Annotated in this window: 57 protein-coding genes (2 of these 57 running past the window's edge); 27 read left to right on the forward strand and 30 right to left on the reverse strand. The window is 64.9% G+C overall.

From position 1 onward, the window contains the following. The 7 genes from CH266_RS06165 to CH266_RS06195 all read right to left on the reverse strand — a co-directional run. On the reverse strand, window positions 1-177 hold the start of the coding sequence (locus CH266_RS06165; protein WP_032385714.1) for a LytR/AlgR family response regulator transcription factor. The gene continues 627 nt to the left of window position 1, outside the view; 177 of the gene's 804 nt are visible here — the first part of the coding sequence; the start codon lies at window positions 175-177; the stop codon falls past the left edge of the window. Continuing rightward, window positions 174-1,346 (reverse strand): sensor histidine kinase, encoded by a 1,173-nt coding sequence (locus CH266_RS06170; protein WP_032407615.1) that lies wholly within the window; start codon window positions 1,344-1,346, stop codon window positions 174-176. The genes CH266_RS06165 and CH266_RS06170 overlap by 4 nt, the downstream gene beginning before the upstream one ends. Further along, window positions 1,343-2,524: an alpha/beta hydrolase family protein gene (locus CH266_RS06175; protein ID WP_176457022.1), complete on the reverse strand. Its 1,182-nt coding sequence runs from the start codon at window positions 2,522-2,524 to the stop codon at window positions 1,343-1,345. The genes CH266_RS06170 and CH266_RS06175 overlap by 4 nt, the downstream gene beginning before the upstream one ends. Window positions 2,525-2,553: 29 nt before the next feature. After that, window positions 2,554-4,179, reverse strand: coding sequence for a Na+/H+ antiporter (locus tag CH266_RS06180; RefSeq protein ID WP_094714951.1), 1,626 nt, complete (start codon window positions 4,177-4,179; stop codon window positions 2,554-2,556). Window positions 4,180-4,255: 76 nt separating this feature from the next. Then, window positions 4,256-4,444 (reverse strand): antitoxin, encoded by a 189-nt coding sequence (locus CH266_RS06185; RefSeq protein ID WP_032371276.1) that lies wholly within the window; start codon window positions 4,442-4,444, stop codon window positions 4,256-4,258. A gap of 41 nt (window positions 4,445-4,485) precedes the next feature. Further along, window positions 4,486-6,882, reverse strand: coding sequence for an HAD-IC family P-type ATPase (locus CH266_RS06190; RefSeq protein ID WP_094714952.1), 2,397 nt, complete (start codon window positions 6,880-6,882; stop codon window positions 4,486-4,488). A gap of 20 nt (window positions 6,883-6,902) precedes the next feature. After that, entirely contained in the window at window positions 6,903-8,018 is a 1,116-nt protein-coding gene (locus tag CH266_RS06195; RefSeq protein WP_094714996.1) for an MBL fold metallo-hydrolase, read from the reverse strand. A gap of 94 nt (window positions 8,019-8,112) precedes the next feature. On the opposite strand from CH266_RS06195, the gene htpG reads away from it, so the two are divergent. After that, window positions 8,113-10,038 carry a molecular chaperone HtpG gene (htpG, locus tag CH266_RS06200; RefSeq protein WP_094714953.1) on the forward strand — a complete coding sequence of 642 codons (1,926 nt, stop codon included), beginning with the start codon at window positions 8,113-8,115 and terminating at the stop codon, window positions 10,036-10,038. 70 nt (window positions 10,039-10,108) lie between these two features. On the opposite strand, the gene CH266_RS06205 is transcribed toward htpG, so the two are convergent. Both CH266_RS06205 and shbA read right to left on the reverse strand, forming a co-directional pair. Beyond that, complete coding sequence (locus tag CH266_RS06205) at window positions 10,109-11,755, reverse strand: purine-cytosine permease family protein (RefSeq protein WP_032407620.1); 1,647 nt, start codon at window positions 11,753-11,755, stop codon at window positions 10,109-10,111. Window positions 11,756-11,868: 113 nt separating this feature from the next. Then, window positions 11,869-12,450: an RNA polymerase sigma factor ShbA gene (shbA, locus tag CH266_RS06210; RefSeq protein WP_094714954.1), complete on the reverse strand. Its 582-nt coding sequence runs from the start codon at window positions 12,448-12,450 to the stop codon at window positions 11,869-11,871. A gap of 196 nt (window positions 12,451-12,646) precedes the next feature. Between shbA and CH266_RS06215 the strand changes: the two genes are divergently transcribed. Continuing rightward, window positions 12,647-13,594 (forward strand): alpha/beta fold hydrolase, encoded by a 948-nt coding sequence (locus CH266_RS06215; RefSeq protein WP_032385719.1) that lies wholly within the window; start codon window positions 12,647-12,649, stop codon window positions 13,592-13,594. A 63-nt stretch (window positions 13,595-13,657) separates the two neighbouring features. Here the strand turns inward: CH266_RS06215 and CH266_RS06220 are convergent, their stop codons facing one another. The 3 genes from CH266_RS06220 to CH266_RS06230 all read right to left on the reverse strand — a co-directional run bounded on the left by CH266_RS06220 (window position 13,658) and on the right by CH266_RS06230 (window position 16,587). After that, window positions 13,658-14,332, reverse strand: a complete 675-nt coding sequence (locus tag CH266_RS06220; RefSeq protein WP_094714955.1) for a hypothetical protein — start codon at window positions 14,330-14,332, stop codon at window positions 13,658-13,660. 192 nt (window positions 14,333-14,524) lie between these two features. Then, window positions 14,525-15,859: an ammonium transporter gene (locus CH266_RS06225; RefSeq protein ID WP_032381687.1), complete on the reverse strand. Its 1,335-nt coding sequence runs from the start codon at window positions 15,857-15,859 to the stop codon at window positions 14,525-14,527. Then, window positions 15,856-16,587, reverse strand: coding sequence for an enoyl-CoA hydratase (locus CH266_RS06230; protein ID WP_094714956.1), 732 nt, complete (start codon window positions 16,585-16,587; stop codon window positions 15,856-15,858). Before CH266_RS06230 ends, CH266_RS06225 begins: the two co-directional genes overlap by 4 nt. Window positions 16,588-16,642: 55 nt before the next feature. Here CH266_RS06230 and CH266_RS06235 point away from each other — a divergent pair, with 55 nt between their 5' ends. Then, window positions 16,643-17,716: an NAD(P)-binding domain-containing protein gene (locus CH266_RS06235; RefSeq protein WP_094714997.1), complete on the forward strand. Its 1,074-nt coding sequence runs from the start codon at window positions 16,643-16,645 to the stop codon at window positions 17,714-17,716. Here CH266_RS06235 and CH266_RS06240 read toward each other — a convergent pair. The 3 genes from CH266_RS06240 to CH266_RS06250 form a co-directional block, all read right to left on the reverse strand. Then, complete coding sequence (locus CH266_RS06240; protein ID WP_094714957.1) at window positions 17,713-18,534, reverse strand: uroporphyrinogen-III synthase; 822 nt, start codon at window positions 18,532-18,534, stop codon at window positions 17,713-17,715. The two genes, CH266_RS06235 and CH266_RS06240, sit on opposite strands and share 4 nt — an antisense overlap. A gap of 44 nt (window positions 18,535-18,578) precedes the next feature. Continuing rightward, on the reverse strand, window positions 18,579-19,742 hold the full coding sequence (locus CH266_RS06245) for an IS30 family transposase (RefSeq protein ID WP_094714998.1): 1,164 nt from the start codon (window positions 19,740-19,742) through the stop codon (window positions 18,579-18,581). Window positions 19,743-19,828: 86 nt separating this feature from the next. Continuing rightward, a complete protein-coding gene (locus CH266_RS06250; RefSeq protein WP_063216894.1) occupies window positions 19,829-20,677 on the reverse strand; it encodes an aldo/keto reductase in 849 nt (282 codons plus the stop codon). A gap of 57 nt (window positions 20,678-20,734) precedes the next feature. On the opposite strand from CH266_RS06250, the gene CH266_RS06255 reads away from it, so the two are divergent. Further along, window positions 20,735-22,366 carry an ABC-F family ATP-binding cassette domain-containing protein gene (locus CH266_RS06255; RefSeq protein ID WP_094714958.1) on the forward strand — a complete coding sequence of 544 codons (1,632 nt, stop codon included), beginning with the start codon at window positions 20,735-20,737 and terminating at the stop codon, window positions 22,364-22,366. 60 nt (window positions 22,367-22,426) lie between these two features. Here CH266_RS06255 and CH266_RS06260 read toward each other — a convergent pair whose 3' ends face one another. Beyond that, window positions 22,427-23,308 (reverse strand): alpha/beta fold hydrolase, encoded by an 882-nt coding sequence (locus CH266_RS06260; RefSeq protein WP_094714999.1) that lies wholly within the window; start codon window positions 23,306-23,308, stop codon window positions 22,427-22,429. Between the two features lie 30 nt (window positions 23,309-23,338). Here CH266_RS06260 and CH266_RS06265 point away from each other — a divergent pair, with 30 nt between their 5' ends. The 6 genes from CH266_RS06265 to CH266_RS06290 all read left to right on the forward strand — a co-directional run bounded on the left by CH266_RS06265 (window position 23,339) and on the right by CH266_RS06290 (window position 28,292). After that, complete coding sequence (locus tag CH266_RS06265; RefSeq protein WP_032371565.1) at window positions 23,339-23,794, forward strand: MarR family winged helix-turn-helix transcriptional regulator; 456 nt, start codon at window positions 23,339-23,341, stop codon at window positions 23,792-23,794. A gap of 64 nt (window positions 23,795-23,858) precedes the next feature. Continuing rightward, on the forward strand, window positions 23,859-24,131 hold the full coding sequence (locus CH266_RS06270) for a helix-turn-helix transcriptional regulator (protein WP_094714959.1): 273 nt from the start codon (window positions 23,859-23,861) through the stop codon (window positions 24,129-24,131). Further along, window positions 24,128-24,682 carry a hypothetical protein gene (locus tag CH266_RS06275; RefSeq protein WP_094714960.1) on the forward strand — a complete coding sequence of 185 codons (555 nt, stop codon included), beginning with the start codon at window positions 24,128-24,130 and terminating at the stop codon, window positions 24,680-24,682. The genes CH266_RS06270 and CH266_RS06275 overlap by 4 nt, the downstream gene beginning before the upstream one ends. Before the next feature lie 16 nt (window positions 24,683-24,698). After that, entirely contained in the window at window positions 24,699-25,592 is an 894-nt protein-coding gene (locus tag CH266_RS06280; protein ID WP_094714961.1) for an ABC transporter ATP-binding protein, read from the forward strand. Then, entirely contained in the window at window positions 25,589-26,788 is a 1,200-nt protein-coding gene (locus CH266_RS06285; protein ID WP_094714962.1) for an ABC transporter permease, read from the forward strand. Before CH266_RS06280 ends, CH266_RS06285 begins: the two co-directional genes overlap by 4 nt. Before the next feature lie 10 nt (window positions 26,789-26,798). Next, entirely contained in the window at window positions 26,799-28,292 is a 1,494-nt protein-coding gene (locus CH266_RS06290; RefSeq protein ID WP_094714963.1) for a carboxyl transferase domain-containing protein, read from the forward strand. Window positions 28,293-28,310: 18 nt separating this feature from the next. Here the strand turns inward: CH266_RS06290 and CH266_RS26105 are convergent, their stop codons facing one another. After that, entirely contained in the window at window positions 28,311-28,742 is a 432-nt protein-coding gene (locus CH266_RS26105; RefSeq protein ID WP_032365900.1) for a hypothetical protein, read from the reverse strand. A 192-nt stretch (window positions 28,743-28,934) separates the two neighbouring features. Between CH266_RS26105 and CH266_RS06300 the strand changes: the two genes are divergently transcribed. After that, the gene (locus CH266_RS06300; RefSeq protein WP_094714964.1) at window positions 28,935-30,791 is read left to right on the forward strand and encodes a propionyl-CoA synthetase; all 1,857 of its coding nucleotides are present in this window, start codon (window positions 28,935-28,937) and stop codon (window positions 30,789-30,791) included. 70 nt (window positions 30,792-30,861) lie between these two features. After that, window positions 30,862-31,764, forward strand: coding sequence for a DMT family transporter (locus CH266_RS06305; protein WP_048319362.1), 903 nt, complete (start codon window positions 30,862-30,864; stop codon window positions 31,762-31,764). 6 nt (window positions 31,765-31,770) lie between these two features. On the opposite strand, the gene CH266_RS06310 is transcribed toward CH266_RS06305, so the two are convergent. After that, the gene (locus tag CH266_RS06310) at window positions 31,771-33,099 is read right to left on the reverse strand and encodes a cryptochrome/photolyase family protein (RefSeq protein WP_094650590.1); all 1,329 of its coding nucleotides are present in this window, start codon (window positions 33,097-33,099) and stop codon (window positions 31,771-31,773) included. Window positions 33,100-33,250: 151 nt separating this feature from the next. Between CH266_RS06310 and CH266_RS06315 the strand changes: the two genes are divergently transcribed. The 3 genes from CH266_RS06315 to CH266_RS06325 are packed head-to-tail and all read left to right on the forward strand — an operon-like array spanning window position 33,251 to window position 35,493. Further along, window positions 33,251-33,457 carry a hypothetical protein gene (locus CH266_RS06315; RefSeq protein WP_032365896.1) on the forward strand — a complete coding sequence of 69 codons (207 nt, stop codon included), beginning with the start codon at window positions 33,251-33,253 and terminating at the stop codon, window positions 33,455-33,457. Between the two features lie 9 nt (window positions 33,458-33,466). Continuing rightward, a complete protein-coding gene (locus CH266_RS06320) occupies window positions 33,467-34,195 on the forward strand; it encodes a response regulator transcription factor (protein WP_094714965.1) in 729 nt (242 codons plus the stop codon). Continuing rightward, window positions 34,192-35,493 (forward strand): sensor histidine kinase, encoded by a 1,302-nt coding sequence (locus CH266_RS06325; protein ID WP_027495933.1) that lies wholly within the window; start codon window positions 34,192-34,194, stop codon window positions 35,491-35,493. The genes CH266_RS06320 and CH266_RS06325 overlap by 4 nt, the downstream gene beginning before the upstream one ends. Window positions 35,494-35,504: 11 nt before the next feature. On the opposite strand, the gene CH266_RS06330 is transcribed toward CH266_RS06325, so the two are convergent. After that, window positions 35,505-35,864, reverse strand: a complete 360-nt coding sequence (locus tag CH266_RS06330) for an FKBP-type peptidyl-prolyl cis-trans isomerase (RefSeq protein WP_027495932.1) — start codon at window positions 35,862-35,864, stop codon at window positions 35,505-35,507. Window positions 35,865-35,948: 84 nt separating this feature from the next. Continuing rightward, complete coding sequence (locus CH266_RS06335; protein WP_027495931.1) at window positions 35,949-36,623, reverse strand: DUF2848 domain-containing protein; 675 nt, start codon at window positions 36,621-36,623, stop codon at window positions 35,949-35,951. Between the two features lie 130 nt (window positions 36,624-36,753). On the opposite strand from CH266_RS06335, the gene CH266_RS06340 reads away from it, so the two are divergent. Next, window positions 36,754-38,103 (forward strand): MFS transporter, encoded by a 1,350-nt coding sequence (locus CH266_RS06340; protein WP_027495930.1) that lies wholly within the window; start codon window positions 36,754-36,756, stop codon window positions 38,101-38,103. Here the strand turns inward: CH266_RS06340 and CH266_RS06345 are convergent. Next, window positions 38,075-38,716, reverse strand: coding sequence for a GntR family transcriptional regulator (locus CH266_RS06345; RefSeq protein WP_032365894.1), 642 nt, complete (start codon window positions 38,714-38,716; stop codon window positions 38,075-38,077). The two genes, CH266_RS06340 and CH266_RS06345, sit on opposite strands and share 29 nt — an antisense overlap. 46 nt (window positions 38,717-38,762) lie before the next feature. Here CH266_RS06345 and CH266_RS06350 point away from each other — a divergent pair, with 46 nt between their 5' ends. Beyond that, window positions 38,763-39,563 carry a carbon-nitrogen hydrolase family protein gene (locus CH266_RS06350; RefSeq protein WP_032399881.1) on the forward strand — a complete coding sequence of 267 codons (801 nt, stop codon included), beginning with the start codon at window positions 38,763-38,765 and terminating at the stop codon, window positions 39,561-39,563. 61 nt (window positions 39,564-39,624) lie between these two features. Here CH266_RS06350 and CH266_RS06355 read toward each other — a convergent pair whose 3' ends face one another. Further along, the gene (locus CH266_RS06355) at window positions 39,625-40,461 is read right to left on the reverse strand and encodes an alpha/beta fold hydrolase (protein ID WP_306438635.1); all 837 of its coding nucleotides are present in this window, start codon (window positions 40,459-40,461) and stop codon (window positions 39,625-39,627) included. Window positions 40,462-40,499: 38 nt separating this feature from the next. On the opposite strand from CH266_RS06355, the gene CH266_RS06360 reads away from it, so the two are divergent. Next, the gene (locus tag CH266_RS06360) at window positions 40,500-41,117 is read left to right on the forward strand and encodes a TetR/AcrR family transcriptional regulator (RefSeq protein ID WP_027495926.1); all 618 of its coding nucleotides are present in this window, start codon (window positions 40,500-40,502) and stop codon (window positions 41,115-41,117) included. 198 nt (window positions 41,118-41,315) lie between these two features. Here CH266_RS06360 and CH266_RS06365 read toward each other — a convergent pair whose 3' ends face one another. From CH266_RS06365 to pdxH, 5 genes are all read right to left on the reverse strand, one after another. Then, window positions 41,316-42,614, reverse strand: a complete 1,299-nt coding sequence (locus CH266_RS06365; RefSeq protein ID WP_027495925.1) for a citrate synthase — start codon at window positions 42,612-42,614, stop codon at window positions 41,316-41,318. A 70-nt stretch (window positions 42,615-42,684) separates the two neighbouring features. Further along, window positions 42,685-43,656, reverse strand: a complete 972-nt coding sequence (locus CH266_RS06370; RefSeq protein WP_027495924.1) for a carbohydrate kinase family protein — start codon at window positions 43,654-43,656, stop codon at window positions 42,685-42,687. After that, window positions 43,653-44,582 carry an aldose 1-epimerase family protein gene (locus CH266_RS06375; protein ID WP_032385849.1) on the reverse strand — a complete coding sequence of 310 codons (930 nt, stop codon included), beginning with the start codon at window positions 44,580-44,582 and terminating at the stop codon, window positions 43,653-43,655. The genes CH266_RS06370 and CH266_RS06375 overlap by 4 nt, the downstream gene beginning before the upstream one ends. Next, on the reverse strand, window positions 44,566-45,888 hold the full coding sequence (locus CH266_RS06380) for an MFS transporter (RefSeq protein WP_176457028.1): 1,323 nt from the start codon (window positions 45,886-45,888) through the stop codon (window positions 44,566-44,568). Before CH266_RS06380 ends, CH266_RS06375 begins: the two co-directional genes overlap by 17 nt. 5 nt (window positions 45,889-45,893) lie before the next feature. Next, on the reverse strand, window positions 45,894-46,511 hold the full coding sequence (pdxH, locus tag CH266_RS06385) for a pyridoxamine 5'-phosphate oxidase (protein ID WP_141214505.1): 618 nt from the start codon (window positions 46,509-46,511) through the stop codon (window positions 45,894-45,896). A 134-nt stretch (window positions 46,512-46,645) separates the two neighbouring features. On the opposite strand from pdxH, the gene CH266_RS06390 reads away from it, so the two are divergent. The 5 genes from CH266_RS06390 to CH266_RS06410 all read left to right on the forward strand — a co-directional run bounded on the left by CH266_RS06390 (window position 46,646) and on the right by CH266_RS06410 (window position 51,557). Then, window positions 46,646-47,764: a citrate synthase 2 gene (locus CH266_RS06390; protein ID WP_032365892.1), complete on the forward strand. Its 1,119-nt coding sequence runs from the start codon at window positions 46,646-46,648 to the stop codon at window positions 47,762-47,764. 69 nt (window positions 47,765-47,833) lie between these two features. After that, window positions 47,834-48,955: a phosphoserine transaminase gene (serC, locus tag CH266_RS06395; protein ID WP_032365891.1), complete on the forward strand. Its 1,122-nt coding sequence runs from the start codon at window positions 47,834-47,836 to the stop codon at window positions 48,953-48,955. Between the two features lie 91 nt (window positions 48,956-49,046). Further along, the gene (locus CH266_RS06400; RefSeq protein WP_094714967.1) at window positions 49,047-49,718 is read left to right on the forward strand and encodes a rhomboid-like protein; all 672 of its coding nucleotides are present in this window, start codon (window positions 49,047-49,049) and stop codon (window positions 49,716-49,718) included. Window positions 49,719-49,829: 111 nt separating this feature from the next. Continuing rightward, window positions 49,830-50,726 carry a septation protein SepH gene (gene sepH / locus CH266_RS06405; protein WP_094644456.1) on the forward strand — a complete coding sequence of 299 codons (897 nt, stop codon included), beginning with the start codon at window positions 49,830-49,832 and terminating at the stop codon, window positions 50,724-50,726. A gap of 63 nt (window positions 50,727-50,789) precedes the next feature. Next, window positions 50,790-51,557 (forward strand): DUF6928 family protein, encoded by a 768-nt coding sequence (locus CH266_RS06410; RefSeq protein WP_094694799.1) that lies wholly within the window; start codon window positions 50,790-50,792, stop codon window positions 51,555-51,557. Between the two features lie 92 nt (window positions 51,558-51,649). On the opposite strand, the gene CH266_RS06415 is transcribed toward CH266_RS06410, so the two are convergent. Continuing rightward, window positions 51,650-51,913, reverse strand: coding sequence for a DUF2537 domain-containing protein (locus tag CH266_RS06415; RefSeq protein WP_032381663.1), 264 nt, complete (start codon window positions 51,911-51,913; stop codon window positions 51,650-51,652). After that, complete coding sequence (locus tag CH266_RS06420; RefSeq protein WP_027495915.1) at window positions 51,910-52,713, reverse strand: TrmH family RNA methyltransferase; 804 nt, start codon at window positions 52,711-52,713, stop codon at window positions 51,910-51,912. The genes CH266_RS06415 and CH266_RS06420 overlap by 4 nt, the downstream gene beginning before the upstream one ends. A gap of 75 nt (window positions 52,714-52,788) precedes the next feature. Between CH266_RS06420 and CH266_RS06425 the strand changes: the two genes are divergently transcribed. Then, window positions 52,789-53,988, forward strand: coding sequence for a GNAT family N-acetyltransferase (locus CH266_RS06425; protein ID WP_057473695.1), 1,200 nt, complete (start codon window positions 52,789-52,791; stop codon window positions 53,986-53,988). Here CH266_RS06425 and CH266_RS06430 read toward each other — a convergent pair. Beyond that, window positions 53,985-55,298, reverse strand: coding sequence for an MFS transporter (locus tag CH266_RS06430; RefSeq protein ID WP_158514245.1), 1,314 nt, complete (start codon window positions 55,296-55,298; stop codon window positions 53,985-53,987). The two genes, CH266_RS06425 and CH266_RS06430, sit on opposite strands and share 4 nt — an antisense overlap. A gap of 144 nt (window positions 55,299-55,442) precedes the next feature. Between CH266_RS06430 and CH266_RS06435 the strand changes: the two genes are divergently transcribed. The 3 genes in view from CH266_RS06435 to CH266_RS06445 are tightly spaced (each overlapping or abutting the next) and all read left to right on the forward strand, a layout consistent with a single transcriptional unit that may run on beyond the window. Continuing rightward, the gene (locus tag CH266_RS06435) at window positions 55,443-55,670 is read left to right on the forward strand and encodes a hypothetical protein (protein ID WP_176457023.1); all 228 of its coding nucleotides are present in this window, start codon (window positions 55,443-55,445) and stop codon (window positions 55,668-55,670) included. After that, window positions 55,667-56,617 carry an ABC transporter ATP-binding protein gene (locus tag CH266_RS06440; protein ID WP_032381662.1) on the forward strand — a complete coding sequence of 317 codons (951 nt, stop codon included), beginning with the start codon at window positions 55,667-55,669 and terminating at the stop codon, window positions 56,615-56,617. The genes CH266_RS06435 and CH266_RS06440 overlap by 4 nt, the downstream gene beginning before the upstream one ends. After that, on the forward strand, window positions 56,614-57,011 hold the 5' portion of the coding sequence (locus CH266_RS06445) for an ABC transporter permease (RefSeq protein ID WP_032381661.1). 376 nt of this gene lie beyond the right edge of the window; only the first 398 of its 774 coding nucleotides appear in the window; it begins with the start codon at window positions 56,614-56,616; the stop codon falls past the right edge of the window. Before CH266_RS06440 ends, CH266_RS06445 begins: the two co-directional genes overlap by 4 nt.

Genomic DNA, 57,011 nt, shown 5'->3' on the forward strand with positions numbered 1-57,011 from the left:
GCCGGAGGTCTGCTTGAGTTGGCGCAGGGCGGTAGTCGCGTCCTGCGCGGTGTACACCTCGGCCACGGCCTCCTGCTCGCGCAGCAAGAAAGCCAGCTCGTCCAGGGCAGGCCGCTCGTCGTCGACCGCCAGCACAACCAGCCCGCGCGACGAACCAGAGTTCGCTGGATGCGTCATGCCCGCACCCCCGGCCTGAACTTGGGCACCCGCATGCTCACTTTCGTGCCTGCTCCCGGTGCGGTGTCCACGACGAGACCGTAGTCGTTTCCGAAGGCCGCCCGCAGCCGATCGTCCACGTTCGCCAGTCCGACGTGGGCCGCATCCTCGGTGTGCAGGCTGCCCGATCGCAGTACCTCGGGGTCCATTCCCACTCCGTCGTCCTCGATGCTGATCACGGCGTCGGTGCCCTCGTCGGCGGCGATGATCGTGACGCGACCGCCGTCGGCCTTGCCCGACAACCCGTGCCGGACGGCATTCTCCACCAGTGGCTGCAGCGCCAGAAACGGCAGGGCCACCCCGAGCACCTCGGGAGCCACCTGCAGGGTGACCTGCAGCGAATCGCCGAACCGGGCCCGTTCGAGCGTCAGGTACCGATCGATATTGCGTAGTTCGTCGGCGAGCACGGTGAATTCCCCGGCGTTGCGGAATGAGTACCGGGTGAAGTCGGCGAATTCGAGCACCAGTTCCCGTGCCCGATCCGGGTCGGTACGGACGAACGACGCGATGGTGCCCAGCGCGTTGTAGATGAAATGCGGGCTGATCTGGGCCCGGAGTGCACGCACCTCGGCTCGGTCCAACCGCGCCCGCGATGCGTCCAGTTCGGCGAGTTCGATCTGACCGAACGCGTAGCGCGCGACCTCGGCGATGGCCCCGAGCATGCCCGGCCCTGGTTCGGCCACCACCGCGGCACCGAGCACCCCCGCCACCGGCGAATCCTCGTCGATCAACGGCTGCACCACCAGCGCTTTGACCTCGTGAATCGAGCCGAGCGGAAGCCTCACGAGCACGCGGCGCTGCCCGTCGACGGCGCGTCTGGCCGCCTCCACGAACGCCGGCGTCAACTCCGGCCACGGCCCGTCCCAGGCGAGCAGCGACGCACTCGGATCGCAGATACCCAATGCATCCGCCCCGGTCAGGACCCGAAGATGGGGAGCAGCGGCGGCAGCCGAGCGGGCGTCGAGACCGTTCCGCAGCGGCTTCGCCGCCAACGACGCGGTATGCAGGGTGGCGTGAACCGCGCGCTCCTCCGGGGTGGTCAGATCGCGTCGCCCACGCAGGCTGATCAGCGCGATGGCGGTGACGATCGCCGCCACGATCACCGCCATCCACGCCAGTGCCGCGGTCATCGTGCGCAGGTGGTCGAGTTGGGCACGTTCAGGAAACGCTCGACGAGCCAGTCGACGCCGATCGCGTTGGCGGCCAGATCCGCGTGCCCCTGCTCGGGTTCCGCACGCAGTTCCACGTCGTCGCCGAGTCCGCAGGCTTTCGCTACGGCGTCGCGAGTCCACTGCGGATCGATCAGGTCGTCGCGCTCGCCGACCAGAACGAACAGCGGAACATCGGTGCGGGACGTCGGCAGCGCCACCGATCGGAGCCAGTCCGTCATACGATTCGCGGCCCGGTCATCGGCCGGGACGGCATCGGCCGGATCGATGACGGCACCCGCGTCGGCCTTGGAGAAACCGAGCAGATCGCTGCACGCCGTCAGCGCGGTCACGTTGTCGGCAAAGGTGCCGCGGATGTAATCCGAGCGCTCGACGCTCGGATCCGTGACGTGCAGACCCTCGTAGAGAAACGGCACCAGCAACTGACGGGACAGGGTCTGTTCGGTGTCGGCTGCGAAGTACCGCGTCAGATCGGCTGCAGGCGACAGCGCGGCGACTCCGACCAGTTCCAAACCCTCGCCGTACTCCGCATTACGCTCGGCAGCGGCCCAGACTGCTTGTCCCCCTTGAGAAGTGCCGATGGCGCCCCATCGGGTTCCGACGTCGGGCACCACGGTACGCGCGGCGCGCACGGCATCGATGACGTCGTAGGCCGCAGCATCGATGTTCAGATACGCCGGATCTCCCGGAGTCCCCAGACCCTGGTAATCCGTCACCACCACGACGGTGCCGCGCTCGAGGAAGGGCGTCACCAGGCCGATGGTGCCCAACAGGTTCGGATACAGCGAGGGCGCACACTCGTCGGTGACACCGGTGGTACCGTGCCCGACCGAGACGATCGGCCAGCCACCGGCAGGCGCAGAACCCTTGGGCACGAACACGGTTGCCGATGTCTCGGTTCCGCCTCCGGTGACGCCGTCGGTGGTGCGGTAGACGATCTTCGTGGCGGATCCACCCAGGAAGGCGACACCGATGTCGACCTGACCGAGCGGCATCGACGACACGATCGACCCGCGGTCGGAGCCCTCGGGTGCCGGATTCGACGTGGGTGCCGGAGCCACGGGAGGCACGGCAGGCGAACTGCACGCGGCGAGGGCGAACACGAGTGCCGCGGCGGCCACCAGTCCGGTCGACCTCACTGTCTCAGCGCTCCCACTGTGTTCGTCGTCTACGTCGTGCGTCGTTCGATGCGTGCCTCGGCCGCGATCTCTTCCACGTCCAGACCATTCAACACTGCGCGTAGGGCTTCGTCGTCCAACTCCCCCGAGTCGCGGGCGGCGATCAGTGCGGCCCGCTGCGCGACCAGGACATTGTGCCGCAGGGTGTCGAACAGCGCGCCGGCCGCCGCGATTCGCTTCTCCCGGTCCTCGGTCTCGTCCGCGTCCATCCGGGCTCGCACCGACCGCCGCACGCGCGCGATCACCTCGGCTACCCGGTCACTGTCGACGCCGGAGATGCCGTCCTTCGCGGCCCGCTCGAGGTAGGTCTCGGCAGCCGTGCGGGCGATGGCCTGCGAGAGCAATCGTTGGTTGTCGTTGCGTTGCTGCTCGAGTGGATCGGCGACGTCCAACCGCCGAATAAGGAGCGGGAGCGTCAGGCCCTGCAGCAGCAACGTTCCGACTGCGACGACGAACGCGACGGCTTGAATCACCGCCCGCCCGGGAAATTCGTCGCCGAGAACGGTGGTGAACGGAACACCCGCGGCTGCGGCGAGAGTCACCACCCCGCGCATCCCGGCCCACGACAGCACCAGGTTCTGCTGCCACGTCAGGCCGTCGGCCACCCCCTCGCGGCGAAACACCGTGCGAAAGAGCAGGTTTCTCCCCGAGTTGAAGAAGATCCAGGCCGGACGAACGACGATGACCACGAGCAGCACCAGCAGCGCGTACCCGAAGATGTGATGCACCGGAAGACCCTCGCGCTGCACCTCGGAGATGACAAACTTCAGCTGTAAACCCATGTACGCGAACACGAATGCTTCCAGCAGCAGGTCCACCGTGGGCCACACCTGGCGCTCCTGCACCCGGGTCGAGACCGACACGTCGGCCGTGACACGGCCCAGTACGAACCCCGCGGTGACGACGGCCAACACGCCGGACGCGTGAATCTCTTCCGCTGCCAGATAGGCCGCGAACGGCAGGACGAGTCCGAGCACCGTCTCGAGTGCCGAATCGGCGATCCGGTTTCGCACGAAACGAACGATGCGCGAGAGGACGAATCCGACCAGCACGCCGCCGACGATCTCGTACAGAAAGAACAGGACCGGTGAGCCGAGTTCGATGCGACTGCCCGTCACCGACGCAACGGTCAAGGTGAACAGGGTCAACGCAGCCGCGTCGTTCACCAGGCTCTCCCCGGTGAGGATGGCCATCATTCTCGCGGGCAGGCCGAGCTTGCGGCCGACGGCGATCGCAGAGACCGCGTCGGGTGGGGCCACGACGGCACCGAGCACAAGGGCCGCACCCAGAGTCAGCTCGGGAACGAGCAGGTTGGCGAAGTACCCGACGGCCACGGTCGTCACGATCACCATCACCAGACCGAGGCGCAGGATCTGGCCGAAATTGCGGCGAAAACTGACGAAGGAGTAGTTCAGCGCCGCGGAATACAGCAACGGCGGCAGCACGACACCGAGGATGAGCTGGGGCGAGAGACTGATGTGCGGCACGCCGGGCACGAACGATGCGATGGATCCGACGGTCACCAGAACGAGCGGGACCTGCAGGTCCAGACGCTTGGCGAATCCCGCGACCGCGATCGCGAAGATGACAACGAGAAGAAGTACCGGTCCGTCCACCCGCCCGATTCTGCCGCCCGCAGCGCCCTACGGCACCACCGACGACCCGAACACCGGGTGGACGGTCCGAATCGACCTACTTGTCCGGAATTGCCTTCTTGGCGGCTTCCTGCGCCTTGTCGATCTTGTCCGCGTACTTACCGCCGGTCTTGTTGTCGATGAAGTCCCCGGCCTTCTCCACGACGTCGTCGATCTTGTCCGCGTTCTCTGCCGCAAGGTTCTTGCCCTTGTCGACCATGCCCTTCAAATTGTCTGCGAAGCCCATGAAACTCTCCTGCCAGTCGGGTGAAACGGAACACCTGCAGTTTACGTTCGCTCCTGCCGGTTGCGCAGTACCGATCCGAATCGGTGGGCAATCTCGACGAGTGCGATACCGACAGCGCCGATGATCAACGCGCTCGAGGTGGCACCGACGTTCGAGGGATCGAGCTTGAAGAAGGTGCGGCAGAACGGGATTGCGAACAACAGCAGGTATCCGCCGACGGATCCCGCGAGCAGCACCACCTTCCACCAGGTGTACGGCCGCGCTACGACGGCCAGGACCCACAGCGCGATCATGATCAACGTGATCAGTGCGGTGGTGCTCGCCTGGGTCACCTGTGTCTCGGTGGCGTTCGGACCCGCGTAGGCCAGCAGATACGACACGAACGTGCACGAGCCGACGATCAACCCGGACGGAACGGCCAACCGCATCACCCGCGAGACGAACCCGCTGCGTGCCCGTTCGTTGTTCGGGGCCAGCGAGAGCACGAACGCCGGAATGCCGATGGTGAACCACGCGGCGATGGTCACGTGCCTCGGCAGGAAGGGATACGGAATCGGCTCGAAATGAAAGACCTGCGACAGCACTCCCGAGAGCCCGATGAGAAACGCCAGCAACACCGAGTACACGGTCTTGGTGAGGAACAGATTGGAGACTCGCTCGATGTTGCCGATGACGCGTCGCCCCTCCCCCACCACGTAGGGCAGCGTGGCGAACTTGTTGTCCAACAACACGATCTGCGCGACGGCACGCGTGGCCGCACTACCCGAGCCCATCGAGACACCGATATCGGCGTCTTTCAGTGCGAGCACATCGTTGACGCCGTCACCGGTCATCGCAACGGTATGACCTCGAGACTGCAACGCGCCCACCATCGCACGCTTCTGGTCCGGCCGAACGCGGCCGAACGTCGTCGAGTTCTGCACGGAGTCGGCCAGTTGCTCGGAATCCTCGGGCAGGTCACGTGCGTCGATCGGGGCGTCGCCACCGGGAAGTCCGAGCGAACCGGCGACCGCGCCGACCGACACGGCGTTGTCCCCGGAAATGACCTTGACCTGAACGTGCTGACTTGCGAAGTACTCCAACGTGTCTCGGGCGTCCTCGCGCACCTTCTGCTCGAGAATCACCAGAGCCCGCGGGGTGACGACTCCCGGTGCCGCGGTGTCGTCGACGGCGAGGTCACTGCTGGCGAGCAGCAGTACCCGCAGACCCTTGGAGCCGGCATCTTCGGCCTGTCGAGCGGTCTCCGAGGTCGGGTCGAGCAACACGTCCGGGGCACCGAGCAGCCAGTTACCGTGCTCGCCGTACGACAGACCGCTCCACTTCTTGGCCGAGGAGAACGGAGCCACCGCGCTCTGCGTCCACCCCGGCGCGTCGGGGTACGCCTCGGCTACGGCCTGCACACTGGCATTGGGCCGCGGGTCGTCGTGCGCCAGAGACGCCAATACTCTTGTCACCGAGTCGGAGTCGCGCTCGTCGATCAACACCAATTCCGAGAGCCGCATGCCGTTCTCGGTGAGAGTGCCGGTCTTGTCGGCGCACACCACGTCGACGCGCGCGAGCCCCTCGATGGCAGGCAACTCCTGCACCAGGCACTGCCGTTGCCCGAGCCTGATGACACCCACCGCGAACGCGATCGACGTCATCAGCACCAGACCCTCGGGGACCATCGGGACCAGCGCCGCGACCATACCGTTCAAGGCCGGCTTCAAAGCCTGCCCGCTGGAGAACAACTGGTTGTAGATGATCAGCGCCCCGGCCGGAATCATCAGGTACGTGATGAATTTCAGGATTTTGTCGATACCACTGCGCAGCTCGGACTTGACCAGGGTGAACTTGCTGGCCTCTTCGGCAAGCTTGGCCGCATAGGCGTCGCGTCCGACCTTCGTCGCCCGGTAGGCCCCGCTGCCCGAGACGACGAAGCTGCCCGAAAGTACCTGCGCTGCTTCGAGTTTGTGCACCGTATCGGCCTCACCGGTGAGCAGCGACTCGTCGATCTCCAAGCTTGCCGTCTCGATGACCTCGCCGTCGACGACGATCTGATCACCCGGTCCGAGTTCGACGATGTCACCGAGGACGACCTCGTCGGGCGGAATCTGTTGCGAGACACCGTCACGTCGCACCTGCGGCTTGTTCTGACCGACGATGGCCAGCCGATCCAGCGTGCGCTTCGCGCGGATCTCCTGAATGATTCCGATGCCACTGTTCGCGACGATCAACAGCCCGAACATGCCATCGATCACCGAGCCCGTCGAAAGCACGATGATCAGCAGCACACCGAGAATCGCGTTGATTCGGGTGAACACATTGCCCCGGACGATGTCGCGAACCGAACGTGAAGCACGAGCGGGAACGTCGTTCGATTTCCCCTCGGCCCGCAGTGCGGCGACCTCCGCCTCGGTCAGCCCGGTGTCCCGCTGTGCATCGGCGTCGATAGACATGAGTGCAGCTTAGTGCGGCCTCAGCCCAGACGGGTCCACCAGCGATCGTCGTGCAGGGCCCTCGTACCGTCGATGCGTTGACCCGGCATCGGTACCGCAACCTGCACACCCACGTCCTGCGCGGCGGCGTGCAGCCGCACGATCGGTTCGGACCACGGATGGAACGCCAGGTTGAACGTTGCCCAGTGGATCGGCACGAAGATTCCCGACGGCGTCAGATCGACGTGCGCCGTGACAGCCTCCTCGGGATTCATGTGAATGTCCGGCCAGCGCACGTCGTAGGCCCCGACCGGAAGAAGCGTCAGGTCGAAGGGTCCGTACTTGCTGCCGATCTCGGCGAACTTCGGTGTGTAACCGGTGTCGCCGCCGAAGAAGACACGCCGCACCGGACCGGCGAACGCCCAGGACGCCCACTGCGTCGAATCGCGAGTCAGGCCGCGGCCGGAGAAGTGACGAGCCTCGGTACACGTGACGGTGAGGCCACCGATCGCCGTCTGCTCGTCCCAATCGAGTTCGATGATGCGCTCACCCGGAACCCGCCACTTGCGCAGGTGCGCGCCGATGCCCAGAGGCACGACGAAAGGAGCCGACTGCGTGCTCGCCAGCTTCTGCACCGTCGCCTTGTCGAGATGGTCGTAATGATCGTGGGAGATCACGATGGCGTCGACCCGAGGTAGGTCCGTCAGGTCGACCGGCGTCGGATGCAGCCGGGCCGGGCCCACCACCGAGGACGGGGACACGCGATTGCTCCACACCGGATCGGCAAGAACGCGATAGCCGTCGACCTCGACGAGCACACTCGAATGTCCGTACCAGGTGACCGCCAGCTCGCCCGCGTCCACCGGCGCGATCGGCGGTGCCAGTGGGATCGGCCGCTGCGGCCTGCCCTTACCTCGCTCGGTGAACAGCGAGACGAGCATGTTCTTCTGCCCCTTCTCGCCGCGGCCCGGGACGTAACTGGAACTGGGGTCGGAGTTGTGGAATCGGCGGTCGCGGTAGCGCGGAGACCCGGCCGCGTACGGAGTGATGTGCACTCTCCTGGCACCGATGGCCGACGGAAGCCCCCACAGCGCACGCGCCAACCATGCCCCGCCCAACGCTGCGGTTGCTCCTGCTGCCAACTTCGTCTTCGTCACGGGCACCACAGTAGGCGGCGCCGACGTCTTCGCAGCTCACCCGTAGCCTTGCCGTAGAATATTTGCGTCGGTTTTGCTGCTAGAAGGGGAGACATTGAGTACCGAACAGCTCGAATTCCAGGCGGAGACGCGTCAGCTCCTGGATCTGATGGTGCACTCCATCTACTCCAACAAGGACAGCTTTCTCCGTGAACTGATCTCGAACTCCTCGGACGCGCTGGACAAGCTGCGCCTGGAGTCGTACCGCAACAAGGATCTGGACGTCGACGTCTCGGATCTGCACATCGAGATCGACATCGACTCCTCCGCTCGTACCCTCACCATCCGGGACAACGGCATCGGCATGTCGCGCTCGGAGGTCATCGACCTCATCGGCACACTCGCCAAGTCCGGCACCGCCGAGGTCCGCAAGAAGCTCAAGGAAGCCAAGGACGCAGCGGCCTCCGAGGAACTGATCGGCCAGTTCGGCATCGGCTTCTACTCGACGTTCATGGTGGCCGAGAAGGTCACGCTGCTCACCCGCAAGGCCGGCGAGAGCACCGCCACCAAGTGGGAATCCACCGGCGAGGGCACCTACGAGATCACCGACGTCGACGACGCCCCGCAGGGTTCCTCGGTCACGCTGGCTCTCAAGCCGGCCGACGAGGAAGACCACCTCCACGACTACGCGTCCGAGCGCAAGATCAAGGAACTGGTCAAGAAGTACTCCGACTTCATCGCCTGGCCCATTCGCATCGACGTCGAGAAGCGCGTCGAGAGCGAAGAGGAAGGCGGCGAGGACACCGTCACGATCGAGACGGAAACGATCAACTCGCAGAAGGCGCTGTGGACCCGCTCCAAGGACGAGGTGTCCGAGGAGGAGTACAAGGAGTTCTACAAGCACGTCAGCCATGCCTGGGACGAGCCGCTCGAGGTCATCCCGTTCAAGGCCGAGGGCACGTTCGAGTACCAAGCGCTGCTGTTCATTCCGTCGCAGGCACCGTTCGACCTGTTCATGCGCGAGAGCAAGGCCGGCGTACATCTGTACGTCAAGCGCGTGTTCATCATGGACGACTCGCAGGAACTGCTGCCCGAGTACCTGCGCTTCGTCAAGGGTGTCGTGGACGCAGCGGACCTCTCGCTCAACGTTTCTCGCGAGATCCTGCAGCAGGACCGGCAGATCCGCGCGATCCGTCGTCGCCTGACCAAGAAGGTGCTCTCGACCGTCAAGGAGCTGCAGAGCGAGCAGCCCGACAAGTACAAGACGCTGTGGTCGCAGTTCGGCACGGTCCTCAAGGAAGGCCTGATCTCCGACTCCGACAACCGCGAAACCCTGTTGGGCATCTCGTCGTTCGCGTCCACCCACCCCGAAGAGGGTCTGACGACCCTCGCCGAGTACGTGGACCGGATGAAGGACGGCCAGCAGCAGATCTACTACATGACGGGCGAATCGCGTCAGCAGATCGAGAGCTCGCCGCACATGGAGGCGTTCAAGGCTCGCGGGCTCGAGGTGCTGCTGCTCACCGATTCGGTCGACGAGGTGTGGGTCGGCAACGTGACCGACTTCGACGGAAAGTCGTTCCAGTCCATCGCCAAGGGCGAGGTGGACCTCGACACCGAAGAGGAGAAGAAGGAGTCCGAGGCCAAGCGCGAGGAGCAGGACAAGGAATTCGCCGATCTGCTCACCTGGCTGACCGAAACGCTCGGCGAGGACGTCAAGGAGGTACGTCTGTCGACGCGCCTGACGACGTCACCGGCCTGCGTCGTCGGCGACGAGTTCAGCTTCTCCCCGCAGCTCGAGAAGATGTACAAGGCCTCGGGCCAGTTCGTGCCGACCTCCAAGCGCATCCTCGAACTCAACCCGAACCACGACCTGGTGACGGGACTGAAGAAGGCCCGCGAGGATCGCAGCGACGATCCGCACCTCGCCGAGACCGCCGAATTGCTTTATGCGACGGCACTTCTCGCCGAGGGAACCGAGCTGAAGGATCCGGCGAAGTTCTCCAAGTTGCTCGCCGATCGGTTGACGCGCACCATCTGAGTGCCTGCGGCAGTGGTGTGGTTAGGTGCCCCAGGCGGCACGTAACCACACCACTGCGGCGCAGCCGCACTCACTGCGGCGGGAGAATGTGCTCCCCCGTCTTGTCGGTGCTCAGTGACAGTGAACTGATGTACTGCTTCTCCCCGTTGGGCCCCGGCACGTTGGACGCGATCATGTCGGGTCGCTCGAATTCCATGCCGCTGATGTGGCACATCACGAGCTCGTCGGACGGGTTGCCGTGCTCGTCGAACATCGGCAGATCGATGCCGTCATCGGTGCGTCGAAGGTAGTACTTGCCCTTGGTCGCAACCGCCAGGATCGGCGGAAGCACCAGTGCGAGAACGAGAGCCACGATGGGCGAATACGGTTTGATCGCAGACCCGAATGCCCCGAAGAACACCAGAATCGACAGGATCGCCGACACCGCCATCGATCCGAAGCCCACCGGGTTGATGTTGTACAGCATGCCGCGTCGGAACTCGGGCACCTTGGGCGAGAGCTTCAGGATGTACTTGTTGAACACGATGTCCGACGCCACCACCGCGATCCACGCGATACCGCAGTTGGCGTAGAAGCCGAGGATGCTGTTGAGGAAGTCGAACATGTTGGCTTCCATCAGGATCAGCGCGATGGCAAGGTTGAACAGCACGAACACCATGCGGCCCGGGTACGTCTTGGTGAGGCGAGTGTAGGAGTTCGTCCACGCCAGCGATCCGGAATATGCGTTGGTCACGTTGATCTTGATCTGGCTGATGACGACCAGGATCACCGCGAGGGTCATCGCGAGCCAGCCCGGCATGAAGTTCTCGTAGATCTCCAGGAACTGGTGTACCGGCTCGTTGGCAATGCTGGATCCGTCGACGACGTTGGCGATCAGGTACACGGCGAGGAAGAGGCCGACGACCTGCTTGAGGGCACCGAAGATGACCCAGCCGGGGCCGGCGAGAAGCACTGCCGTCCACCAGCGTCGGGAATTCTCGGGAGTCTTGGGCGGCATGAAACGCAGGTAGTCGATCTGCTCGGCGATCTGCGCGATGAGCGAGAGACACACGCCTGCGGCGAGCATCACCGACCCGACGTTGACGCCCTTGCCGTCGGCCCCGTCCTGACCGCCGTAGGCGAAGAACTCCCCCACCGAGTCGGGATTGCTGATCACCAGGTACACGAACGGCAGCACCATCAGGACGAGCCACAGCGGGGTGGTCCAGACCTGAAGTTTGGCAAGGGCTTTCATGCCGTAGATGACCAGCGGGATCACCATGATGGTCGAGACCGCGTACCCGATGGGCAACGGGATGCTCAGCCCCAATTCGAGTCCCTGCGCCATGATCGAACCTTCGAGCGCGAAGAAGATGAACGTGAACGTCGCGAAGATGACGTTGGTGACGACCGATCCGTAGTAGCCGAAACCGCTTCCACGCGTGATCAAATCGAGGTCGATGTTGTATCGGGCCGCATAGTAGGCAAGCGGAAGGCCGGTCAAGAAGATGACGACGGCGAACACCAGAATGCCCCACAGTGCATTGCCGGTTCCGTACGAGATTCCGATATTGGCACCGATCGCGAAATCCGCGAGATACGCGATACCGCCGAGCGCGGACGTCGCGACAACACCGGTCCCCCACTTACGGTAGCTACGCGGCGCGAAGCGCAGCGTGTAGTCCTCGAGCGTCTCTTTCAGCGCGGTATCTGTCGGCGCTGGCTGTACGGCGGTCATGGATCAACAACGTAGAACCGCCAGGTTGCCGACGTGTCTTGAGCCGATGTAGCTGGTGTTAATCGAACCGGCTTATCGGACATACGTCTCGGACGCCCATCCACCGGGCGGTGTCAGGCAGCTGTGCGGGCCGCCAGTAGCGAGAAGTTCGACAGTTCGGCGCGCAGCATGTTCATCGCCCGGTGCTGGGCGACCCGCACTGCACCGGCCGTCATTCCCAGAGCTTCGCCGGTCTGCGGTGCCGTCAGGCCCCACACCACTCGCATCAGGATGATCTTGCTGTACTTCGGGGGCAGGGTGTTCATCAGGGCCTGCGCATGGGAGCGGAGTTCGTCGCCGAGCGCGACCTGCTCGGGACCGTCCTCACCCGACACTTCCTCGGGCAGCTCGGCCGTCGAGAACGTCTGCCGCAGAGCCGATCGTCGGCCGGCATCGGCCAGTTTGTGAGCAGCGATGCCGTAGACGAAGGCCATGAACGGTTTGCCTATGTCGCGGTACTTGGGTATCGCGGTGACCAGAGCGAGGCAGACGTCCTGCACCACGTCGTCGGCCGCGACATCGAGATTGCCGATCCGAGAGGCGCAGTAGCGGCGAATCGGAGGCTGGATCAACACCAGTACGCGTTCGAGTGCGGCGCGGTCACCCGCGACGGCCCGCGGTACGACGTCTTCGAGCGTGTCCATGGAAGTGCTCATGGCCGATCTCCTTCTTGGCAACGCGCGCCCTCACCTGAACGCTCACCAGTACTTCGAGGCAGCCGACCGTTCGGCTTGGTCGGATCGGCTACCACAATCGAGAAGAATGTGACTCAGGTAACACGGCGTGTCGTCCGAGCGACGTACCGGACAACATCCACGTCGCGTCACGTGACCCTGACACCGCGGAGCGCACATGAGTACGAGTGAGCAGAACCACCTGGTCGGTCGCCGGAGCACCGTCGCCGCAGGGGACGGCACCACGCTCGCAGTGCGCGAGTTCGGACGGCCCGATGCGGCTCTGACCGTGGTGTTCGTCCATGGACACTGCCTGCGGATGCAGTCGTGGACCGAGCTGCGCACCCACGTCGAGGATGTCTGGGGCGAGGACACGCGAATCGTTCTGTACGACCACCGCGGCCACGGCGAATCCGGTGCCGCAACGCCCGACAGCTGCACCATCGATCAGCTCGGCGAGGACCTGGCCGACGTGATCCGCGCTGTCGTCCCGGTCGGGCCGTTCGTTCTGATCGGCCACTCGATGGGCGGCATGACGGCGCTCTCCTACGCGCGTCAGTACCCGGATGCCGTCGGCTCGCGCCTCGTCGGGGTCGGGTTGATCGCGACGTCCGCAGGCGGGATCACCGACGACGGGCTCGGTCGCTGCCTCGCGCATCCGGCCGTGTCGGCGTTTCAGGCAGCTGTTCGACGGGCCCCTCGATTGATGTCGGGTGCCAAGAGGCTCAGTCGCGGGGTGTGCGCGCCCATCGTCAGGACGGCGGGATGCGGCTCCCACAAAGTCAGCCCGCGGGTGGTCACGCTGGCGACGGCGATGCTCGGCGACACGTCCATCGTGACGATGGCCGGCTTCCTCGGCGCGTTCCGCGGACTCGACGAGGTGGCCGGTCTGGCCGCGCTGGCCTCGATTCCCACGCTGGTGCTGTGCGGTTCGGACGACCTGATGACGCCGATGCGACACTCGGAAACCCTTGCATCCCACCTGCCCGACGCACGGTTGGTACGTATCGCGCAGGCCGGACACATGGTGATTCTCGAACGAGCACACGAGGTGGCGGACGCCATCGTCGAACTCGTGACGGCAGCTCGGCGAGCTCACGTGGGGGATCTCGCCCTGGCTCGCTAGACCTTTCGACGACTGTGGCCCGCACCGGATATCCGATGCGGGCCACAGTTCTACCGTCGGGAACTACTTCTTGACTGCGGGGGGAGCGTTGAGCAGCTGGATGAACTGTCCGGCGTTACCGATGACTGCGCCGAGGCCACCGGCGGAGGTGCCGGCGAGCGATCCGATGGCACCGAGGGCGATTGCGCCGATGACGCAGCCGCCGATGGGGCCTGCTCCGAGAAGAGTTGCAACCGGTGCGGTCACGACGACTCCGGTGATGATTCCGAGGATGCACCCGCCGACGATTCCGGTTGCAGCACCGAGGAATCCACCGACGGAGGCGGTGAGGCTGAGGTTGTCCTTGACGCCTGCGACTGCGGCGGGCAGGTCGACCTGCTGCAGGCCGGGGAGGGAGGTGGAGACCGGGGTTGCCGCGGCAGGCGAGACATCCGCGGTCAGAGTGGCGTGGTTGCCGTCGATGTCGGCAGCGACGGGGTGCGAGAATCCGTCGGCGGCGATGGCGAGCGGTACGGAGTCGACGAGTGCGCCGTTGGCGTCACGGACGACCAGGTGGTTGTCTTCGTTGCTCAGGGTGCCGGCCGTCGTGTCGACGAGGACCTGGCTGCCGGCCTGGGTGACGTTCCACCCGACGGCAGCGGCGGGAGCCGGGGCCGGATCCGCATAGGCGGTGCCCATGGCGGTCGTCATCGCTGCAATGACCAATGCGGACGTTGCCGCGAATCGAGTCAGCTTCATGTTCCTCAGTCTTTCGTCGTGTCCATCTCTCGATACCGAGCAGCGAAAAGCTATGGGCACAACGAGCGTGAAGAGCGAACCGAAGATGAACGAGAGGGGTCGAACCGAACAACGATCGATCGTATCAACGCGAAAGGGACAGAACGACTTTCAGCGACCGATCGGTTCGTAAAGGACGCGCAGGGTTTGCCCCTACTTACCGAAAAGACCAGGCTTGTTGCTGCCTCCGTGGCCCACTCCGAAGTCGTAGGCGGACTCGGCGTGCTCGTGCTCGTCCAGGCCGTCGGCCTCGTGCTGCGCGTCGGCGCGCACGCCCATGACGGCCTTGATTGCGAACGCGATAGCGGTGGTGACGACTGCCGTGTACGCGAACACCGCCACGACGGCGATGGCTTGCACCCAGAGTTGATGCAGACCGCCGCCGTACAACAAACCGTCCTTGCCCGCCGGCATCTGCGCACTGGCGACGAGTCCGATCATCAGCGTTCCGACGACACCGCCGACGAGATGCACACCGACGACGTCGAGTGAATCGTCGTAGCCGAAGCGATATTTGAGGCCGATCGCCAACGCGCACAACGCACCCGAGACGATGCCGATCGCGGCTGCACCGATCGGTGTGACGGCAGTACACGACGGCGTGATCGCGACGAGTCCGGCCACCACTCCGGACGCCGCGCCGAACGACGTCGCGTGCCCATCCCTCCATTTTTCGACGACGAGCCACGCCGCCATCGACAGCGCGCCCGCGCCCATCGTGTTCACCAGCGCCACTGCGGCGACGCCGTCGGCCGCCAACGACGAGCCCGCATTGAAACCGAACCAGCCGAACCAGAGCAGTCCGGCTCCGAGCATGACGGCCGGAAGATTGTGCGGACGCATGGGATCTCGCGGCCACCCGCTCCGCTTGCCGACCACGAGGGCCAGCACCAACCCGGCCACACCCGCGTTTATCTCCACGGCCGTGCCACCCGCGAAGTCGATCGCGCCGAGCCTGTTGGTGATCCACCCGCCGAATTCACTGGTGAGCCCGTCGAGCGAGAAAACCCAGTGCGCCACAGGGAAATACACCAGCGTGGACCACAGGGCCGCGAACAGCACCCACGGCACGAACCGCATCCGGTCTGCGACGGCACCGGAGATCAGCGCGACCGTCACCATGGCAAATCCTGCCTGGAACGCTGCGAACACCAACGCCGGAACGGTCCCCACCAACGGAATCGACACCGTGCCCGCCGCCGAGGTGTACACGCCGCCGAGCAAACCCTCGAAACCGGCGTACTGTAACGGGTTTCCGATCCAGCCGCCGATCACGTTGTCGCCGAACACCATCGAGAACCCGAACGCCAACCACAGCAGCCATACGACGGCGATGGCCGACAGGCTCATCATCATCATGTTCAGCACGCTCTTCGAGCGCACCATGCCGCCGTAGAAGAAGGCCAAGCCCGGCGTCATCAGCAAAACCAGCGCGGTGCTCGCCAGCAACCAGGCCGTGTCGCCCGCGTCGGGCGCTCCGTTGATCACTTGCCCGCGAATTTCGGTGCGCGCTTCTCGGCTCTCGCGCGGCGCGCTTCCTTCATGTCCGCACTGCTCCACGCGGCCTCGAATGCCGCGCGCTGTGCGGGCGTCGGATCGTCGTGCGCGCCGTCGTCGTTGAACACCAGTTTGAGGTGTCGCAGCGCCAGGGGTGCAAGGGCAGTGATCGAGTGCGCCCACTGCACGGCAACATCGCGATCGCCGAGCTTGTTGGCCAGACCGCACGTGTACGCCTGATCGGCGTGCACCCGTTCGCCGCCGAGCAGGATCGTGCGCGCCACGCCGCCGCCGGCCAATGCCGCCAGCCGCTTGATCGTCCAGTTGCTCACTGCGATTCCGAGACGCGTGGAGGGAATCTCGAAGAATGCCTCGGGTGCGACCACCCGCAGGTCGCAGGCAATGGCAAGTTGCGTCCCCGCTCCGACGGCAGGCCCGTTGATCGCCGCCACGACGGGAACGGACACTCGCTCGATGGCGGTGAGCATGCCTTCCAGCGTCTCGCCGAACGCGTCGGGAAACGCATCTCCGGTCAGGTCGGCACCAGCGCAGAAGCTACTGCCCTGCCCGGTGATCACCACGACCCGCGCGCCGTCGGCATCCGCCTGCTCGACTTCGCGTCGTAGCGCGACACAGAGATCCGTGCTCAGCGCATTGCGCTTGTCCGGTCGCTGCAATTCCAGGATGACGACATCGCCGTCACGAGTGTGTCCGATCACGCCGAGCAGGTTACCGGCTGGTAGCGGCGGTCACAGGGCGGGGCCTGATCTACTGATACTCGTGATCGACACTCGGGTTGCTGTCATCGGTGCCGGCCAGGCCGGGCTCTCGGCCGGCTACCACCTCAGGCGGGCCGGACTTGCCGCAGGTGCGGGCTTCGTCATGCTCGACCGCTCCCCCGGACCTGGCGGTGCCTGGCAGTTCCGGTGGCCGTCGCTGACGCTCAGCACCGTCAACGGAGTGCACGATCTGCCCGGGATGCCGTTCGCCGACACGCTGGGAGACGAGCCACCCGAATCCATCGCGGCAGCCGACGCGGTTCCCCGCTACTACCGCGCGTACGAGAAACGGTTCGAACTGAATGTCCGACGCCCCGTCACGGTGACGGTCGTGTGCGACCGCGAACCACTCTTTCGGGTCGAGGCCGGGGACACGGTCGTCATGGCCGAGGGCCTCATCAATGCGACCGGAACGTGGGAGAAGCCGTTCGTTCCGCACTACGACGGAGCCGAGACCTTCACCGGTAGACAACTGCACACCAAGGACTACCGAACCGCGGACGAGTTCGTCGGCAAACACGTCGTCGTGGTCGGCGGCGGAATCTCGGCCGTGCAGCTACTCGACGAGATCTCGCAGGTCACCACAACAACATGGGTGACGCGTCGACCACCGGTGTTCCGGGACAGCCAGTTCGACCACGACGCCGGACGCAAAGCCGTCGCCATGGTCGAGGAGCGGGTGCGTGCGGGCCTGCCGCCGGGCTCGGTCGTCTCGGTGACCGGCCTGTTGCTCACCCCGTCGCTGGCTGCCGCCCGCGAACGTGGCGCTCTCGAACGCAAGCCGATGTTCTCCTCGATCACCGCCGATTCCGTTGTCTGGGAGGACGGTTCGACCCAGCACGCCGACGTGATCCTGTGGGCCACCGGATTCCGCAGCGCCCTCGATCACCTTGCCCCGCTGCGACTGCGCGGGCACGGCGGCGGAATCGTCATGGAAGGCAGGCTGACCACCCGGGTGGCCGCGAACCATCGCGTCCACCTGCTGGGGTACGGCCCGTCCGCGAGCACGATCGGGGCGAACCGGGCCGGGCGAGCAGCGGTGACGGAGTTGCTCGAAACTCTGGATTAACCCAGCTGCTCGACGACGAACTTGGCCAGGGAGCCGAGACGCGCACGGTCCGGCATCGACGTCGGAACGCCCAACGCATCCAACGGGGCCGACGTCACCGGCCCCACGCAGATCGCGGCGACGGGGCCTCGAAGTGCGGCGAGGAAGGCGTCGAGCATGCCGTTGTCCTTGGCCGTCGACAGCAGGGAGGCGACGGCGGGAGCGCTCGTGAACGTCACTGCGTCCACTCGATGCTCGATGATCTGTGCCAACAAGTCCATGAGCGGGGCCTGATCGACGGGGCGGATCCAGCGGTACACGGGGATCGGGCGTACATGCGCGCCGAGTTCGCTCAGAGCATCGCTCAGGTGAATCGTCGGTTCCCATTCGGTGATGACGCCGTGCAGTTGCACGGCGATGTCGGCACCGGAAATACCCTGGGCAGCAAGATGATCGGCGACTTCCTGCGATGCTTCGGTGGCGGGCGACCATTCCTCACGCAGCTCGGCTCCGCGAATCGCACCACGCGCTTTCGGCCCGCGGGCAATGATTCGCGTGTGCCCGAGCGCTGCCAGGAGGTCGTCGCGCACACCCCATTCGGCCGCCGCGTCGAGCCAGCCACGGAAGCCGATACCGGTGCTGATCACCACGATCTTCGGGGGACGATCGACAATGCCTTCGGTAGCCGACTTCAGCTCCGAGTCGTCGATCAGGGGCAGAACGTGAATCGCCGCGGCGTGAACGATGTTCGCGCCGCGGCGTTCGAGCATGGTGGCCAATTCGTCTGCACGCCGCTCGGCGGTGAGGGCAACGGTCTTGCCTGCGAGCGGTTCCGACATGGGTACAGACTAGGCCCCCATGTGAGTGGGACTTCGTGACGGGTTCACGTGGTCGTCGCAACGAGCAGTCGTTTGTTGTACTCCTCGAGTGGAGTATCCCATCCCAGGGTTTTTCTGGGGCGGTTGTTCAGTAGAGCGGCGACCTCGTCGAGCCGTTCGGGACCGTGCACCGACAAGTCGGTGCCCTTCTTGAAGTACTGACGGAGCAGACCGTTGGTGTTCTCGTTGGTGCCCCGCTGCCACGGGGAGTGCGGATCACAGAAGTAGATCTGCACCCCTGTGGCGACGGTGATCTCGGCATGCTTGGCCATCTCCCCGCCTTGATCCCAGGTGATCGAACGCATCAGTGCCGCAGGCAGTTCCGCGATCTTCGCCGTCATCGCCTCGGCCACCGACGCCGCCGAATGATCGATGGGCAGATGCAGCAGCATCACCAACCGCGAGGTCCGCTCGACCAGTGTCCCGATCGCCGACCCGCCCTTGGTGCCGATGATCAGATCACCCTCCCAATGGCCGGGAACGTTGCGGTCGGCGACCTCGGCGGGGCGTTCGGAGATGTTGATCATCCCGCGGATTTTCGATCGCCGTTCGGTGGCGCGCCGATGCGCGAGACGCACCGGCCGGCCCGTCCGAAGATGCCTGGTCAGCTCCTTGGTCAGGCCACCTTTGCTCTGAACGTAGAGGGTCTGATAGATCGTTTCGTGCGACACATGCATCTCCGGCGAGTGAGGAAATTCCTTCCTCAGTGTCGCCGAGATCTGCTCGGGCGAGTAGTCCAACTCGAGCAGCGCCTGCACCCGATCGCGCAGCAACGGTGTGAGCTCGAGCTTGCCCTTCTTCGGGCGTTTGGCTGCCTTTCGGGCATCACGCTCAGCCTGATGTGGCTTGTACTGTCCACGGAAGTACTTGTGCCGCTTGAGTTCTCGACTGATCGTCGACACCGCTCGCCCCAGGCATGTCGCGATCGCGGTCATCGTCCAGCCGTCCCGGACACCGTCGGCGATGAACTCGCGTTCCTCCAGTGAGAGGAAACGGCTCGTCGGCTCCGGTGTCGAGCGTGGACGCACACCACCACGTTCGTACACCCAGTTCCAGCCGCTGCCCTCGCTGATACCGACTGCGAGGGCAGCGTCCTTGATCGTCACGCCACTGCTACGCAGTGACCAGAACGTCATCCGAACCTGATGTGAGAAACCCGGGTGAACCATCGCAAACATCCCTAATGATCAGGCACGTTGCAACCACCGCTCGAATCCGCCCGTAGTCCACTACGAAGTTCCACTCACATGGCGGGTCAGCTGCTGAACTTGTCCGGGTCCGGGCCGGTGCGGCCGTCGGCGGTGTCCAGAGCGTTGATCTGCTGAATCTCGTCGTTGCTCAGCTCGAAGCCGAACACGTCGAAGTTGCTCGCGATCCGCTCCGGGGTGACCGACTTGGGGATCACGACGTTGCCGAGCTGGATGTGCCAGCGCAGAATGACCTGGGCCGGGGTGACGCCGTGTGCCTCGGCGATGGGCGCAAAGGCCGGATCGTCCAAAACGGTGCCGGAGCCGAGCGGGCTCCACGCCTCCGTGGCGATGCCCTTCGAGGTATGGAAAGCGCGCAGTTCTTCCTGGATGAAGCGCGGATGCAGCTCGATCTGGTTGACCGACGGGACCTCACCGACGGCGTCCATCAGCTTCTCGAGCGTGGGGATGGTGAAGTTGGAGACGCCGATCGAACCGATGCGGCCGTCCGACTTCAGCTTCTGGAACGCCTTGAACGTGTCGATGTACTTGTCGCGATCGAGCTGCTGCCAGTGAATCAGGTACAGGTCGAGGTACTCGAGGCCCAGACGATCCATGCTGGCGTCGAAGGCCTTCAAGGTGGAGTCGTAGCCCTGATCGTCGTTCCACAGCTTGGTGGTGACGAACAGTTCGTCGCGCGCGATGCCGGACTCCGCGATGGCCTTGCCGGTGCCGGCCTCGTTCTCGTACACCTTTGCGGTATCGATGCTGCGGTATCCGACCTTCAGCGCCTCGGACACTGCGGCCTGGGCACCGTCGTCGGGAACCTGCCACACACCGAACCCGAGCTGGGGAATCGACGTGCCGTCGTTGAGCACGATGGTCGGGACAGTACTGGTCTCGGCTGAATACGTCATACGAATGCCAACGGACGGCGCTGTGAATCTGTTCCCGGTCCCGGGGATACTGGTCCGGTGACTGCCACGCTCCGCATCGACGATCTGGCCGCCTATCACGGCGATCGAACCCTGTTCTCCGGACTCGATCTGACGGTGACCGAGGGTGATGTGATCGGGTTGGTCGGTGCGAACGGTGCCGGTAAATCGACGCTGTTGACGCTGCTGGCGGGCGTGGGAACGGCCGATCACGAGGGTGAGATCTACACCAGCCCGCCCGACGCAACTGTCGGGTATCTGGCGCAGGAGCCCGAGCGCATTGCCGGGGAGACGGTGTTGGATTTCCTCGGCCGGCGGACCGGGGTCACTGATGCCGAAGCGTCCATGAACGCAGCCGCCGAGGCGTTGGGCTCGAGTGACGAGGACCTCTACACCCCGGCGCTGGAGAAGTGGCTGGCTCTCGGCGGCGCGGATCTGGCGGAGCGAACGGCGAAGGTGCTCGCGGATCTGGGCCTCGATGTCGACGGGTCTGCGCTCATGACGGCGCTGTCCGGTGGGCAGGCTGCCCGCGCCGGTCTCGCCGCGATTCTCCTCGCGCGTTACGACATTCTTCTGCTCGACGAGCCCACCAACGACCTGGACCTCGCAGGCCTCGAGCAACTCGAACAATTCGTCGTCGCGACACGGGCGGCCATCGTCGTCGTCAGTCACGATCGCGAGTTTCTGGCGCGGACGGTGACCGGTGTCGTCGAGCTCGATCGAGCGCAGCGTCACATCGATGTGTACGACGGCAGCTACCAGTCCTATCTCGCGGAACGTGAAATTGCGCGCCAGCATGCACGGGAGAAGTACGACGAGTTCGCAGACACCAAGTCCGCGTTGGAGTCTCGCGCTCAGATGCAGCGAAACTGGATGGAATCGGGCGTCCGTAATGCGCGACGCAAGGCCACCGACAACGACAAGATCGCCCGCAAGACCCGCGCCGAGTCGACGGAGAAGCAGGCCGCGAAAGCCCGTCAGACACAGCGCCGCATCGAGCGACTCGAGGTGGTCGAGGAACCCCGTAAGGAATGGGAACTGCGGATGGAGATCGCGGCGGCTCCTCGCAGCGGGACCGTTGTCGCGGTGTTGGGCGGAGCCGTCGTACGCCGATCGGAGTTCACCTTCGGTCCGGTGACGACGCAGATCGACTGGGGCGATCGCATCCTCATCACCGGACCCAACGGCTCCGGCAAGACGACGTTGCTCTCGGTACTGCTGGGTCGGTTGACGCCGGGCGAGGGAACGGCCTCACTGGGTTCGGGTGTGGCGATCGGCGAAATCGACCAGGCACGAGCCTATTTCGTCGGCGAAGGAACAGTGTCCGACGCCTTGAGTGCAGCAGTTCCCGAGTGGCCCGACGCCGAGGTGCGCACCCTGCTCGCCAAGTTCGGGCTGCGCGGCGACGACGCACTGCGGCCGGCGTCGTCCCTGTCGCCGGGTGAACGAACCCGTGCCGCACTCGCATTGCTACAGGCCCGCGGCGTGAACCTGCTGGTGTTGGACGAGCCCACCAACCACCTCGACCTGCCCGCCATCGAACAACTCGAACGCGCGATGGAAAACTTCGAGGGCACCCTGCTGCTGGTGACGCACGATCGCCGCATGCTCGACACGGTTCGCAGCACGCGTCACTGGACGATGAACGATGGGCAGCTGAGCGAGAAGTAGGTCGCGCTGAATCGGGTGTAGCTGACCGCGGTGAGCGCGGTCAGCTGCACCCGATTCACGTCAGCTCAGCAGGATTTCGTTCACCTCGGCGGCGGGACGCATCGGCAACGTGTGATGCGTGGCTCCGTCGAGTATCACGGTCCGCGCTGCAGGCAGGACGGTTCGGACCGCCGATTCGATCCGAGCGGCATTGTGCACCTTGCCATTCCCTGCCAGTACCACGGTTGTCGCTACACCGAAGTTCGCGAACGCAGCAGGTTTCGGCCGTTTCGGAACGATGGTTTTCGACGTCGGGGCGTGCGCGGCTCCGAGCGCGAGCACGTCGAGCCAATCCGGATCCAACTGCGCGTCATCGGTTTCCCATCGGACGAAAGCACGCTGCCGTTTCTCGTTGGGAGACAGCAGTATCGGTAGGGCGTGCAGCAGGTAGCGCGGACTCATGGAGCCGAAGCATGCGTTGGGATCGAGTAGCGTCAGCGCATCGACGCGGCTCTCGTTGCGCAAGGTGTACGCCAGAGCGATCATCGCGCCGTAGGAATGGCCGCACAGTGCCACAGCTCGAAGGCCCAGTTCATCCAGCACCGCCGTCACCCAGTTCAGCAGCTCGTCCACGGAGTCGACGGACTGCTCACCGGGAACACTGCGCCCGACGTCGCCCATGAGGTCGACCGCGTACACCCGATAGTGCCTTGAGAGCGCGTTGACATTGGCGAACCAGACGGTCGACGTCGCACCCGCGCCCGGCAGCAACACCAGCGCCGGACCGTCGACGGGCCCGCAAGCGTTGATTCGTGTGGCACCGTGCACCGTGTTCACGTCGATGGCTTGGGTATCCGCCGGCCACTTCTGCAGCACCCGGTCGTAGGCGGAGAAGAATTCGTCCAGCGTCACTGCAACCCTCCATTCTCTCGATGATCGAGATAGTAGACAATGGAGAGACATCTCGTCCAGCATCTCCCGAGGGATCAGCACATGACCGAGCCCGCCTCCACCGTCCATCAGCTACGCGCACTGACGGTCGACCTCGATCTTCTGGGCGCAGAATTCGCGCAGAGACATGCGCTCCACCCGACGGATATCCGGGCGCTGATCTGTCTCCTCGACGCGGACCGAGCCGGAACGCGCGCTACGCCCGGTTGGCTAGGAACCCAGCTGGGCCTGGAATCCGCGTCGGTCACGGCCCTGATCGATCGAATGACCAAGCGTGACTTGGTATTACGCGAGCCCGACCCGTCCGACCGCAGGCGAGTACTGCTGCGCGTGACTGCGCACGCGTCGGAACTCGGGACTACATTCTTCGGCCCCGTCATCGGCCAGGCCGTCGACGAGCTCGCCCGCTTCACGCCAGAGCAGCGGGCAACGATCGATGAGTTTCTGACCACGATGCGCGCCATCGTCGCCTCCACTCGGGAGCAGCAGACCCCGTAGACAAATCAGTAGTTTTGTTATTAACGGTTGACACATCGTTGGGTTTATACAACACTTCATTGTCATGAGCCCCGTCAAGCGCGGTACCGCGCTCCCGATCTACAACAGGGTGGGTGTTCTGCGGGCAGAACGAAAGATGAGCCGCGCGCAACTGGCCGAACTCGTCGAAGTCAACCCCCAGACCGTGGGTGCCCTCGAACGAGGAGACCACTACCCGAGCCTCGACCTCGCGATGCGCATCTGCGACGTCTTCGATCTGCCGATCGAAGCAGTGTTCTCGCGCACCGAACTCGGACCACTCTCGGCCGAACTCTTCCGACAGGAAAAGGATCGATGACCACGCCCGGCTCCGACATCCTCACCCGCTATCAGGCGTATCGCACCCGGCGGTTTCTCGAGAACGACGCCAGAACACGGCATTGGCTACCCGCCTGGCGAACCCAGCATCGACGCCGAATCCTCGTTGTCGCTGTGGCTGTACTCCTCTTCACATTTTTCGTCGTCAGTATCGGCAGCCTGTTCTCGAAGTGGTTCGCGATCGGATGGATACCGGCCGCCCTGGTGTTCATACCGGTGTGGACTGTTCTCCAGACGGTCTCGGGCCGGCACGGAGACGCACCGGTAGGAGCACTCGACGAGTGGGAAGTGCAGCAGCGCAACGAAGCTCGATCCATCGGCCTCACCGTCACGCAGACCCTGGTGATGGCGGCGGCGTTCGCGTCCATCTTCCTGTCCACGGCGAACGACGAGATGCCGCGCCTGGCGTACGCAGGTGGCGGATGGACTCTCGCCGCACTGATGACCGGCATCTGCTCCCCCGCAATGATTCTCGCGTGGATAACCCCTGACCCCGAACCAGAAGACACCGAAGATTTCGACCAGCAGTAACGACCGAAAGGGCACCATGAGCACCCTCACGATCGACTCCGTCTCCAAGAGATACGGCGACAAGATCGCCTTGGAAAGCCTGAGTTTCGACGTCCGGCCGGGCGAACTGTTCGGCTTCGTCGGCAGCAACGGCGCGGGCAAGACCACCACGATGCGCATCGCGCTGGGAGTGCTGTCGGCAGATTCCGGTCAGGTTCTGTTGGGCGGCAAGCCCGTCGACCTCGACGTTCGCCGCACCATCGGTTACATGCCGGAGGAACGCGGGCTGTACCCCAAGATGAAGGTCGGCCCGCAATTGGCGTACATGGCCGAGCTGCACGGCCTCTCGTCGAAGGATGCCAAAGCCGCGGTGATCCGCTGGACCGAACGCCTCGGCATCGACGAGCGCGTCAACGACACCGTCGACGCACTGAGCCTGGGCAACCAGCAGCGCGTGCAGTTGGCAGCAGCGCTGGTGCACGATCCCGCGGTTCTGGTCTTGGACGAGCCGTTCTCCGGCCTCGACCCGATCGCCGTCGATGTCATGAGCGAGGTACTGCGCGAAAAGGCCGCTGCCGGAGTGCCGGTGGTGTTCTCGAGCCACCAACTGGATCTGGTTCAGCGGCTGTGCGACCGCGTCGGCATCATCGCCGCCGGCTCGATGAAAGCCGTAGGAACCGTCGACGAACTCCGCGGATCGGGAGATTCGCACCTGCACGTCCACGCACCGAACGCTGCCCCCGGATGGGCGTCGGGCATCGCCGGAGTGAGCACACTCGGGCACAGCGACGGCGTCACCGTTCTCGGGCTGGCACCGGGAGCCGACGATCAAGAAGTCCTGCGGGCCGCACTCGCGACCGGACCGGTACACGAATTCTCCATCCAGAAACCTTCCCTGAGCGACCTGTTCCGAGAGGCGGTAGTGGCATGAGCTCCCAACTGAACTCCTTCAGCGCAGTGTCCTTGATAGCCAAGCGCGAGTTCACCGTTCAGGTGATGAAGAAGAGTTTCGTCATCAGCAACGTGATCATCCTGGCCGTCATCGTCGGCGGCATCATCGCATTCTCGATCTTCTCCGGCAGCGGTGACGAAGAGCGCGACGTCATCGGCGTCGCCGGGGACCAGTCCATTGCAACGGTATTGGAGGCGACCGGCGACGCCGTCGGTAGCCCCGTCGAAGTCCGTGACGTTGCCGACGCGGCGGCCGCGCGCAGTGGCGTCGAATCCGGGGATCTCGACGTGGCGTTGGTTCCGGACGGCAACGCAGGCGCATACACGGCCGTCACCGAGTCCGAACTGACCGGCACGTTGCGCGCCGTCGTCGAAGGCAGTGTCGCGACGCAGGCCACGAATGCTGCACTGGCGCAACAGGGTGTCGACCAGAACGAGCTCGGGGCAGCGACGAGTGCCGCGACGGTCACCGTCGACGCGATCGATCCGCCCGACCCGGAAGCCGGTCAGCGGACCGCCCTGGCCCTGTCGGCCGTGTTCCTGTTGTACGCACAGATCATCGGCTTCGGCATGTACGTCGCGATGGGCGTCGTCGAAGAAAAGTCCTCGCGCGTGGTCGAACTGCTGCTCTCCACCGTTCGCCCCCTGCAGTTGCTCTGGGGCAAGATTCTCGGCATCGGTGCGGTCGGCATCCTGCAGCTCGCTCTGTACGGGATTGCCGGTGTGGGAGCAGGATTGGGCACAGGCGTACTCACCGTCACCGGTGCCGCGGTCAGTGTCTTCGCGGCCACACTCGCGTGGTTCATTCTCGGCTTCGCGTTCTTCGCAGTGCTCTATGCAGCGGGCGGATCCATGGTCTCGCGGCAGGAGGACGTGAACTCGACAACCATGCCACTGCTGATCCTGATCATGGCCATGTTCTTCGCGGCCTTCTATTCCGTCAGCGATCCGGAGAGCACTCTCGCCAACACATTGAGCTGGATCCCGCCGTTCTCGGCGATCATGATGCCGCTGCGCATCGCCGCGGGCGTGACCTCGCCGGTGCAGATCGTCGGTTCGGCAGTCCTGATGGTGATCACCACCGCGATCCTGGCGATGGGCGCAGCGAAGATCTATCAGCGCTCCATTCTTCGGATCGGCAAGACCGTCTCGTGGACGGAAGCATTCGCTCGATAGAGTTCGCGCCATGAGCCCACGGACATCCGCCGCCGAGATTCTCGATTCCGTTCTCGACGGCGGATCGTTCGTGTCCTGGGACTCCGACCCGGTGAACGTTAACCCCAACGACTCCTATCAGCGGGACCTGGCCAAGGCCCGCGAGAAGAGTGGCGTCGACGAATCGGTGTTGACCGGCGAGGGCACCATCGACGGCCGACGCGTCGCGATCATCGCCTGCGAGTTCGCGTTTCTCGCCGGATCGATCGGAGTCGCGGCGGCCGAGCGCATCACCTCCGCAATCGAGCGCGCCACTGCAGAGGGCCTGCCACTCATTGCCTCCCCCACCTCCGGTGGCACGCGCATGCAGGAGGGAACGTTGGCCTTCGTGCAGATGGTCAAGATCGCCTCGGCCGTCACCGCACACAAAGCGGCGCACCTGCCGTATGTGGTGTATCTCCGCAATCCGACGACGGGAGGCGTTTTCGCATCCTGGGGTTCACTGGCCCACGTCACCGTCGCCGAACCCGAGGCCCTCATCGGGTTCCTCGGCCCGCGGGTGTATCAGGCCCTGTACGACAAGCCATTTCCCGATGGCGTCCAGACCGCCGAGAATCTGTACCAGCACGGTGTCATCGACGGTGTGGTGCCGGTCGAGCAACTGCGTCACTTGCTGATCCGCACGCTGCGGGTGATCGTCGACGCATCCGTGTGGACGGACGTTCCCGAAGTCGGACGTACGAGTATTCCCGAGCAATCGGCCTGGCACTCGGTGCAGTCGTCGCGCCGCGCCGATCGTCCGGGGATTCGGCAGATCATCGAACATGCTGCGGCCGAGCATGTTCCGCTCAGCGGCACCGGCCAGGGCGAGGCCGACACCTCGATCCTGTTGTCCCTGTGCCGCATTCGCGGTGTCTCCTGCGTGCTGTTCGGCAACGACCGAAGCAGCAGCACCGCCACGGCAACAATGGGCCCGGCAGCACTACGAGAAGCTCGCCGCGGCATGCGCCTGGCCGAGGAACTCCGGCTACCTCTGGTGCTCGTCATCGACACATTCGGCGCAGCGCTGTCCAAAGAAGCCGAGGAGGGTGGTCTCGCTCCCGAGATCGCGCGGTCGATCTCCGACCTGGTCACCGTGAACACCCCGACGGTGTCGGTACTACTGGGCCAGGGCACCGGCGGCGGAGCACTCGCACTGCTGCCCGCGGACCGCGTCCTGTGTGCCCAGAATGCCTGGCTCGCACCGCTTCCACCCGAGGGAGCCAGCGCAATCGTGCACCGCGACACCGCCCATGCACCGGACATGGCCGAGGCTCAGGGCATCAGGTCAATCGACCTGCTGCGAGACGGCATCGTCGACGCCATCGTTCCCGAACTCCCCGATGCAGCCGACGAACCGGCCGCGTTCTCCGGTCGCATCGCCGATGCCATTGTCCGCGAACTACGCGAGCTGTCGACCCTCGAAGCGGCAGCTCGGACGAGTGCGCGACTCGGCCGCTACCGCACTCTCGGAGTCGCCTTGTGAGTGGAAACTCGACCCCTGCTACGAGACCGGAGTGGAGCCTGCGGAACGACCGCAGGCTCCGCCGTGCACGTGCGAGGTCACGAGCGCTACTACGTCGCCCGCACGCAGGTCGGCTGGCAACTCGACCGGACTGACGCAACTGCGCCCCGGACCGTGCACGTCGACCTTGACCACCGGACCCACCGAGTGCCGGTTGACCACTACTGCCTGCAGCAGATCACCGAACTCCGCATCGACGCCCACCTCGCCTGCAATGACCGACCGCACGCGAGTGATCAGAATCCGACCCCACTGCACCGGAGTGCCCTCGGCATCGGCCACATCCTCGAGCGCGACGCCGTCGACGGTGATGCGGCCGCACACACAGTGAGTGTTCGCCGGCCAGAGCGCTGGATCGCACCGCGACACGTAGGCGGCACCGAGAGACGGAAGAATGTCCACAAGAGTCATGAGAAGAAGTCTTGCGCCGGGCGGTGGCGTCGAACAGGGGTGTTGACGCAATCTTGACGCCCCGGCCGTGAATCTTGACGGCGTGTGGGCACCGTTGCACATTCCGACCGCCGGTCGACGGGATTCCGCCGGTCGTCGCCGGTAGTGCGCAACCCGGCCCGGACCACCCCACCTCGAACTACGCTCGCAGACATGAGTGGCGAGTATCGGCAGGCGTTCGACAGCAGCATCGAGAACCGCGAGGACTTCTGGCTGGCGGCCGCGTCGGGAGTCGACTGGGACACCCCTCCCACCACGGCGTTCGACGGTTCGCGCTGGTTTCCCGGAGCCCGCCTGAACACCTGCGTCAACGCTCTGGACCGGCACGTCGATGCCGGGCACGGTGACCGGACCGCGTTGATCTACGACTCTGCGATGCTCGGACTCACGCGCAGCTACACGTATGCCGAACTACTCGATCAGGTCGCTCGATTCGCCGGGGTACTGCGCGCACAGGGCGTCGGACCGGGCGACCGCGTGGTCATCTATCTGCCGATGATTCCCGAGGCCGTCATCGCGATGCTCGCGTGTGCGCGACTCGGCGCAGTGCACTCGGTGGTGTTCGGCGGATTCGCCGCCAAAGAACTCGCAGCCCGCATCGACGACGCCGAGCCGGTACTGCTGATCACCGCGAGCGGTGGGTTCGAGCCGGGTCGCGTTATCGAATATCTGCCGTTGGTGCAGCGCGCCCTGACGATCACGACCGCGAACACACCGGCCGTGATCGTGAAATCACGAGAGGGCATTCCCGGCGAACACGAGTGGCTGGATTGGGACACCCTCATCGCCGACGCATCCGCCGCACAACCGGTTTCGATGGCGGCGACGGATCCGCTGTACATCCTCTACACGTCGGGTACGACGGGCAAGCCCAAGGGCGTGGTGCGCGACAACGGCGGTCATGCCGTCGCGTTGACGTGGTCGATGCGCAACATCTACGACGTGAATGCCGGTCAGGTGATGTGGACGGCCTCCGACGTCGGGTGGGTGGTGGGACACTCGTACATCGTCTACGGCCCGCTGTTCGCCGGTGCCACAACGGTTCTCTACGAGGGCAAGCCCGTCGGGACTCCCGATGCAGGCGCGTTCTGGCGGGTGATTCAGGACCACGGTGTGCGGGCCCTGTTCACCGCACCGACCGCGCTACGCGCCATTCGCAAGGTCGATCCGCACGCCGCCGAGCTCGAGAAATACGACACGTCCTCGCTCGAGACACTGTTCGTCGCCGGTGAACGCCTCGATCCCGATACGTACGAGTGGATTTCACGCACCCTCGATCGACCCGTCGTCGACCATTGGTGGCAGACCGAGACCGGGTGGGCCATCTGCGCCAACCTTCGCGGGCTGGAACCACTTCCGATCAAACCCGGATCGCCGACCGTGCCGGTACCGGGATTTCAGGTCGGTATCCTCGACGCGTCCGGTAATCCCGTGGACGCAGGCTCGGAGGGCAACATCGTCGTGCAGCTGCCACTGCCGCCCGGTGCACTGGTCGGACTGTGGAACGACGAATCACGTTTCCAGCGTTCGTATCTCGATACTTTCCCCGGTTACTACCTCACCGGCGACTCCGGTTACATCGACGCCGACGGTTACGTCTACGTACTCGGTCGCAGCGACGACGTCATCAATGTCGCCGGCCACCGCCTGTCCACCGGGTCGATGGAGGCGGTGCTCGCGGGCCACCCCGCCGTCGCCGAATGCGCCGTCATCGGTATCCACGACGACCTCAAAGGCCAGCGTCCCAGCGGATACGTGGTTCTCAAGGCCGGCGAGAACATCTCCGAGGAGCAATTGCGTACCGAACTGGTGGCCATGGTCCGCGATCAAATCGGTGCACTGGCGACCTTCCGCGATGTGACGATCGTCGGAGCTCTGCCGAAAACCCGCTCGGGCAAGATACTCCGAAAGACGATGCGACAGATCGTCGCCGGTGAGCAGTACGGGGTCCCGTCGACCATCGAGGATCCCGCGGTCCTCGATGCACTGGAGAAGCTCCTCGGCAGATAGGCGGAAACAGGCGCAACCATGGCCGAAACCCGCGCGCCATGGGGCACTCCCGCACGATAGCGTCCTCGGCATGACAGATCTCGACACCCGCCCCGCCGTCGACTGGCTCGCCCTCGGTGCGGTCACCGTCACGGTGATCTCGTGGGCCTCGGCCTTCGTCGCCATCCGCGGCGTCGGCGAATCGTTCGGTGCCGGCCCACTCGCTCTGGGCAGGCTCCTCATCGGATCGTGCGCACTCGGCGCGATCGTGTTGATCAGGAGACAGTGGGTCAAGCCGAACCGCACGCAGTGGTTACAGATCGCCAGCGTCGGCGTGTTCTGGTTCGGCGTTTACAACGTCGCCCTCAACGCCGCCGAGCAACGTGTAGACGCCGGAACGACGTCGATGATCATTCAGATCGGCCCTATCCTGGTGGCCCTGTTCGCCGGTCTGCTTCTGGGCGAGGGCTTTCCGAAGTGGTTGGTGATCGGTGCCGGTATCGCGTTCGCCGGTGCTGTCATGGTCGGCGTCGTCACCGCCGTCACCACCACCTCGACCACCAGGACGGACGCCGACTTCCTCGGCATCGCACTGTGTCTCGTATCCGCAGTGACCTATGCGATCGGAGTACTCAGCCAGAAGCCGGTACTGCGCACGGTCCCCGGCCTGCAGGTCACCTGGATGGCCTGCACCATCGGCGCGGTCTGCACGCTTCCGTTCGCGCCGGCTCTGCTCGACGACCTGTCGACCGCCTCGGCCGGAGCCACCGGCGGATTGGTCTATCTCGGCCTGGTTCCCACTGCGCTGGCGTTCAGCACCTGGGCTTATGCGTTGACGAGAATGAACGCAGGCAAGCTCGGCATCACCACTTATGCGGTGCCGCCGATCACCATCACTCTGGCCTGGTTGTTGCTCGGCGAGATACCGCACATTCTCGCCGTCGTCGGCGGTGTCATCTGCCTCGTCGGGGTCGGGTTGTCCCGCAGGAAATAGCAGCCGTTACAGCGCCTTGAACCGAGCGATAGCAACCTCACGCTCGTGCTTGTGGTCGACGATCGGATCCACGTACTCCTTGGGTCGGCCGAACTTCAACGTGTGCACGGCTTTTCCCTCCTCACCGCGTAGCTCCGGCACCCAGCGCCGCACGTAATCGCCTGTCGGATCGAATTTCTCACCTTGGGTGATCGGGTTGAACACTCGAAAGTACGGCGAGGCGTCGGTACCGGTGCCCGCGGTCCACTGCCAGCCGTGCTGGTTGTTGGCCAGATCGCCGTCGACGAGATGCTGCATGAAATAGCGGGCACCTCGCCACCACGGCAGGTGCAGGTCCTTGACGAGGAACGACGCAACGATCATACGGACCCGGTTGTGCATCCACTTCTCCGAGTTCAATTGCCGCATACCGGCATCGACGATCGGAAAGCCAGTCTCGCCCTTACACCAGGCCTCGAACAGCTCGTCGGCGTGCTTGCCCGAGTCCAGTTCGATCTTGTCGAACTTCTTCACGTAATTCTCACGCGCGCTGTCGGGGCGCTGAAACAGGATGTCGGCGTAGAAGTCTCGCCAGCAGATCTGCCGACGGTACGACGCGGCACCCTCGTTGCGGAGCTTGCCCAGGTCGGCCAGCATGGTTCGCGGGTGAATGGTGCCGTACTTCAGATGCACCGACATCCGGCTCGTCGAATCGAGATCGGGGCGGTTGCGTTCGTCGTCGTACTTCGAGACGTCGTCGAGAAAGTCCTTCCACTGTGCCAGTGCGGCCTTCTCCCCTGCGTCGGCGTCGGAGGTTTCCGTCTCGCTCGGAATCTTCGCCCGCTTCACGCCTTTCACGTCGTCGGGGTCGATCCACGTCACGGTTTTCGCGGACGTATCGGCCGGTCCACGCCAACCGTGTTCCATCCACTGCCGTGAGTACGGCGTGAACACCTTGTACGGCTCACCGTCGTCCTTGGTGATTCGTCCGGGCGCAACGGCATACGGCGAACCGGTCTCGACCAGCGTCACCTTCTCGCCGACGCGCTGGTCCCGCGACCGGCCGTACGGACCGTAATCGGCGCTGATGTGGACCTCGTCGGCGTCGATCGCCTTCGCCACCTTCGGCACCACCGTCTCGGGGTCGCCGTGCACCACCATCAGCCTGCCGTCGAGCTGCTCGTCCAGTGCCTCGAGCGACCGGAACAGGAAGTCCTTGCGCGGACCGCCGGAGGGCTTCAGCAATCGGTCGTCCAGTACGAAGAGCCCCAGTACCGGATCCCCGGACTCGGCAGCGGCGGTGAGGGTGGGCAGATCCCCCAGTCGGAGATCACGGCGAAACCAAACGAGCGACATGCCGTCAGTCTTACCCAACCCGGCTACGAGCAACCCCCATCGCTGTTTCGGGGATTCTCAGAGAATCGCCAATCCATGCTCACCGACGCCGCAACATCGCCCCCTACCTTGGGAAATACGCCGATCAGCCGCGAGCAGAGGAGAGAACATCATGACGAACATCCGCCCCTTCCCCGGTGCCCTCTCCCTCGTCGAGAGCACCTGCACGTTCGAGAAGTACTACGAGCAGCTCTATGCCAAGGCACCCGCCCTCGCCTGGACCCTCGACGCCGACGTCGATCGCCGCACGGCCCTCGAGGAATTCTTCGCCAAGACGCCCGAGGAGCGGCGTACCACCGTAGACAGCTGGGTTGCCTAGCATTGGGAGGTGACCGAATCGCCGAGCACCCCCGCCACCGTCCTCGTCGTCGACGATGACACCGATGTGTTGTCGTCGCTGCAGCGCGGCCTGCGCCTGTCCGGCTTCACGGTCATCACGGCGTCGGACGGGGCCGAGGCGCTCGGCGTCGTGTCGCGCACCTCGCCCGATGCGATCGTGCTCGACATCAACATGCCGGTGCTCGACGGCGCAAGCGTCGTGACTGCGTTGCGCGCCATGGGGAACGACATTCCGATCTGTGTTCTCAGTGCCCGCAGCTCCGTGGACGATCGCATCGCCGGTCTCGAATCCGGTGCCGACGACTACCTCACCAAACCGTTCGTGCTCGCCGAGCTGGTGGCCCGCATCCGGGCCATGCTCCGACGGCGCGGCACCAGTCCGGTCATTACCGCAGTCGATCCCGGTATCCCCAATTCGGCTGTCGCCGTGGGCACTTTGGTTGTCGATATCGCGGGGTACCGAGTGCACCGCGGCGGCGTCGACATCGATCTCACGAAGCGCGAGTTCGAGTTGCTGGCCATTCTTGCTCGCAACAAGGGCGTCGTACTGACGCGTGAGCGACTCCTCGAATTGGTCTGGGGCTACGACTTCGTCGCCGACACCAACGTCGTCGACGTGTTCGTCGGCTATCTACGCCGCAAACTCGAGAGCGACGGCTCGCCGCGCATCCTGCACACCGTCCGCGGTGTGGGCTTCGTCGTGCGGGAGTCGGTATGAGTTTCTCGCTTCGCGCCCGGGTCGCGGCGGCGACGGCCCTCGGTGCCACCCTTGTCGTGGCGGCCCTGGCCGTGGTGACGTCGGTGGCCATTTCCCGCAACAACGTCAACCAGCTCGACGAGCGTCTGACGACGGCATCGCAGGTGCTGGTCCCGAACTCGTCGACGCTGGAAGCCTTCATCGATCAGCTGTCCGGCGCGTTCGCTGTCACCATTCGCAGCGGAGACATCGTCGTCGCCTCGACGCCGACGCGGTTGCCGGCCCTCGACACCGGTTCTCAGACAGTGGATGTGGACGGTCAGCGGTTTCGGGTCTACACCGCGACCTCGACCGTGGTCTCGTCCGTGTCCATCTCCATCGGTGTCCCGGCCATCGAGGCGCAGCAGGTGACCGACGAGCAACAGAGACAGGTGATCCTGCTGGGGCTGGCGGCGGTCGCCGTGTCGACGGGCCTGGGTTGGCTGTTCGGAGGACGTGCCGTCAGACCGCTGGTGACGCTGACGCGGCAGGTCAGCGCTCAGCCTCCGTCGGCGCCGCAGACCCGAACCGGAGTCACCGAGGCCGACGAGCTCGCGGTCGCGATCGGGGGCATGCTCACCCGACTGAACGAGGCACAGGAACGCACCAATGCCGCCCTGGACACGGCGCGCGATTTCGCGGCCGTGTCGGCCCACGAGCTGCGCACCCCGTTGACTGCGATGCGTACCGACATCGAAGTGTTGCGCACCCTCGACCTCGAGCGCGCGCAGCAACAGGAAATTCTGACCGACCTCGAGCGCACCCAAGGCCGAGTCGAGACGACGCTGACCGCGCTCGAACGATTGGCATCGGGTGAATTGTCCAGCGAGGGCGACCGGGTCGAGACCGACATCATCGACATCTGCGACGTCGCCGCGCAGGATGCGCAGCGTCAGCACCCGGGTCTGGACGTTCGGGTGGAGTCGGAACCGGAGTGCGAGATCACGATTCGCGCACTACCCACCGGAGTTCGACTCGCGGTGGACAACGCGATCGGCAACGCCGTCCGGCACGGCGGGGCGAGCACCGTCGTCATTCGCGTCGAGCGCGCGGACGCGCTGGTCCGAATCCTGATCGACGACAACGGATCCGGCGTTCCGGTGGACGAACGCGAATCGGTGTTCGGACGCTTCGAGCGTGGAGCCGGAGCCGCGAAGGGCGGCTCCGGCCTCGGTCTCGCGCTGGTGGCCCAGCAGGCCGAATTGCACGGTGGCCGCGCATATCTGGCAGACAGCCCCCTCGGGGGTGCCCGATTGGTGCTCGAGCTACAGGACCGCTGACGAGAGATCTGCTACTTGACGTCGAGCAGATCGATGACGAAGACGAGCGTCTTGCCGGACAGACGGTGACCTGCGCCGGCGGGGCCGTACGCGAGCTCCGGCGGGATGGTGAGCTGGCGGCGTCCGCCGACCTTCATCCCGGGGATGCCGTCCTGCCAGCCCTGAATGAGACCACGGAGCGGGAACTGGATGGACTCGCCGCGGTTCCAGGACGAGTCGAACTCCTCGCCGGTGTCGAACTCGACGCCGACGTAGTGCACCTCTACGTTTCCGCCCGGCACTGCCTCTGCGCCGTCACCTTCGACGAGGTCGACCGTCACCAGATCCAACGGTGCCGGTCCGGCTTGAAATTCGATCACTGGCTTCGTCACTGAAGTCTCCTGCGGTTGTGCCGGCCCGCCGACGCCGACTGCGGTGTTCTGGGCATGGTCGGCACCGATTTTACGTCGTCACGGTCAGCCGATCGGAGCTGGCATCAACATCGTCTTGTATTCGCAGGTCAGCGTATTGCCGGTTGCGGGGTCGGACATCTCGACCTTCCAGGTGTCGGCGAACTGGTTCACACCGGGGTGCATCGAGATGGTGCCGGAGATCAACACGGTTCCACGGGCGAACAGTCCACGGTCGGCGAGCACGTCGAGCCAGTAGTGCGGAGCGAGAAGATCACCGAGTGTTCCGGTCTGAATTGCGACGCCGTCCGCCCACGCGGTCAAGGTGATCTCGTCCAGCCGATCGGCGACCTCCGACAGACGCCACGCGCCGGTGCCGAGCACATCGGGAGCCGCGTTCTTGCTCCACGCGACACTGTGCACCTCCAGGTCACGGTCGGTGTGATCGCAGGCGACCGTCAGCAGCACGTCGTCGATCGTGTCGCCCAGGATCACCAGCGCCCACTCGGCCTCGCCCGACGTACGGCCGTGCTGGACGGCAACGGCGTCCGTCTGCTGCGCCAGGTACGGCGAAATGGGATACAGCGCCGGGGTCACCGTCGGAGCCGGAACGCCCAGTTCGGCCAGCTCCGCGATGTGCGACGCCACCTCCTCCTGGTTGCGTCCGGCGTACCCGGCGTTGAGCAACGCGTTCACCTCGACCGATTCGGAGGTGCCGTTGGGCAGCGTGAATGTGAGCATCAGTAAGGACCCTCTCCTCGTAAATTTTCTGTTTCCGATGCGCCCACAGGCTTGCGCATACGTCTTGTATACAGCAAGTATGGAGCACGTACAACGGATAGAGTGATCCCAGGCACACGAAGGAGTCGTCATGACCGAACCTGTTTCGGTAGATAGAAAAGGCCTGGCCAAGGCCTTTGCGGCCAGCCTCACCGGAACGGCATTGGAGTGGTACGACTTCGCGGTCTACTCGGCCGCCGCAGCTCTGGTGTTTCCGCTGGTCTTCTTCCCGGACAGTGACCCACTGACCGGGACTCTGCTGGCTTTCTCGACATACGCCGTCGGGTACGTCGCCCGTCCGGTCGGAGGGTTCGTCTTCGGACGGCTCGGCGACGTCATCGGACGAAAACAGCTCCTCGTCATCACCCTGATGTTGATCGGTGTCACGACCTTCGCCATCGGTCTGATCCCCGGATACGACTCCATCGGCATCGCGGCACCGATCATTCTCGTCACGATGCGCTTCTGTCAGGGCGTTGCCGTCGGCGGCGAATGGGGCGGAGCCGTTCTCCTGTCGAGCGAATACGGCGATCCACGCAAACGCGGATTCTGGTCCTCGGCAGCACAGATCGGACCACCCGCAGGCAACCTGCTCGCCAACGGTGCACTCGCTGTTCTGACGCTGACATTGACCGACCAGCAGTTCGAGTCCTGGGGATGGCGCGTGGCGTTCCTTTTCTCCGCGGTACTCGTCGGATTCGGTCTGTGGATCCGGTTGAAGCTCGAGGACACCCCGGTGTTCAAGGCGCTGCAGGAAAGCGGCGAACGTTCCGAGGCACCGATCAGCGAAGTGTTCAAGACCGAACTGCGACCCCTGGTGGCTGGCATCATGTCTCGTGTCGCGCCGGACGTCATCTACGCGCTGTTCACCGTCTTCTCCATCACTTACGGCACACAGAAGTTGGGCTTCGAGCGCAGTGAGGTACTGACCGCCATTCTGATCGGGTCGGCATGCCAACTCGGCCTGATCCCGCTCGCCGGAGCGGTGTCCGATCGCATCAACCGACGCCTCGTCTACGGCGTCGCAGCCGTGGGCGGTGTCGCGTGGAGTGCGATCTTCTTCCTCGTCATCGGCGGAGGATCGCTACCACTGCTGATCCTGGGTGTGGTGGTGGGCCTGGCGTTCCACTCGTTCATGTACGGGCCACAGGCAGCATTCGTCACCGAGCAGTTCAGCGTTCGATTGCGCTCCACCGGCAGCTCGTTGGCGTACACGATCGCCGGTGTCTTCGGTGGTGCGATGGCCCCGCTGATCTTCGTCTACCTGTTGGACAAGACGGACAGCTGGGTGCCGATCGCCGGGTACATCGTCGTCGTCGGTGCCGTGACACTCGTCGGCCTCGCCCTCGGACGCAACCCGGACCCCACCGAGGACGAGCACTACGTGCTGCTGGGCCAGCAGCACGAAAACGCTACGCGCGCAACAGAGTCTGAAGCGTGACCTCGAGGTGAGCGTCGATCTTTTCGTGCACCAGGCCCTCGTCGCCGGCACTCAGTGCGTCGATGATGGCCTGGTGCTCGGCGCACACTCGGTGTTGCCGGTTGGCGGCGGTGAACAACGCACTCAAGCCCACTCGGAGCTGACGCGCCCGCAAACCGGCATACGTGCGCGAGAGCAGATCACTGCCCGCCGAATCGATCAAACTCTGATGGAACGTCCCGTCCCAGTCGATGAATTCCTTGGGAGCGTCGGTGCTGTCGGAGTTCATCAGCAGCTCCTGCTGATGCAACGCATGCTGCATCGCCGCGATCGGAGCGTCACCGGCACGCAACGCCCGCGACGCCGCGTGCCGTTCCAGAACGCCACGCAGATCCATCAATTCGGCGATCTGCCGTCCGGACATCGCCGGCACATGGGCACCGCGCTTGGGCACCATCTCGACCAGACCCTCGGACTGCAGCATCAGCAACGCCTCACGGACCGGCGTGCGCGATACGCCGATTCGAGTCGCAAGTTCCTGTTCGTTCAGAAAAGTGCCGGTGGCGGCCGGTGACGACAACACCTGATCACGGACGAACTGGTACGCCTTGTCCCTCCCCGACAGTGGTTGCATACGATATGTATACCTGTCTTCCCCCGACGAAACCAGGAGTCACACCGTGAGCTCGACTATCCGCATCAGCCTGGCCCAGATCACCAGTGGCGAAAATCCCACCGAGAACCTCGAACTCGTCGAGACCCACACCCGCGCCGCGGCGCACGCAGGCTCGGACCTCGTCGTGTTCCCGGAGGCAATGATGCGCTGCTTCGGCGGACCCATCCGAAAGTTCGCACAGCCACTGGACGGCGAATGGGCACAGACCGTTCGTCGGATCGCGTCCGACGCCGGCATCACCGTCGTCGCCGGAATGTTCACTCCCGCGCCCGACGACAGAGTGACCAACACACTGCTCGTCACCGGCCCGGGCGTCGAGGCGAGCTACGACAAGATTCATCTGTTCGACGCGTTCGGATTCGCCGAATCCGATACCGTCGCACCGGGTTCCGACCCGCTCGTGCTCGACATCGCGGGAGTCCGCGTCGGCTTCGCGACCTGCTACGACATTCGCTTCCCTGCCCTGTTCCAGAAACTCGGGGACCTCGGTGCCGAACTCGTCGTGGTACCGGCGTCCTGGGGATCGGGTGACGGCAAAGTGGAGCAGTGGACCCTGCTCGCCCGCGCACGCGCCCTGGACTCGACCACTTTCATCGCGGCCTGCGATCAAGCCGAACCTGCTGCCGCCGAAGGCAATGCCCCACTGGGCGTCGGCCACAGCATCGTCTGCTCCCCCACCGGCGAGATCCTCGGCCAACTCGACGCGACACCCGGCATGCTGACGATCGACATCCATACCGAGCTGGTCGACGCCGTGCGCAAGAACCTGCCAGTGCTGAAGAATCGCAAGCACTTCGACGCCTGAGTGCGCCGCGAACTCGAAGTTATGGACGAATTCTGGCCCAAATCCGTCCATAACTTCGAGTTCAGCGAGGATCTGCGCGCCTGGACCAGAACTCGTCGACCACCTCGGCCAGTCGATCCGGCTGCTCCAACGCCGGTATCACCCGCGCGCCGCTGACGGTGACCTCGCGCGCATCGACCATCGTGGCGACCACGGCGCGGGCCTCCTCCGGCGTCCATTCACCACGATCGTCGGTGGTGACGAACAGGGTCGGACACGTCAAGGCCCGTGCAGCCCAATTCAAGTCCGTTCGATTCAGAATCGCCGTTTCGATGGCCAGGATGGTCGCCCGACGGCCCGCCCGCCCGATTGCGTCGCGCAGCAACTGCACCGCCTCGGGGTCGTGAGCTCGGGAGTGATCGGTGAAAATGGTTTCCTCGATGGCCGATCGCACCGGGCCACGAAGCCCGACAAGATGATACAGCGGCAGCAGCATGCGGACCTTGCGACGCAACGGCTCGTCGATGGGATGCGTCGGCGCACTGATCGCAACGAGGGTCGAGATCAAATCCGGTCGTCGCGCGGCTACCTCCATACCGACATGACCACCCCAAGCATTTCCGACCCAATCGACGCTGCCGAATCCCCATCGGCGCTGCATCTCTTCCACTAGTTCGACAGCGGCATCGGCACACGCCGAGATATCGGCGGCTTCGCTCAACGGGTCGCTCGAACCACAGGATGGGGCGTCGACCAGGTGCACAGTCCGAGCTGCAGCCAGCTCCGGCAGGACGCGATCCCAGCTCGAGGAGTCGACGAACATGCTGTGCCACAGCACAACCGGCGGTCCCGTGCCCGTCACTCGGACGTGTAACCGACCGAGTCGAGTAGGAAAGTGGTACTCGTTCATATTTAACATTACACAGCGTAATCTCAATTATGTCTAGACTGCGTCTCATGGCCAGGACTTACTCGTCGGACCTGCGTACCGAGCGCGCTCGACTCAACCGCGCCGCAGTGACCGACGCCGCACATGCGATGTTCCTGAGTCGAGGATGGGTCGCCACCACCATGGCCGACGTCGCGTCGGCTGCCGGTCTGACCCGGCAGACCGTCTACCAACAATTCGACGGCAAGCTCGCGTTACTGGACGGATGCATCGACAGTGCGCTCTCGAACGGCCTGGACTCGCCCGTCCGCCAGTTGCCGGACTACGAGAAGATGGGCACCGGAACGTTCGAGGAACGACTCGCCGCCGGCGCGGCCTGGCTCCGCGGGGCACATGAGCGATCCGCGGCCATACAACACGTGCTGGACGAGGCCGCAGTAGTGGATCCAGTTGCTGCGCAGCGACTCTCGGTCCGCGAGAAAACGCGATGGGACGAGAACCGTTGGGCAGCAGGGCTGATTCTCGGCGGTCCTCCGCCGGACATCGTCGTCGACGCCATGTGGTTGCTCACGGCTCGCTCGGTGTGGCTGAGATTGACCCGCGAGCGCGGATGGACCTCCGAGCAATGGGAGCAGTGGTTCATCGCGCACGCTCGAACAGAACTGCAGCCGCGAACTCGAAGTTAGGGATGGATTCCGGCCGAATCTCGTCCATAACTTCGAGTTCGCCGGGACACCAAGCCCCGTCACGCAGCGAGATCGCAGTTGTGCAGCCAAGAGTGGCCATATCACCTGCGTAACTGCGAACTCGGCGGGATACGCAGGCCGTAAACGACAACGCCGCCGACTCCCGAGGGAGTCGGCGGCGTTGTCGTGCAGCAAGAGCTAGCGGGAGCTGACGTCCTGGTAGTCGCGCTCGGTGTAGCCGGTGTAGATCTGGCGCGGACGGCCGATCTTGCCGGTGGTGTCCTCGTTCTGCTCGCGCCAGTGCGCGATCCAGCCCGGGAGACGGCCCATCGCGAACAACACCGTGAACATGCGCGGCGGGAAGCCCATCGCGCGGTAGATCAGGCCGGTGTAGAAGTCCACGTTGGGGTACAGCTTGCGCTCGACGAAGTAGTCGTCGGTCAGCGCGGTCTCTTCGAGCTTGAGGGCGATCTCGAGCAGTTCGTCGCCGTTGCCCAGCTTGCCCAGGATCGTGTGTGCGGTTTCCTTGACCAGCGTCGCGCGCGGATCGAAGTTCTTGTACACCCGGTGTCCGAAGCCCATGAGCTTGACGCCGTCTTCCTTGTTCTTCACCCGACGCAGGAAGTCCGTGGCGTCGCCGCCCTCGGCCTTGATCTTGTCGAGCATCTCGAGCACGGCCTGGTTGGCACCGCCGTGCAGCGGGCCCCACAGTGCGTTGATGCCGCCGGAGATCGAGGTGAAGAGGTTGGCCTGCGAGGATCCGACGAGGCGGACCGTCGACGTGGAGCAGTTCTGCTCGTGGTCGGCGTGCAGGATGAGCAGCATGTCGAGTGCCTTGACGATCTCGGGATCGACCTCGTACGGCTCGGCGGGGAAGCCGAACGTCATGCGCAGGAAGTTCTCGACCAGGCTCTTCGAGTTGTCCGGGTACAGGAACGGCTGACCGACAGACTTCTTGTAGGCGTATGCCGCGATGGTCGGCAGCTTGGCCAGCAGACGGATGGTGGAGAGCTCGACCTGCTCGGGATCGTTCGGCTCGAGCGAATCCTGGTAGTACGCCGACAGTGCGTTGACCGCGCTCGACAGCACCGGCATCGGGTGGGCGTTGCGCGGGAAGCCATCGAAGAAACGCTTGAGGTCCTCGTGCAGCAACGTGTGGCGACGGATGCGGTCGGTGAACGTCTCGAGCTCGTCCTCGGACGGCAGCTCCCCGTAGATCAACAGGTAGCTGACCTCGATGAACGACGACTTGCCCGCAAGCTGTTCGATCGGGTAACCGCGGTAGCGCAGGATCCCCGCGTCACCGTCGATGTACGTGATGGCCGACTTGGTGGACGCGGTGTTGACGAACCCGCCGTCCAGCGTCGTGTAGCCGGTGGTCGCCAGCAGCTTTCCCAGCTCGATACCGTTGTTGCCTTCACTGGCCTCGGCAATCGACATGGAATATTCGCCACCGGGGTAGGTGAGGGTGGCTTTGGCATCATTCTCAGCGGGCACGAATGGTCCCTCTCGAACTCGTGTAACGGACACGTACTTAAAACGGACAGTTCTAACGTCGCTAGTGAAACTAGTCTCTCGGTGCCTCGGACGCCCAGGGAGGGTCGGCACCGGGTCGTGAAACCGTGATCGCGGCTGCCGTGGCAGCGAACGAAAGAGCTTGCCGCCAATCCTCCCCGGTCATCTCCTGTACCGCTTTCGATGTGATAATGGTCTCTTTTTCCAGGTAGCTCAACAAGGCACCGTGCACGGTGTCACCAGCGCCGATCGTGTCGACGACGTCGACGGCAACGCCCGGTACCGACACCTCCTCGGCTGCTGTCACTCCCGTGGCCGTCGTCTCCCCGGACGCGGTGAACACCGAGATTCCGTCTCCGCCGCGGGTCATCACCACCGCGGTCACCCCGGCGGCGAGCCAGTCGTCGACGGTGGTGCCCTGGGTGCCCAGTCCCAGCCAGTGCGAGTCGTCCTCGGACACCTTCAGAATGTCGATACTCGGCAACCACGAGCGAAAGCGATCGCGGAATCCGTCGGCGGTGATGTCGCCGCTGGTGCTGTCGATGGCGGCCGGGCGAATGTTGGGGTCGAGCATCGTCAGCTTGCCCGCGGCCCGAGCTCGATGCAGCAGTTCGGCGTACACCGACGCGCCGGGCTCGTACAGCAACGACAACGTGCCGAAGGACAGGACACTGATCTCGTCGGGCAGATCACCGGGATCGGCAACAAGTCGGTCGGCCGTGCCATCGGCGTAGAACGAGTACTCGGCGCTGCCGTCCTCGGCGAGGGTCGTCATCGCCAACGTCGTCGGCTCGTCACCGCGCTGCACCCACGAGATGTCGACCCCGGCATCGCGCAGACTCGCCAGGATCTGCTCGCCGAACGAGTCGCGAGAGATGCGGGAGAGATAGGCAACCGGCGACCCCAACCGACCGATCGAGATGGCGACGTTGAACGGCCCGCCGCCGAGTTTCGGTGAGAGCAGCGGCCCCTCGTGCACCGGCACCAGATCCACCAATGCTTCGCCGCACACCAGAATCGTCACTTCTCGTACTCCATTCCCCAGCTGCCGGACCAGGTTTGCCCCGGGTCGAGCACGATCAGATCGATCTCGGAATTCAACGCGTCGGGCGGGCAGGTCATCGGTTCGATCGCCAACGCACGTCCCCGATCCGGGTACGCCTGATCGTTGGCGGGATCGGCGGTGAACACCTGCACCCACCCGAAGTTGCTGTCGGTCCACAGCACCGTCGCGGTGCCGTCGGGGCCACGCAGTGTGTGCTTCGCGCGTCCGTCTACGTCCGGCACCGAGGCACTGAACGGAGTGTCGAGCTGCACGCCCTCGAGGTTCCGAGGCTGCCGAAAGTCGTACTCGGTATCGGCCGTCGGCACCGAAAGCCCTACGGGCAGATTGCGTACCGGATCGAGCGGCAGCCGCGTACCCGCGGACAGTTCGAGCGTGCATTCGTCGAGGGGTACGTCCCCCACACGCACGTAGGTATGGAATCCCATTCCGTACGGCGCAGCCGATTCGCCCGTGTTCGTCGCCGACGCGGTCACCGTCAGACCGTCGTCGGACAGCTCGTGTGCCACCGTCAATCGCAACGAGAACGGCCAACCCTCGTGCGTGCCGATGTCCACGCTCTGCTCGACGCGAGACTCGGTGTGCTCGTCGAGAGTCCACTCCACCCGTCGGACGAAACCGTGGCTCGCGTTGTTGCGGGCCGGTTCGGTGATCTCCAACCGATGTTCGACGCCTTCGAACGTGAACGTTCCGTCGGCCGTTCGATTGGGCCACGGGGCCAACACCAGTCCCGCCGACAGCGGCGGCTTGGTGCCCGCCTCCCACGTTTCGGTGAGCGGTGAGCCGTCGTACTCGAGGACCCGCAGGCCCGCTCCGACAGCAGCGACGTCGGCGCGATACTTGCCGCTCGTCAACGAATACGTCTGCGCCTCAGCTGTGGGAGCCATGCGAGCCATTGTCCACGACGGTGTCGTCCACCGTCTTGCTACCGACGATTGCGCCGACTCGGTAGCGAATGAATGCCGGTAGCGCGAGGGCTGCGATCGAGACACCGATGACCACCAGCACACCACCTCCTGCGGCGGCCGCGGCCGTTCCCACCGAGGCCGCTGCCGCGCCGTGCAGAACATCGCCGATCCGAGGCCCTCCCGCGACGACGACGATGAAGACGCCTTGCAGTCGGCCGCGCATCTCGTCGGTCGCCACCGTCTGCAGCATCGTGCTGCGGAACGCCGCCGAGATCATGTCGGCACCACCACCGAGCGCCAGAAACGCCAGTGCGAACCACAGGGCAACCGTCGTCGCTCCGTCGGTCGCCGCACCGACGGCGAGCCCGAATCCGATCATCGCCACGCCCCAGACGACGATGCAGATCAATACCGCAAGGCCTTGACGCCGCACGCGCGGTAGCCAACCGGAGAACACTCCACCGAGCACCGCTCCCGCGGACATCGCCGCGAACAGCATGCCCAGCACCGGCCCACCCGAGGCCGGGTCCCCGAAACTGTCGTGGGCGATCTGCGGGAACAGCGCCCGAGGCATCCCGAACACCATGGCGATGATGTCGACGACGAAGGACGCCAGCAGCACCTTCTGGGTCGCGAGGTACGCGAAACCCTCGAACACCGAACGCAATCCAGCGCGTTGACCGGACTTGGCCGGCGGAATGCCCGGCAGCCTGATCACCGCCCACAGCGTGGCGAACAGTGCGATGGTGTCGATCAGGTAGAGCGTCTCCAGTCCGATGTAGTAGATGAGGATGCCTGCACTGAGCGGACCGGCGATGGCACCGAAGTTCATCACCGTCATGTTCAGAGAGTTCGCGGCGGGCAGCTGCGCCGCGGGCAGGATTCGCGGCAGTATCGCACTGCGGGTCGGCTGATTGACGGCGAAAAAGGCCTGCTGAATTGCCAACAGCACCAACACGATCCACACGTTGTTCAGTTCCAGGAACGCCTGCAACCAGAACAGTGTCGACGTTCCGATCAGACCGAACGTGGTGATCATCAACAAGGTTCGGCGGTCCATCACGTCGGCCAGGGCCCCGCCCCACAGCCCGAACACGATGAGGGGCACCAGAGCGAACACGCCCGTCAAGCCGACGTAGGCCGAGCTCAGGGTGATCTGATAAACCTGTTGCGGCACAGCGACGATCGAGAGCTGCGCGCCGATGACGGTGACGATGTTCGCCAGCCACAGGCGGCGATATGCGGGAGTCTTCAGCGGGGTCGTGTCGGCCAGGATGCCGCGCAGCCCGCTCACGGTTGCAGTCGCTCGATCACACCGCTCGCCGGCATCACTCGAATTCTGTTGTGCATCCGGCTGGTTCGACCCTGCCAGAATTCGACGACCTCCGGTTCGACGCGGATGCCGCCCCAGTTCGGCGGCACCGGCACCTCGCGTCCGTCGAACGTCGCGGTGACCTCGGCCAGTTGCGCGGCGAGGGCGTCGCGAGACACGACGGTTCGCGATTGCTCCGACGCCCATGCACCCAGCTGCGAGCCGCGCGGTCGCGTCCGCCAGTACGCCTCGGTGGTGTCTCGGTCGACTCTGGTGACCGGTCCGCGGACGGTGAGCTGACGGGCGATGCCGATCCACGGAAAGGTGATGGACGCGTACGGCGTCGACGCCAACGCGCGGCCCTTGTCCGAGTCGTAGTTGGTGTAGAACACCACGCCCTCGGCGTCGAGGTCCTTGCACAGGACGGTGCGGGTCGCGGGCCTACCGGCAGCGTCGACCGTGCCGAGCACGATCGCGTTGGGCTCGGGCAGATTCGCGGCAACGGCGTCCGAGAGCCACTGCCGGGCCAGTGGCAACCAGCCGTCGCTCAGGGCGTCGACGTCGAGATCCTTGGGCTCGCCGTAGTCCACTCGCATGGTGGCCAGGCGCTGTTCGTCTGCAGACACGAACCCAGACGCTACTCCCGCGTAAAAGCTCGCTATGGTTTCCGCAAGCACGCCCGGATGCGGCGCAGAGCCGGGCGCAGTCGCGACGAGGGAGTCCACAGACCATGGCTGTTCAACACGTTCCCGAAGATTTCGTTCCCGGTCTCGAAGGTGTGGTCGCCTTCACCTCCGACATCGCCGAACCCGACAAGGACGGCGGCGCACTGCGTTACCGCGGAGTCGACATCGAGGAACTGGTTGCACAGGGCGTCACCTTCGGCGATGTGTGGGCGCTGTTGGTCGACGGGGAATTCGGCCGCGGCCTGCCACCGGCCGAGCCGTTCCCCCTGCCCATCCACACCGGTGACGTCCGCGTCGACGTCCAGGCAGGCCTGGCGATGCTCGCTCCCATCTGGGGATATCAGCCGGTACTCGACATCGACGACAGCACCGCCCGCGACAACCTGGCCCGCGCCTCGGTGATGGCGCTGTCCTACGTCGCGCAGTCCGCTCGCGGGATCTACCAGCCCGCTGTGCCCCAGAGCCGCATCGATCAGGCAGCCACCGTGACCGAACGCTTCATGGTCCGCTGGAAGGGCGAGCCCGACCCCGCACACGTCGCCGCCATCGACGCCTACTGGGTGTCCGCCGCCGAACACGGCATGAATGCATCGACGTTCACCGCCCGCGTCATCGCCTCCACCGGAGCAGACGTCGCAGCATGCCTCTCCGGAGCCATCGGCGCGATGTCCGGCCCACTGCACGGCGGCGCCCCGGCCCGCGTACTGCCCATGATCGAAGAAGTCGAGAAGACCGGCGACGCCCGCGCGCTGATCACCGGAATCCTCGACCGCAAGGAAAAGCTCATGGGCTTCGGGCACCGCGTCTACCGCGCCGAGGACCCCCGAGCCCGCGTCCTGCGCGCCACCGCCAAGCGCCTGAACGCTCCGCGCTACGAGGTTGCCGCCGCGCTCGAACAGGCCGCGTTGACGGAACTGCGCGAACGCCGCCCCGATCGTGCCATCGAGACCAACGTCGAGTTCTGGGCCGCCGTGATCCTCGACTTCGCCGAGGTCCCGGCACACATGATGCCCGCGATGTTCACCTGCGGACGCACCGCCGGCTGGTGCGCTCACATTCTCGAGCAGAAACGCCTGGGCAAGTTGGTGCGCCCCGCCGCCCTCTACACCGGCCCCGAACCCCGCACCCCCGACTCCGTCGAGGGCTGGGAGCTGATCCGGTAGTCGACGGTGTCATGACACCCGACTAGCCTGTGGAGGCCATATTCCATCGACGCTAGGACGCGCTACTCCATGGCCGATTTGCCGATCATTCCCGCCGATCTTCTTCCCGCCGACGGACGCTTCGGTTGCGGCCCGTCCAAGGTTCGCCCCGAGCAGCTGCAGTCCCTGGTCGACGTCGGTGCGTCCGTGTTCGGCACCAGCCACCGCCAGAAGCCCGTCAAGGACGTCGTCGGACGTGTACGCAGTGGTCTGAAAGACCTGTTCTCGCTCCCCGAGGGCTACGAGGTCGTGCTCGGCAACGGTGGTACCACCGCGTTCTGGGATGCCGCTGCGTTCGGCCTCATCCGGGAGAAGTCGCTGCACCTGACCAACGGTGAGTTCAGCTCGAAGTTCGCCTCGGTGGCCAAGAACAACCCGTTCATCGGCGATCCGATCGTCGTCAAGGCCGAGCCCGGCAGCGCGCCCGAGCCCACGTCGGATCCGTCCGTGGACCTCATCGGTTGGGCCCACAACGAGACCTCGACGGGCGTGGCCATCCCGGTCAGCCGTCCGGCCGGCTCGGAGAACGCCCTCATCGCGATCGACGCCACCTCCGGTGCCGGCGGTCTGCCGGTGAACGTCGCCGATTCCGACGTCTACTACTTCGCTCCGCAGAAGTGCTTCGCCGCCGACGGTGGCCTGTGGGTCGCGCTGATGAGCCCGGCCGCGCTAGCCCGCGTCGACGAGATCGCCTCCAGTGGCCGGTGGGTTCCGGACTTCCTGTCGTTGCCGATCGCCGTCGACAACAGCAGCAAGGACCAGACGTACAACACCCCCGCAGTGGCGACGCTTCTGCTCTTCGCAGACCAGATCGAATGGCTCAATTCGCAGGGTGGACTGGACTGGGCCACGAAGCGGACCGCGGACTCGTCCTCACGCCTGTACGACTGGGCCGAGAACAGTGACTTCGCAACGCCGTTCGTGACCAACCCGGATCACCGCAGCCAGGTCGTCGGCACGATCGACTTCGACGAGAAGGTCGACGCGGCCCAGGTCGCCAAGATCCTGCGCGCCAACGGCGTCGTCGACACCGAGCCGTACCGCAAGCTCGGCCGCAACCAGCTGCGTGTCGGTATGTTCCCGGCCATCGAGCCGGACGACATCACCGCACTGACCAAGAGCATCGACTGGGTCGTCTCCACGCTGAGCTAGTCGGCAGCCAACTCACAGCTACAGCGCTCCCTCCGAGGCCTACACTTGCTATCAATTACGCAAGCGTAACGACCTCGGAGGGAGCGTTCGCATGTCCAGGCTCCTGTCCGTCGTTCTACGACTGCGGGTGACGCTCGTGTACTGCCTGCTCACAGCCGCAGGAACCGTCACTCTTGGGCAGATCGGGCCGCACGATCGTTGGCATGTGCTGCACGCCGCGAGCACCAACCTGCACAATCTCACCGACGGTCATCTCGCCACGCTCGTCACCAGCGCCTTCCTCACCGAAGGCCGGCCCGATTGGTGGTGGCTCGCCTCGGTCGCCATCCTGTTCGCCGTCGCCGAGTGGGTCTCGGGGTGGCGCCGGTTTCTGCTCACGTTCTGCGCCGGGCACATCGGCGCGACGGCGCTGGTAGCTGTCGGGCTGTTCGTCGGCATCCACGTCGACTGGTTTGCCGACTCGTTGGCCGTAGCCGTCGACGTCGGGGTCAGTTATGCCGCAGCTGCGGTGGCGGGGTCCTTGATTCGATACCTGACGATGCCGTGGCGCGCAGTATGGGGCGCATTGTGGATCGCCGTTGTCGCCGCCGGAGCCATCACGGATCCCTCGTTCACCGCTGCCGGCCACGCCCTGGCGCTGACCATCGGACTCGGACTCGGCGTATTCTTTCTTCGTCGAGATTCAATGCCGTTGTCCCGCAATCGAATCGGCTCGACTTCGGCCGATCGGGTGCAACCGAGCGCGCAGCTGTCTACTCTCTGAGAAAGAAACCGACGCCGCCGCCGCGAGGCGTGTCGGACACCCGCCGAATACGGTAGGTGAACTAGGCTCGAATTCGACGGTATCGCGAGCCGGCGCGATGAGGAGGTCAAGGTGCGAGACTTACGTGTGGTGGGTCTCGAGGCCGACGGAAAGTTCGTCGTGTGCGCAGATCCCAAAACCGGCGACAGATTCCGGCTTCCAGCCGACGACAAACTCCGCGCAGCCTCACGCGGAGACATCGCTCGACTAGGACAGATTGAGATCGAAATGGACAGCTTGCTCCGGCCGAAGGAAATCCAGGCCCGTATCCGCAGCGGCGCGACCATCGAACAGGTCGCCGCAGACTCCGGAATGGCCATCAGCCGAGTCGAGGTGTTCGCGCACCCCGTACTGCTCGAGCGTTCGCAGGCAGCGTCGATGGCCCAGGCCGGGCATCCGCTGCGGCACGACGGCCCGGCTGTGCAGACCCTGCTCGACATCGTCACCCTCGCCTTCCGCGCTCGCGGACACAACCTCGACGACGCGGCGTGGGACGCCTGGCGCGACGAGGACAACAAGTGGGTCGCCCAGCTGAAGTGGCAGGCAGGTCGCACCACGAACAAAGCGCACTGGCAGTTCTTGCCCGACGGTCACGGCGGCACCATCGCTCCGCTCGACGACACCGCACGCGAACTGATCGACCCGGACTTCGGACGTCAACTCCGCGGCCTGGCCCCGGTACGTGCACTCGCCTCCGCCGAGGACTCCGACGAGACCTCGCAGCAGAGTTTCGACGAGTACTACGGCACCACCGCCGACAGCGAGATCGACGCCGAGACCATCGACGTCGAGGTGGACGATGCGCCGACTCCCGAGCCCGAGCAGCCGCGCGAACCGGTGGCGAGGGAGCCCAGGCCCGCACCCAAGCCTGCCGCCGGTCACACCAGCGGCAAGGACAAGCGTGGCAAGCCGGCCATGCCATCGTGGGAAGACGTCCTGCTCGGTGTGCGCAGCAGCGGTCACAACTGAGTTCTTCGTGTGACCGATGTGCCGCGCGATGTCGGAGTGTCGACACCCACACCGTAGGCTTCGATGGAAGTCACGGAGAGAGAGGTGCCGGTAGTGGGGGCCAAAGCATCAACGATCTGGTACGTGGACGCACCGGATCCCATATCGGTACTGCGAGAAGCCACCACCTCCGACTGGAACGCCGCCAGTGCGCTCGTCGGACGGCTCTACCCCCATCTCACGGCCGTCCCTCTCGAGCAGGGTCCCATCTCGACCTCGGCGGGTGTGGACGACGATCACGTGTTCATCGGGTGCTACCCCGGCGTCACCGTCGTCTGCGGATCCAACTTGTCGGTGCCCACACCGTCGACCCTTCCCGAATCCGTCACCCGCCCACTGGCCTCCGAGCACACCTACCTCGTCGCCTCGGACCCCGAGCATGCCTGGGGTGCGTTCGCCTACTGGGAGCGCGGTGAATTCCGACGCTCGTTCAGCGCCACCCCCGTCTACATCTACGAGGACGTGGGGCTACCTCTGGTGTGGGAGCGTCCGTTCTGGGCCGGTGACCACCCGCTGATCTATCCGCCCGGGGTGATGCCGGATCCGCAGTCACTACCGTTCCACCCCCAGGAATTTGCCGAAGCCGCCAACGCCGAATGGCTCGGCTTCCGCTACACCGGTGCCCCGCGTCCCGGCGAGCTCGACCCGAACGCGCTGCCTGTCTGCGGTTTCACCATGTACGTGCCGGGGCAGGAGCCGCGGCCCCAGAACGTTCCGGTCCAGAATGCGCCCGCAGCGGAATCGGCCCAGCCCGCACCGCGACCGAAGAAGCGCTGGTTCTCCCGCAAATAGTGGCTCGGGTGGGCACCGTTGCACACAACGACCGACAATCGACGGGATTCCGCCGAACGTCGCCGGTAGTGCGCACCCCTGCCCGGGCCGGCTCAGAACGCCAGAGCCGCCAGGGCCACGAAACTCAGAAGCGCACCGGCGCTCGCTCCGTACACGGCCCAACGCCATACCGGAACGCCGAACCACCGCATGACCGTCGGGGCTGCGCCTGCCACGACGACGAGGTTGAGGCCGATCGCGAGCAGCGGATGAACTCTGGCCAGTTCCAGGCCGAACGCCGTCAGTGCCACCGCGACGAGGATCGCCGAGATCACGGCAACCGGGACACCGGTCCAGCGAACGTCCGGATCCTTCACGTCAGACGCACCCGTTCGTAGAAGCCCATCGCCGCGGCCGTCGCAACATTGAGCGAATCGGTACCGGGAGCCATCGGAATACGAGCGCGAATGTCGGTGGCGCGCATGGCGTGTTCGGTCAGACCGGGCCCCTCGGCACCGAGCAGCAACGCGACCTTCTCCCCCGTCATCGCCGTCGCCAAGGACACTGCCTCCGGGTTCGGTGTCAGCGAGATCAGCTGAAAACCGTGCCGCCGCACCCGATCGAGGCCACGAGGCCACTCGGGCACCTTCGCGAACGGCACTCGGAGCACATGCCCCATCGACACCCGGACAGACCGTCGGTACAGGGGATCGGCGCAGGCGGCACCGAACAACACCGCGTCCACCCCGAGACCGGCTGCATTGCGGAACATCGACCCGAGATTCTCGTGATCGTTGACGCCTTCCAGAATCGCCACCGTGCTCGCGCCCGCCAGCACGTCGTCCAGATCGAGGGCCGGAGGTCTGTTCGCCGCCGCCAACACACCACGGTTGAGGTGGAAGCCGACGACCTCGGCCATCACCTCGGCCGACGTCCGATAGAACGGAACGTCCGAATCGGCGAGGTCCTCGCGCAACGCGTCGAGCCGTCGATCCACGCCGAGCAGGCTGATCATCGGAAAACGCGAGCTCAGCAGGCGCTGCGCGACGAGCACGCCCTCCGCGATCACCAACCCCTTGCCCTCGGGCAGATCGGGCCGCCTGTCCGAGGAATTGAGGTCGCGGAAGTCGTCGAGCCGCGGGTCGAGGGGATCGTCGATGTCGATTACATGCACCACCTGCTCATCTTCTCACCCGGCATTTCTGGCAGTCCCTCGGCGAAGCACCACCCCCGTATGGAAAAGTTGTGAGCGATGACTACCGACGAATCGATCACCATCCGTACCGCCACCGACGACGACTGGGATGCCGTCGCGCTGCTCGACGCCCATGCGTTCGGCGAGCACCAGAACGCCGAGGACCTGGCCGAGACGCAGATCTTGACGAAGTCCGAGCACGTCTACCTGGCGTGGGACGGCGAGACCCCGGTCGGTGTGGCCATGCACTTCCCGATGTCGGTGACCGTTCCCGGCGGAGCTCAGGTCGAGGCATCGGGAGTGTCCTGGGTGTCGGTCGCACCGACACATCGCCGACGCGGCATCCTGCGATCGATGTTCACCCAGCAGCACCGCGCTCTGAACGACGCCGGCGCACCGTTGTCCCTGCTGACGGCCAGCGAGGCGACGATCTACGGACGCTTCGGGTACGGGCCGGTGACCGAGGAGATCAGCGTCTCGATCGACCGTCGGTTCGCTCAGTTCCGTCAGGACGCTCCCCCGGCTACCGGGGTGCGACTGATCGAATCGGCCGAGGCCACCGAGCTGCTTCCCGACATCTACCACCGCTGGCAGCAGCAGACCGCAGGCGCGCAGCCCAAGCCGCCGATCCGCTGGGAGCGCTTCTTCGCCGATCGTGAGAACCGACGCGGCGGGCTGACGGCTCTGTTCTTCATCGCCCATCCCGACGGATACGTCGCCTACCGACGCGGACGCAACCCGAGCCGGGTCGTGGTGGAGGAATTCATCGCGGTGACGGACGACGCCTACGCCGCGCTGTGGCAGATCCTCGTCGGCGTGGACCTGGTAGACACCATCGAGGTACGGCAGGCACGCGACGAGGCACTGCCGTTCCTGCTGACCAACAACCGGCTGCCGAAGGTCACGGCTCACCACGACGCTCTGTGGGCCCGGATCATGCATGTCGAGGCTGCCCTCGAGGCGCGCACCTATGCCCTCGACACATCACTGATCATCGCCGTCCGGGATCCCTTCCTCGACGCAGGCGGTACCTACTCGCTGACGGTCACCGACGGCAAAGCCACCTGCACCCGGGTGGAATCCGAACCGGACATCGAACTCGACATCGACGTACTCGCCAGCATCTACTTCGGTACCCACCGAGCCCGGTTGTTCGCCGCAGCAAACCGCCTCACCGCCCGCAACGAAGAATCACTGCACGCACTCGATCTGACGTTCGGAACAGCGCGTCCCGCCGTCATGGGTTGGGGTTTCTAGAGCGGGCTGTTCGGCTTGTCGAGCGAGGTGGCCGAGCCGCCTCGCATCCGGAGGGCGGCGCACAGAGTCACCGCGAGCAGCACCGTCATGTAGGCGATGAATTCCGCACTGCCGTGACTGCTCGTGGCGTGATAGATCAACGGTGCCGTACCTCCGAACAAGGAGTTCGCCACGGCATAGCCGAAACCGACGCCCAGCGCACGGATGTGCGCTGGGAACACTTCGGCCTTGGCGATGCCGTTCACCGACAGGTAGCACGTCAGTATCGAGAACGCGCTCACCAGAACGACGAAGACCGCCGGTGCCGACGTCACCCGGGTGCTCGCGAACACCAGCGCCCCGGTCGCCGGTATCCCCAGTGCCCCGAATGCGACAAGGAGAGGCTTTCTCCCGACGCGGTCGCTCAGTGCGCCGCCGACCGGTTGCAGCACCATCAGCAGCACGAACGCGGCGAGCACGAGACCGGTCGCGGTGAGTTCTCCCCTGGCACCGTCCGCAGCGAAGAACGTCTCACGCACGATCGACGGAACCGTCACGGTGTACGTGTAGAACGCTGCACTGCCTCCCACGGTCAGTAGGAACACCCAGACGAGTGGACGCCGATGATCGCGAAACAGAGTCCTCATCGTGGACTCCTGTTCTGCTCGTTGCGCTTTCGGAACGGACGGCTCACGATCGAGTCCGCGTGCCCACCACAACGAGGCGAGTCCGGCCACACCTCCCGCTGCGAACGCGAGACGAAAACCCCAGTCGGAGATCGCCGCGCGGTCCGTGCTCGCCAGCAACACCAGTAAGCAGGTCTGCGCCAGCACGAGCCCACCGACGATCGTCGCGGCCTGGAACGAGGCAAAAAATCCGCGATGCCCCCGGGTACCCGACTCGGAGAGCAACACCGTCGCCGCCGCGTATTCGCCACCGGTAGCGATGCCCTGCACGATGCTCACCACAGCGAGGATCACCGCTGCCCAGGCACCGATCGCATGCACCGTCGGGGTCGAAGCCAGAGCGACCGACCCGGCCGACATCAATGTGACTGCCGCGACGAGCGCGAACTGTCGGCCGCGCACGTCCGCAAGCCTGCCGAACATCCACGAGCCCAGGGGGCGGACGACGAAGGTCAATGCGAAGAGTCCGTAGACGTACACGAGCGAATTCGTCGAGGCCGGATCGAAGAACTCGGTCCGAAAGTACGGCGCGAAGGTCGCGTAGAGGTACAGGTTGAACCACTGCACGAGGTTCGGCACCGAGCCCGCCAGAACGACGCGCATCTGCGTAGGACGGTCGGGGCTCCCCGACTCGGTGCGGTTCACGAGCTGAAAGTACCCGAACATGTGGCATACAGTCCGAAGTCGGGAAGCACATGACGTTTGTCATGGCTGGACCGTGACGGTGTCACCTCAGGTCATGATGCGCTGCACTGTTTTCGGTGCGCGACGCGCAGCAGGATCGTAGTCATGAAGCAACCAGACGAAGGAAATCTGTTCACCGATCTGATGGAGCTCGGGCCGGCTCCGACGATGGCGCGTGAGATCGTCGTCATCGTCATCAGCATCGCGATCATCGCCGTGCTGTTCGCGATTGTCGGCCCGTCTCTTCCGGCGTTCGTCGCACTGGGCGTCATCGTCGCCTTCATGGGTGTCCGGTTCGTCATCGGACTGCGCCATTGGGGGACGCAATCATGACCATCATCGACGTCGACGGGATGACTCGCCGGTACGGATCGGGCAAGAACGCCTACGAGGCCGTCCAGGCTCTCGATCTCCATGTCGCGGAGGGTGAGCTGTTCGGCCTACTGGGCACCAACGGTGCGGGCAAGACATCCACTCTCGAAGTGATTCAGGGCCTTTCGCGACCCAGCAAGGGCACGGTGCGGATCATGGGAATGGATCCGGTGGCCGATCGCCGCAAGGTCCGGCCTGCTCTGGGAATCATGCTGCAGAAGGGCGGACTGCCTCAGGATCTGACCACCGCCGAGAGTCTTCGGATGTGGGCCGGCACCTGCAGCCATCCGCTGCCGGTGGCGGAGGTGCTCGGTCGCGTGGACCTGGCCGACCGTGCCGATACGCGGGTCAAATTTTTGTCCGGCGGCGAGCAGCGCAGACTGGACCTGGCGTGCGCGATCATCAGCCGTCCGCGCATCTTGTTCCTGGACGAGCCGACCACCGGTCTCGACCCCGAAAGTCGCCGCAACACATGGCGGTTGATCCAGGAGTTGAAGAACTCCGGCGTCACGATCATGTTGACGACGCACTACCTCGACGAGGCCGAGTCACTGTGCGATCGACTCGCGATCATGCACCGCGGCAAAGTCGTTCGGAGCGGCACGGTGGACGAGGTGGTCGCCGACCATCCGGCGAAGATCGAACTGAAGGCCCCCGGAACGGCACTGCCGTCGCTGCCGGGCACATCCATGGACGTCTCGGGAGAGACGGTCTCGATCCAGACGTCCTCGGTTCAGGAGACGTTGACCGATCTGCTGATGTGGGCTCGCACCAACGGCGTCACCCTGCACGGCCTGGACGCCCGCGCGGCATCGCTCGAAACCGTGTTCCTCTCCATCGCAGACGAATTCGACAACTCCGATGTGAACGACCCAGCTACCGACAAGACCGAGGTGATGAGCGCATGAGTACGATGACCGCCCTGTCGCGAGCAGAATTCACACTGCTCGGACGCAACCGAGTACTGCTGTTCAATGCGGTCGTCATGCCGTTGATCTTCCCGATCGTGCTGCTGATCGTCGGCAGCCGGTCCGACAACGGATTGACCGATACCGGAGTCGGAGCCGCGCTCGAGATCTTCGCACTGTTCCTCCTGGTGTTCATGGTCTACTACAACATGCTCTCGATCTACGCCACGCGGCGAGACGAGTTGGTACTTAAGCGACTTCGCACCGGCGAAAGCTCGGACATTCAGATACTGCTCGGCCCGGCGATACCCTCGCTGATCCTCACCGTCGCACTGGGCCTGATCGTCGGAGCTGTCGTGCTGGCCTTCGGTGGGCCCATTCCCACCAACGTCCT

This window comes from Rhodococcus sp. 06-1474-1B, assembly GCF_002258885.1.
Classification (GTDB): domain Bacteria; phylum Actinomycetota; class Actinomycetes; order Mycobacteriales; family Mycobacteriaceae; genus Rhodococcoides; species Rhodococcoides fascians.

Excerpts from the sequence above, each read along its gene's own strand:
- CH266_RS06170 (WP_032407615.1), bottom strand. The coding sequence starts at position 1,346 with ATGACCGCGGCACTGGCGTGGATGGCGGTGATCGTGGCGGCGATCGTC.
- CH266_RS06185 (WP_032371276.1), bottom strand. The coding sequence starts at position 4,444 with ATGGGCTTCGCAGACAATTTGAAGGGCATGGTCGACAAGGGCAAGAAC.
- CH266_RS06190 (WP_094714952.1), bottom strand. The coding sequence starts at position 6,882 with ATGTCTATCGACGCCGATGCACAGCGGGACACCGGGCTGACCGAGGCG.
- CH266_RS06205 (WP_032407620.1), bottom strand. The coding sequence starts at position 11,755 with ATGACCGCCGTACAGCCAGCGCCGACAGATACCGCGCTGAAAGAGACG.
- shbA (WP_094714954.1), bottom strand. The coding sequence starts at position 12,450 with ATGAGCACTTCCATGGACACGCTCGAAGACGTCGTACCGCGGGCCGTC.
- CH266_RS06215 (WP_032385719.1), top strand. The coding sequence starts at position 12,647 with ATGAGTACGAGTGAGCAGAACCACCTGGTCGGTCGCCGGAGCACCGTC.
- CH266_RS06220 (WP_094714955.1), bottom strand. The coding sequence starts at position 14,332 with ATGAAGCTGACTCGATTCGCGGCAACGTCCGCATTGGTCATTGCAGCG.
- CH266_RS06240 (WP_094714957.1), bottom strand. The coding sequence starts at position 18,534 with ATGTCGGAACCGCTCGCAGGCAAGACCGTTGCCCTCACCGCCGAGCGG.
- CH266_RS06245 (WP_094714998.1), bottom strand. The coding sequence starts at position 19,742 with ATGGTTCACCCGGGTTTCTCACATCAGGTTCGGATGACGTTCTGGTCA.
- CH266_RS06250 (WP_063216894.1), bottom strand. The coding sequence starts at position 20,677 with ATGACGTATTCAGCCGAGACCAGTACTGTCCCGACCATCGTGCTCAAC.
- CH266_RS06260 (WP_094714999.1), bottom strand. The coding sequence starts at position 23,308 with ATGTCTCTCCATTGTCTACTATCTCGATCATCGAGAGAATGGAGGGTT.
- CH266_RS06265 (WP_032371565.1), top strand. The coding sequence starts at position 23,339 with ATGACCGAGCCCGCCTCCACCGTCCATCAGCTACGCGCACTGACGGTC.
- CH266_RS06270 (WP_094714959.1), top strand. The coding sequence starts at position 23,859 with ATGAGCCCCGTCAAGCGCGGTACCGCGCTCCCGATCTACAACAGGGTG.
- CH266_RS06275 (WP_094714960.1), top strand. The coding sequence starts at position 24,128 with ATGACCACGCCCGGCTCCGACATCCTCACCCGCTATCAGGCGTATCGC.
- CH266_RS06280 (WP_094714961.1), top strand. The coding sequence starts at position 24,699 with ATGAGCACCCTCACGATCGACTCCGTCTCCAAGAGATACGGCGACAAG.
- CH266_RS06285 (WP_094714962.1), top strand. The coding sequence starts at position 25,589 with ATGAGCTCCCAACTGAACTCCTTCAGCGCAGTGTCCTTGATAGCCAAG.
- CH266_RS06290 (WP_094714963.1), top strand. The coding sequence starts at position 26,799 with ATGAGCCCACGGACATCCGCCGCCGAGATTCTCGATTCCGTTCTCGAC.
- CH266_RS26105 (WP_032365900.1), bottom strand. The coding sequence starts at position 28,742 with ATGACTCTTGTGGACATTCTTCCGTCTCTCGGTGCCGCCTACGTGTCG.
- CH266_RS06300 (WP_094714964.1), top strand. The coding sequence starts at position 28,935 with ATGAGTGGCGAGTATCGGCAGGCGTTCGACAGCAGCATCGAGAACCGC.
- CH266_RS06305 (WP_048319362.1), top strand. The coding sequence starts at position 30,862 with ATGACAGATCTCGACACCCGCCCCGCCGTCGACTGGCTCGCCCTCGGT.
- CH266_RS06310 (WP_094650590.1), bottom strand. The coding sequence starts at position 33,099 with ATGTCGCTCGTTTGGTTTCGCCGTGATCTCCGACTGGGGGATCTGCCC.
- CH266_RS06315 (WP_032365896.1), top strand. The coding sequence starts at position 33,251 with ATGACGAACATCCGCCCCTTCCCCGGTGCCCTCTCCCTCGTCGAGAGC.
- CH266_RS06325 (WP_027495933.1), top strand. The coding sequence starts at position 34,192 with ATGAGTTTCTCGCTTCGCGCCCGGGTCGCGGCGGCGACGGCCCTCGGT.
- CH266_RS06335 (WP_027495931.1), bottom strand. The coding sequence starts at position 36,623 with ATGCTCACATTCACGCTGCCCAACGGCACCTCCGAATCGGTCGAGGTG.
- CH266_RS06340 (WP_027495930.1), top strand. The coding sequence starts at position 36,754 with ATGACCGAACCTGTTTCGGTAGATAGAAAAGGCCTGGCCAAGGCCTTT.
- CH266_RS06345 (WP_032365894.1), bottom strand. The coding sequence starts at position 38,716 with ATGCAACCACTGTCGGGGAGGGACAAGGCGTACCAGTTCGTCCGTGAT.
- CH266_RS06355 (WP_306438635.1), bottom strand. The coding sequence starts at position 40,461 with ATGTTAAATATGAACGAGTACCACTTTCCTACTCGACTCGGTCGGTTA.
- CH266_RS06360 (WP_027495926.1), top strand. The coding sequence starts at position 40,500 with ATGGCCAGGACTTACTCGTCGGACCTGCGTACCGAGCGCGCTCGACTC.
- CH266_RS06375 (WP_032385849.1), bottom strand. The coding sequence starts at position 44,582 with ATGGCTCCCACAGCTGAGGCGCAGACGTATTCGTTGACGAGCGGCAAG.
- pdxH (WP_141214505.1), bottom strand. The coding sequence starts at position 46,511 with ATGCGAGTGGACTACGGCGAGCCCAAGGATCTCGACGTCGACGCCCTG.
- CH266_RS06390 (WP_032365892.1), top strand. The coding sequence starts at position 46,646 with ATGGCTGTTCAACACGTTCCCGAAGATTTCGTTCCCGGTCTCGAAGGT.
- serC (WP_032365891.1), top strand. The coding sequence starts at position 47,834 with ATGGCCGATTTGCCGATCATTCCCGCCGATCTTCTTCCCGCCGACGGA.
- CH266_RS06400 (WP_094714967.1), top strand. The coding sequence starts at position 49,047 with ATGTCCAGGCTCCTGTCCGTCGTTCTACGACTGCGGGTGACGCTCGTG.
- CH266_RS06410 (WP_094694799.1), top strand. The coding sequence starts at position 50,790 with ATGGAAGTCACGGAGAGAGAGGTGCCGGTAGTGGGGGCCAAAGCATCA.
- CH266_RS06425 (WP_057473695.1), top strand. The coding sequence starts at position 52,789 with ATGACTACCGACGAATCGATCACCATCCGTACCGCCACCGACGACGAC.
- CH266_RS06435 (WP_176457023.1), top strand. The coding sequence starts at position 55,443 with ATGAAGCAACCAGACGAAGGAAATCTGTTCACCGATCTGATGGAGCTC.
- CH266_RS06440 (WP_032381662.1), top strand. The coding sequence starts at position 55,667 with ATGACCATCATCGACGTCGACGGGATGACTCGCCGGTACGGATCGGGC.